The following is a 57,671-nucleotide window of genomic DNA, read 5'->3' as shown; positions in this document are numbered from 1 at the left end:
TGCCCAGGATCTCCATCCAGCCGCCATTGGGGCCGGTGGGATCGCCACCGATCACGCGCTTGCCCTTTTCGACGGTGAAGCCGACATCGACCTCGGCCGAGGGCTCGGTGAACGGGAAATAGCTCGGGCGCAGGCGCAGCACGATATCATCGCGCTCGAAGAACGCGCGGACGAAGGTCTCCAGCGTCCATTTGAGATGCGCCATGGTAATGCCCTTGTCGATGACCAGGCCTTCGACCTGGTGGAACATCGGCGTGTGCGTCGCGTCCGAATCGCTGCGATAGGTGCGGCCCGGCGCGATGATGCGGATCGGCGGCTTCTGCGCCATCATCGTGCGGATCTGCACCGGAGAGGTATGCGTGCGCAGCAGCATCGGCTCGCCATCGGGGCCGGTATCGGGGAAATAGAAGGTGTCGTGCATCGCGCGCGCCGGATGCGTCTCGGGCATGTTCAATGCGGTGAAATTGTACCAGCCCGATTCGATCTCGGGTCCAGTCGCGACGGCAAAGCCCAGATCCGCGAAAATCTCGGCCAGCTCGTCCATCACCTGCGCGACCGGGTGCACCGAGCCCTGGGGCGAGGGCGCGACCGGCAGCGTCAGGTCGATCGCTTCGGCGGCGAGCCGTTCGTTGAGCGCCGCGCTTTCCAGCGCGTCCTTGCGCGCGGCGATCGCGGCGGTGACAGCTTCGCGCGCGCCGTTGATGCGCGGGCCCTGTTCCTGGCGCTCTTCGGGGCTCATGCCGCCCAGCGTCTTGAGCAGCCCGGTGATCGCGCCCTGCTTGCCCAAAGCTGCGATGCGGATGTCTTCCAGCGCGGCAAGATCGGCAGTGGCGATGCGCGCCAGATAATCCTGCTGCAATTGTTCAATATCGGCCACGGCCCGGTCTTCCACATATGCGAGAAAAATGTCCGCGAGCCGCTGTCATGCCCCGCTGCACAAATCAAGCCCTGCCGCGCTTTGCTGGCCTTTTCATGCGTGCGCCTGCGGTGCTATCCTGCACCCCGACCGGACACAGAACCGGCGCCATAGGGGACGATGGCCGATGAACCTGATGCTGCTTTTCGCTTCGCTCGCCGCGATCCTGGCGGTCGCGGGCCTGGTCTGGCTGCTCCAGCTGGGCGAGAACCGGATCGGCGATGCCGCGGACGCCGCACGCATCGCCGAGGAGCAGATCGCGGGCTTCGAATCGGGGCCGGTGCTGATGTCGAACGATGGCGAGGCGGCGCTCGTCGAAGGCACCGATGGCCGCGTCGTCATCCTCAAGCGCCATGGCGCGCATTGCGCCGGACGCGTGCTGCCCAGGCCGCTGCGCGCGCACCGTTGCAGCGAGGGCTGGAAAGTCGAAACCGGCGATCCGCGCTTCGGACATGTTTCACTTGCACTGTCAAAACAGGATGCTGACAGGCTGCTGACAATGATGTAAGCAAGCTTTTGCAATGATACCAGACCTGCCCAATCCGACCGAGCTTGCCATCCCGGCTTTCGTGCTGTTGATGCTGGTCGAGATCTGGTGGGTGCGCCGCCGCGATCGCAGGGCCTATGAACCGCGCGACACGCTGACCTCGCTCGCCCTGGGGCTGGGCAGCACCGTGGCGGGCGCGCTGACGGGGGGGCTTGCCCTCGCGATCGCTTTCTGGGTGTACCAGTATCGCCTGTTCGACATCGGTTTCGTCTGGTGGGCCTGGCCGATCGCTTTCGTGTTTGACGATTTCGCCTATTACTGGGTGCACCGGCTCGGCCACCGCGTCCGCTGGATGTGGGCGGCGCATGTCATCCATCATTCCAGCCAACATTATAACCTGTCGACCGCGCTCCGGCAGACCTGGACCGGGTTCTTCACGCCGGGGCTGCTGGTCAGCCTGCCGCTGTTCTGGCTGGGGTTCCACCCGCTGATGATCGCCTTTTGCGGTGGCATCAATCTCATCTACCAGTTCTGGATCCATACCGAGGCGGTGAAGCGGATGCCGCGCTGGTTCGAGGCGGTGATGAACACGCCGTCGCACCACCGCGTGCATCACGCGATCAACCCGCGCTATCTCGATTCGAACTATGCCGGGGTGTTCATCGTCTGGGACAAGATGTTCGGCACCTTCGTGCCCGAGCGCGACGACGAGCCAATCCGCTATGGCATCGTCAAGCAGCTGGGCAGCTTCAACCTGCTCTGGGCGGCGTTTCACGAATGGGTGGGCATCGCGCGCGACATGTGGTCGGCGCCGGGGCTCAGCAACAAGCTTGCCTATCTGCTCCGTCCGCCTGGCTGGAGCCATGACAACAGCCGCGAGACCAGCGACAGCATCAAGGCCGCCTGGGCCGCGCGGCAGGGACGGCAGTTGCCATCGCGCGTAACCGGCGATGTCACTCTAGAGCCGGCGGAATAGGCGCATGGCGCGCGGGGGCGACGAGCCGGCTATCACCCTTTTCGAAGGGGCGAGCGTGAGAGGCCAGCAAGCCATGCTCGCCGACTTGTGCGCCCGGATATTCGACAGCTTCGATCCCGATTATCTCGCGCGCCGTCTGCCGCTGCTGGCCGATCCGGTGCTGCACGTCGCGCACGGTGATGATGGCGCGGTCCTGGGCTTCAAGATCGGCTATCGGCGCGGGCCCAGCCTGCTCTATTCCTGGCTCGGCGGCATCGTTCCCGAAGCGCGCGGCCGGGGCATCGCCGCGCGGCTGATGCAGGTCCAGCATGAATGGGCGGCGGCGCAAGGCTACGACTTCGTTGAAACGCGCACCCGCGCCAGCAACAATCGCATGATCATCGTCAATCTGACGGCTGGGTTTCACATTGCCGGGGTCGAGAGCGACGAGGCCGGTCATCTGGTGGTCATCCAGCGGAGGCGATTGAATACCCTGCCGTGATCGGCACCAAGAACGAAAATGGGAGAGAGCATGAGCGAATATGACATCATCGTGATCGGTGGCGGGTCCGCAGGCTGTGCGGTCGCCGGGCGTCTCACGGAAGACCCCTCGCTGTCGGTCTGTCTGATCGAGGCGGGCGGGCGCAACAACGGCGTGCGGGTAAAGACCCCCGGCTTCATGCCTTTCCTGCCGAAGAACACCAACTGGAAGTTCGAAACCGTGCCGCAGCCGGGGCTCAATGGGCGCACCGGGTATCAGCCGCGCGGCAAGGGGCTGGGCGGCTCCTCGGCGATCAACGCGATGGTCTATATTCGCGGCAACCACTGGGATTACGACAACTGGGAAGCGCTTGGAGCGACCGGGTGGAGCCACAAGGACGTGCTGCCCTGGTTCCGCAAATCGGAAGGCAATGCGCGCTATGGCTCGTCGCACGAATTCGATGCGCATCATGGCGGCGATGGTCCGCTTTCGGTGGTCGACCAGAAATGGGCCAATCCCGGTAGCCACGCCTTTGTCGAGGCGGCACGGCGGCTGCAGCTGCCGCTGAACGACGATTTCAACGGCGCGAAGCAGGAAGGCTTCGGCATCTACCAGACCACGCAGAAGAACGGCGAACGCTGGAGCGCGGCGCGCGCCTATGTCGAGCCGGCGGCGGACCGCGCGAATCTCGACGTGCGCACGCATGCGCTGGTGCGGCGGATCATCGTCGAGAACGGCCGGGCGAAGGGCGTCGAGTTCGAACGCGCTGGAAAAGTGGTGCAGGTGTTCGCGCGCGCCGCTGTCGTGCTCTCTGCCGGCGCGTTCGGGTCACCGCAGATCCTGCAGCTCTCCGGCATCGGCCCGGGCGGCATGCTGAAAGAGCATGGCATTCCGGTGCTGGTCGATCGCGGCGAGGTCGGCGCGAACCTGCAGGACCATATCGATTATGTCTCGGGTTTCGCGACCAAATCGACCGACAGTTTCGGCAGCTCGCTCACCGGGGTCACCCGCATGGCGCGCGCGGTGCTCGAGCATCGCCGCAAGCGCACTGGCATCCTCACCACCTGCTGGGCGGAAGCGGGCGGCTTCTGGAAGATGATGCCCGATGCCCCCGCGCCCGATGTGCAGTTCCATTTCGTGCCCGCCGTGCTCGAGGATCATGGCCGCGAGAATGTGAAGGGCCATGGCTTCTCGTGCCATGCCTGCGTGCTGCGCCCCGAAAGCAAGGGCACGGTGACGCTGAACAGCGCCGATCCCGCCGCACCGCCGCGCATCGACCCCAATTTCCTGGCGGACGAACGTGACATGGCAGTGCTGCGCGCAGGGGTGCGCTTCATGCACCGCATCTTTGAGACGCAGCCGATGTCGGATTACGATCCGGTCGATCGTCACCCGGTCGATCTCTACAACGACGCCGCGCTCGACGAGCTGATCCGCAACCGCGCGGACACCGTCTATCACCCGGTCGGTACCTGCCGCATGGGATCGGACGAGGCCAGCGTGGTCGATCCGCGCCTGCGGCTGCGCGGGGTGGACGGGCTCTATGTCGCCGATGCCAGCATCATGCCCAAGATCGTCAGCGGCAACACCAATGCGCCCAGCATCATGATCGGCGAACGCTGCGCGGCGTTCGTCGCCGAGGATGTGAAGGCGAAGCTGCTGGTCGCGGCGTAAGCAACCTTAAAATCCTCCCCCGGCTTGCTGGGGGAGGATTTGGGTTTTGATCCGTTCTGGGGAAAACTCGCGCTTCCGTGCTGCTTCCGGCTCGGGTAACGGAAAGCCGATGAGCGCCTCTTCCGATCCCGCTGCAACGCCGATGATGGCGCAATATCATGCGCTCAAGGCCGAGGCGCCCGATTGCCTGCTGTTCTACCGGATGGGCGATTTCTTCGAGCTTTTCTTCGATGATGCCAAGGCCGCGGCTGCGGTGCTCGATATCGCGCTGACCTCGCGCGGCGCGCATGGCGGCGATCCGGTGCCGATGTGCGGCGTGCCGGTGCACAGCGCGGAGGGCTATCTCGCGCGGCTGATTAAGGCGGGGCACCGCGTCGCGATCGCCGAGCAGACCGAGACGCCCGCCGAGGCCAAGGCGCGCGCGGGCTCGAAGGCGCTGGTCCAGCGCGCGATCGTGCGCTTCGTCACCGCCGGTACGTTGACCGAAGAGGCTTTGCTCGATTCGCGCAGCGAGAACCGGCTGGTCGCGCTCGCCAGTGCGGAGGGCGGCTATGGCCTGGCGATGTGCGACATCTCGACCGGCCGGTTCGAGCTCATGCAGGCGAGCGCTGCCGATCTTTCCGCCGAAATCGCGCGATTGGCCCCGAGCGAACTCGTCCAATCGGACCGCGCCGACCCGTTCGCCGAGACCGCGATCCTGCGCCCCGGCCATGATTTCTCCAGCCTGGAAGGCGAGCGCCGACTGAAGGCGCATTTCGGCGTCGCGACGCTCGACGGCTTCGGCAGCTTCAGCCGCGCCGAGCTGGCGGCGGCAGGCGGCCTGCTCGCCTATCTCGAGCATGTCTCGCGCGGGCAAATGCCGTTCCTCGCGCCGCCGCGCCGGCACGAGGTCGCGCAGCATATGGCGGTCGATGCCGCCACGCGCGACAGTCTCGAGATCCTGAGTTCGCAGCAGGGCGGGCGGGTCGGCTCGCTCGTCCATGCGATCGACCGCACGGTGACCGGCGCGGGCGCGCGGCTGCTCGCCAGCGATCTCGGCGCGCCGCTGACCGATATTCATGCGATCCGCGACCGGCTGGCGCTGGTGCAATGGTTCCATGCCGATCCGCTGCTGCGCGAGAGCGTGCGCGAGGCGCTGAAGGCGATCCCCGATCTGGCCCGCGCCCTGGGCCGCGTCGTCGCCGGGCGCGGTTCCCCGCGCGATCTTGGCCAGTTGCGCGATGGCCTGAGTGCGGCGCGGACGTTGCGCGAACGGCTCGGCAAGGCTGCCGACCTGCCTGATCTGCTGAAGCGCCTGCTGCCCGACATGCAGGGCCATGGCGCGCTGGTCGAGCATCTGACACGCGCCTTGGTCGAGAGCCCACCGACCGAGCGTCAACAGGGCGGCTATATCGCGCGCGGCTATGATGCCGCGCTCGATGCTTTGCGCGATACCTCCGGCAATGCCCGCCGCGCGATCGCCGCGCTTGAAGCCGACTACAAGGCTCAGACCGGGGTGCAGGCGCTCAAGATCCGGCACAATGCGGTGCTCGGCTATTTCATCGAGGTGCCCGCCGCGCGCGCCGATGCGCTGATGAAGGCGGATAGCGGCTTTGCCCATCGCCAGACCATGGCGGGCGCAGTGCGCTTCAATTCGCCCGCGCTGCACGAAGAGGCGATGCGCATCGCGCAGGCGGGAACGCACGCCCAGGCGGCGGAGGAAGCGCATTTCGAAGGTTTGTGCGAGGAAGTCATCGCCGCGCGTGACGGCATCGCGCGCACCGCCGCTGCGATCGCACGCATCGATGTCGCCTGCGGCCATGCCCAGATGGCGGCGGAGGGCGATTATTGCTGCCCGGAACTCACCGAGGCGCCCGAGATCGCGATCGAGGGCGGGCGGCACCCGGTGGTCGAGGCAGCTTTGCGAAAATCCGGCCAGGCGTTCGTCGCCAACGACGCGAACCTGTCCGAACGCGACCGGCTGTGGCTCGTCTCCGGCCCCAACATGGGCGGCAAATCGACCTTCCTGCGCCAGACCGCGCTCATCGTGCTGCTCGCCCAGGCAGGCGCTTTCGTGCCCGCCCGATCGGCGCGGATCGGCATTGTCGACCGGCTGTTCAGCCGCGTCGGCGCATCGGACAATCTGGCGCGCGGCCGCTCGACCTTCATGGTCGAGATGGTCGAGACCGCCGCGATCCTTGCTCAGGCGACCGAGCGTTCGTTCGTGATCCTGGACGAGGTCGGGCGCGGCACCTCGACCTATGACGGGCTGGCGCTGGCCTGGGCGATTGCCGAGGCGGTGCATGACAGCAACCGCTGCCGCTGCCTGTTCGCGACGCATTATCACGAGCTGACCCGGCTCGCCGGGCGGCTCGACGCGCTGTCGCTGCACCATGTCCGCGCGCGCGAGTGGAAGGGCGATCTGGTGTTGCTGCACGAGCTTGCCGATGGCCCGGCGGATCGCAGCTATGGCCTGGCCGTCGCCAAGCTCGCGGGCGTGCCGCCGGTGGTGGTCGCGCGCGCGAAATCGGTGCTGGCGAAGCTGGAAGCCGGGCGAGAGGCGACCGGGGGGCTGGCGGCGGGGCTCGACGATCTGCCGCTGTTCGCCGCCGCTGCCGCAAGGGAGCCCGAGGCCAAGGACGAACTGCGCGAGGCGCTCCAGGCGCTCGATGTCGATAATCTCAGCCCGCGCGATGCTCTCGATGCGCTCTATCGCTTGAAGGCCATGCTCGGCGAAGGTTCGCATTAGGCGTTCATTCGGAGCGAAAATCCGGTTATCCTGCAAGCCGTTACCAGGCAGGGGCGATCATGGCGGGCATCGGGATACTGGCAGTTGCATATGCCCTGGCCGCGCCAGGAACAGCCGAGGCGCGCCTGCCCGATGCGATCACCCTGTGCGATCGGCCGGTGCTCGATCTTCCCGCTGCTGCACTGCCGCTGGCGAGCGAGCGTGCCAGCCGGGCGCGCAGCCTGTTGCGCGGTGGTGATGACGGCGCAGACGCGGCGCTCGAATTGCTGCTCGCCCCTGGCGATCACCCTCCATCCGCTTTCTCAGCGCAGGACGGGGGCAGCAGCGCTGCGCAACTTGCCGAATATTGCCTGGTCGCGGGCGAGGCGATGCGGCGCGCGCGATCGGGCAGCCAGTCGCGCGCGCAGGATTTCCTCCGCACCGCCCAGGTGCTGGCCGAGCAGGCGGGCGACCGAGTGCTCGCCGCGCGCGCTGCGTGGGAGGCGGCGCTGGCGCTGGCGGGCGGCGCGCCACCGGCCGCACCGGGCACGCGGCGGCGCTCGGCCGCGTCGGCACCACTGGCGCCTGCACCGCAGGGCTGCGCGCCTGCCGATATCGAGGGACAGAGGCGCAGGCTGGAAGCCGCCTTTGCCTGCGCACTCGACCGCGCAGTGAAGGCCGATGATCCCGCGCTGATTGCTCTGTCGGCGCTGCGGCTGGCGCGGCTGGAAAAGGCGCGCAAGGCCGATATCGCGCCGCGCATCGCGCTGGGGCTGGCGGCGTCGGCGCGGGTGGAAAAGCCCGGCGATCGCGCCTCGCTGCACCGCGCGCTGGTCATACTGGCCGACGATGCGGGGTTGGGTGCAACCAAAATGGTTCGCGATGCGGTCGAACTCTATGCCGATCTGGCACGTCAGGACGCAGCCGATGCGGCGACGCTCGCGGCGCTCCAGGGGCGGGTCGCCTTGGCCCGGGGGGAACGCAAGGCCGCGCATGCCGCGATCCGCCGCGCGATCTTCCTCGAAAGCCAGAAGGCTCTGCCGCAGAACCTGCCGCAATATGCGCTGCTGCTCGCCGATGCCGAGCCCGAGCGCGCAGGCGAGCATGTGATCGCCGCCTATCGCGCGCTGGAACGGGTGCGTCCGGTGCTGATGCCGGTCGATCCGCTGACTGAGGAGAGCCGGTTCGACCTGCTCGTCCGCCCGGTGTTCGAACGCGCGATCGGCACCACGCTCGCGGTGGCGGGCAGCGATACCAACACGCTCGACCAGGCGCAGCGCATCGCCGAGGCCTATCGCAGCGCCGAACTGCAGAACAGCCTGGGCGCGGAATGCGTGCCGCTGCGCAACCCGGTCACCCCTGCCGACCTCAAGCCGGGCGAGGTGCTGCTTTATCCGCTGCTGCTCGAGGACCGGATCGAGCTGCTTTATGCGACCGGCGACGACAGGTCGCGCGGCTATCGCCGGATGCCGCCCGATCGCAGCCGCAATCGCGCCAGCATTGGCGCGCTGGCGCAGCGCATGACCGCCTCGCTCAGCGGCGCGAGCAGCGACTGGGAGGCGGCCTCGCGCGAACTGCATGCCGCGCTGATCGCGCCGATGATGCCGCTGCTCGGGCCGGACGCGACGCTGATCGTCGTGCCCGATGGCCCCTTGCGCCAGATCAGCTTTGCCGCGCTGATGGATGCGCAAGGCACGTTCCTGATGGAGCGGGCGCGGCTCGCGGTCGTGCCTGCGCTCAGCTTTGCCGCGCCCGGCACGCGCGATACCGATCCCGAGATCATCGCCGCCTCGCTGGAAAAGGAACTCGACCTGCCCGTGGGCCGCTTCACCCGGCTGGAAGGCACCGCGTCCGAAGCAGCAATGGCGGCGGGGCGCGATGGCGTGCTGCTCGCCGATTTCGACCGTGCGGACCTCGCGGCGGCGCTCGCGAAGCGTCCGGCGAGCGTGCTGCATCTGGCCACACATGCCGCGTTCAACGGGCGCACCGAACGTTCGTTCGTCGTCGCCAATGGTGAGGCGATCAGCCTGCCCGAGCTGCGCGCGATGCTGAGCGCCAACAGCTTGCGCGGCCAGGGGCTGCAACTGCTGGTGCTGAGCGCCTGCGAGACCGCAGTGGGCGATGACGACCAGGCGATGGGGCTGGCGGGCGCGGCAGTCGAGGCGGGCGCGGCGAGCGCGCTCGCCTCGCTCTGGGAGGTCAGCGATGCGGGCACGGCGGCGCTGATGGAGGCGTTCTACCGGCATTATCGCGCAGGCGAGGGCCGGGCGCGTTCGCTGCAACTCGCGCAGATCGAGCTGGCGCGTGGCAGTGACGGGCAATGGACCGATCCCGGCATCTGGAGCGCGTTCACGTTGGTGGGGAGCTGGCGATGAGAGCTTGGCTTTCCGGATGCGCCGCGCTGGCCCTGGTCTGCATTCCGGCCTTTGCACAGGACGCAGGCGCGCCGCCGACCACGATTACCCCTGACACGCTGCCTCAACTGTCCACCGGCACCACTGCAACCACTGAAGGCGCGGTGACGACGATCGGCGGCGGCGTGCGCGCGGGCGACAATCTGTTCCACAGCTTCACCCGCTTCAACCTCGGCCCCGGCGATATCGCGCGCTGGACCGCCAGCGATGCGCTCACTATCCGCAACGTCATCAATCGGGTCACCGGCGGAGAAACCTCGTTCATTGCAGGCACGATCGACACCAGTGCCATGCCGGGCGCGGATTTCTTCTTCCTCAATCCTGCAGGCATCATGTTCGGGGATGGTGCTGCCATCGATGTCGGCGGCACCGCGCATTTCTCGACCGCGCAGCAACTGGGCTTTGCCGATGGCACGATGCTGGTTTCGGGCACCGCATCGGGGTCGAGCTTCAGCATGGCCGATCCCGTTCGCTTCGGCTTTCTGGGCGGCAATGCGCCAATAACCTTGCGAGCTAGCGCGGGCCCGGGCGATGCGGTGGCGCGCGGCGTCGGTGCCGGGCGCATCGCGCTGTCGGCGAGCGATATCGTCATGGAAAGCAGCAGCCTGTTTGCGGCGGAAGCGAGCCTGCGCGCCGTCGGCCAGAACAGGGGCGCGCTGGATATTGCCGCCGCGCCCGACCAGGGCCTGCGCGGCGGGCGGATTGCGCTTAACGACAGCCGCATTCTGCTGCAGGACGATGGCCGCATCGATCTGGTCGCCGGGACGATACGGTTCGACAGGTTCAGCGAGATTGGCGTGACCGCGAGCGCGGGCGCGCTGCCCGCCATCAACCTGCGCGCCGATCTTGTCGATCTTGTCAGCGGCGAATTGCGCGTCAGCGGCATCGAGGGCCTTGCCGAGCGCAGCGGCGACATTCGAGTGCGGGCCGGGCAGATTGTCGTGCGCGAACGCGGGGCGATCCGCACCGAAAGCCGGCTGGCGGGCGGCGGCGGCACGATCTTTCTGGAAGGCGACCGGATCGAGATCGACGAGGGCATCGTCACCGCGACCGGTCTGTCCGCGCCGGGGCGCTCGGTCGGCGACATCCAGGTGCGCGGCGGTCTGTTGCGGCTGACCAATACGGGGCTGCTTTCCACCACGCTGTTCCAGGCGCGCGGGGCATTCATGCCGACCGGCACCACCGGCAACATCCTGATCGATGTCGACCGGCTCGAAATGGCAAGCCAGGGGCTGATCCTAGCCTCGAGCTCGTCGAGCACGGCATCGGGTCCGGGCAGCATCACCATCCGCGCGAACACCATGGCGGTCCAGATCGGCCTCATCTCGACCAGTACCGACAGTGCGACCGCAGCGGGACCCATCGACATCACGGTCACGGGCCTGCTGGAGCTGAGCGGGATCGGCGGCATCCAGTCGGTCAGCCAGGGCCTGGGCGATGCGGGCGCGATCGCGATCCGGGCGGGCACGCTGCGATTGATCAACAACGGGTTCGGCGGACCCAGCATCTCGTCGGAAACCGAACTGCCGCGCGCACAGGAGTTCACGCGGCTCGCCGACTATACCGGCAATGCCGGGCGGATCGTGATCCAGACCGACAGCCTGGAGATGGACGGGATCACCTCGATCACTACCTCCAGCTCGAGCCTCGGCAATGGCGGGGATATCCTGATCTCGGCGGGACGGATCGTGCTGTCGGGCGAGGCGGAAATCAGCTCTGCGGCGCGCAAGCTGCTGGTTCCGCCCAGCAACGAGGATTTCGAGGCCGATCCCGATCTCATTCCCTCGCTGCGAGAACTGCCTGGCCCGGGACGCGCGGGACGCGTCCTGATCGCGGCCACCGGAACGCTGACCATGAACGGCGGGACGATCTCCACCGCGACCGAGGGCTTTGGTGCAGCAGGCGAGGTGACCGTGGTCGCCGACCGTATCGTGATGGGACGGGGCAGCCGGATCAGCTCGGATGCGGGCGATCTCGCGCCGGGCCAGGCGGGCACGGTGGCGCTCATTGCCCGCCAGATCATGCTCAGCGACGGTGCGGAAGTGAACACCAGCTCGGCCAATGCCACCACGGCGGGCGGCATCGCACTTGCGGCGGAGGAGGAGCTGCTTGTCACCGGTCAGGGCAGTCGTATCGCCAGCACGAACACCGCCAGCAGCGGCGGCGCGGCGGGCAATATCAGCATCGGCGCGCCGCGCATCACCCTGGGGCCGGGCGGCACGATCACCACCAGCGCGCTGACCGGCGCTGCGGGGCAAATCGAGCTGGCATTGCCCGAGACCGGTCTGCTGCGTTTGGCAGGCGGCGCGATGCCTGCGGCGATCGCCACCTCGTCGGGCCCCGGCACCGGCGGGCGCATCAGCATCAGCCGTCCCTATGCGCTGATCGCCGATGGCGCGCGGATCGAGGCGCTGGGCCAGCAGCGCGGCGCGAACGTGCAGCTTGCAACCGATTTCTTCATCCGTTCGGCCGACAACAGCAACCTGCTGCTGGTCGATGGCGATCTGGTCGTCGACAGCCAGGTCGGCAATGTCAGCAGCGGCATCGACACGCCCGATATCAGCTTCGGCGATGCGGCAGGCGTGCTCGCGGGCCAGTGCCGCGCGGCGCGCAGCAGCGGGTCGGTGAGCCGCCTTTCCATCGATCAGGTCGGCCCGCTCGCGCTCGATGCGCTTGACGTGGCGCCTTCGGGAGCTTGCCGTTGAGCCTGATGCTCGCGCTGGTGCTGCAGGGCGCTGCACCCGCTTGCGCGCCCTCACCCGATGCGGCGGCGAGCGGCATCGTCACCTATTGCGCGGTCGAGGTGCAGGCCGAGCCGGACATCGCCGCGATCGCGACGGCGGACAGCACCGGCCACGATTTCGGCGGATTTGTCGTGCGCTACTCAAAGGGCGAGCGGCTCGACGGGGAGTGGGTGCGGCAACAGGCGATCGCCAACGGCCTCATCGGCGCGCCGGTACCGCTCGACCGGATCGCGGCGGCGGTGCAGCAGATCAGCCTCGCCTATGTCCGCAACGGCTATGTCAATTCGGGCGTGCTGATCGATTCCGTGACCGACCCGGCGGGCGCATCGCCGCTGGTGCTGCGGCTGGTGGCGGGCAGGCTGACCGACGGTGGCGCGACGGTCGAATGGCAGGATGGCAAGCGGCGCGGGCTGAGCGACGCCTATGTGCTGCGCCGTATGCCCTCGGCACGCGCGATCCCGCTCAACGGTCTTGCGATCGAGCGCGATTTCCGGACCCTGGCAAGCGATGATGCGATCGCCACGGTCAAGGCCGATCTCCAGCCCGGCGCGCGCCCCGGCGAGGCGCGGCTCGCCTTGCTGGTCGATCCCGCACCGCGCTTTGCGGTGTATGCGAGCGTTGCCAACAGCAGGTCTCCGGCGGTCGGAGGCTGGCGCTTCGGCAGCGGTCTGGCCATGCGCAACGCGCTGTTCGCAGGCGACCGTATCGCGTTCGACGCCGGGCTCACGGCGGGTCGCCCCGATGCGCAGGTCGATTATGCCGCCCCGTTCCTCCACCCTGCGCTCCGGATCGAGGCGCGCGGCGGATACAACCGCGCGGCGGTGGTCGATGCGCCCTTGCGTGACCTTCTGATCCGCGCGCGCGACTGGTTCGTCGAAGGCGGCTTCGCGCTGACCGTGTGGCAGCGCCCGCTGAGCCCCGCCGCGCTCGACGGCACGCCCGAGATCAGCGCGCAGTCGGTGACGTTGAGCACCGGCGTGATCCACCGCGAGACGCGCACCTTCCTGCTGGGCGAGCCCTTTTCGTTCAGCCCCGGATCGGTGCGGGGGCTCGCCGAATATTCGGCGCTGCGGCTCGGCATGGAATGGACGCGGCGCAGCTCGGGCACGGTGTGGATCGCGCAGGCGCGCTTCACGCAAGGCATCGACGGCAGCCGATCGGACATTGTCGGCATCGCCGCACCCTCGCCGCGCTTTCGCAGCTTTTCGGGCCAGATCAGCCATGCCCGGCGAATCGGCGACAAGGGCTGGGAGCTGCGCGCGCGGCTCGCGGGGCAATATGGCACCGGCATACTCTATGCCGGCGAGCGTTTCGTCGCGGGCGGCAGCGCCACCGTGCGCGGTTATCGCGAGAGCCTGGTGCTCGCCGATCGCGGCGTGCTTGGATCGGTCGAGCTGGCGCGGCCAGTGACGATCGGATCGGGTGCGCTTGGCGCCCTGGGGCTGCGCTGGGGCAGCTTCACCCCCTCGGTCTTCGTCGATGGCGCGGTGATGCGCAACGCGACGCGCGCCTTCCAGCCGCAGCCGGGCGAGATCGCGAGCATCGGCGCATCGCTTAGCTGGACGCCCTCGCCCTCGCTCTCGGCGCGGCTGACCTATGGCGCAGCACTGATCGATGCGCCGGTCACCGGCAGCCGCGACGTGCAGGATGACGGGCTGTCGTTCGCGCTCAGCTGGAACCACCGGTTCTGACATTTCAGCCGCTTGACCTTGGCCCGCGCGGCATTACCACACGCGGCCATGAAATTCTTCTCCGACAATGCCGCCGCGGTTCACCCGCGCGTGATGGACGCCATCGCCGCTGCCAACCGGCTCGATTCGCCTTATGACGGCGATGCGCTCAGCCAGGCGCTCGACGACCGGTTCAGTCAGCTGTTCGGCACCCGGGTCAAGGCTTTGTGGGTGGCGACCGGGACTGCGGCCAATGCGCTTGCGCTCTCGGCCCTGTGCCCGCCGCACAAGGGCGTGATCTGCCACCGCATGGCGCATATCGAGCAGGACGAATGTGGCGCGCCGGGCTTTTTCATGCATGGGGCGAAGCTGATCCTGGCCGATGGCGAGGGCGCGAAGCTGAGCGCGGACGAGGTGGCGCGCGTCGCTGGCCAGATTCGCGACGATGTCCACCAGGTGCAGCCCGCCGCCGTCTCGATCACCAATGCCAGCGAATATGGCCTGACCTATTCTCCGAAAGAGGTCGCCGCGATCGGCGAGGTCTGCAAGGCGCGCGGGCTCAAGCTGCACATGGACGGCGCGCGCTTCGCCAATGCCATCGCCTCGACCGAGGTGGATCCGGCCGATATCACCTGGCGCGCAGGCGTCGACATGCTGAGCTTCGGCTGCGTCAAGAACGGCGGCATGAACGCCGAGGCGATCATCGTGTTCGACAATTGCCTCGCGCGCGAGCTGCCCTATTTGCGCAAGCGCGCCGGGCAGCTTCAATCCAAGGGGCGGTTCCTTGCGGCGCAGCTGCTGGCGATGCTCGACGATGACCTGTGGCTCGCCAATGCGCGCGCCGCCAATGCAGGCGCGCAGGCGATCGCCGAGGCGGCGGGCGACCGGCTGCTCTACCCGGTTCAGGCGAACGAGGTGTTCGTCAAGCTGAGCGCGACCGAGGCAGCATCGTTGCGGAGCCAGGGCTTCGAATTCTACGACTGGGGCGAGATGACGGCAGAGGGCGGCGAGGCGCGCTTCGTCACTGCCTGGGATCAGGACGCCGAGACCGTCGCTCCGCTCGCCGCCGCCATCGCTGCGCTCTAATGGCGAGCAGCGCGCCCGCTTCTGCGTCAGACACGCCCGAAGAACCGTCGATGCTCTCGGCACGGGTGCTGGTGCCGTTCCTGCTCGTCTCGCTGATCTGGGGCTCGACCTGGCTGGTGATCAAGGACCAGATTTCCAGCGTCCCGCCGACATGGTCGGTCAGCTATCGCTTCGCGGTGGCGGCGATTGGCATGTTCGCGCTCGCCTGGTGGCGCAAGGCACCGCTGCGGCTCGACCGCCAGGGTCAGCTGATCGCGCTGGCGCTGGGGCTGTTCCAGTTCTCGGCCAATTTCAACTTCGTCTACCGCTCGGAAGCCTATATCACCTCGGGTCTCCTCGCGGTGCTGTTCGCGATGCTGATGGTGCCCAACGCGCTGCTCTCGCGCATCTTCCTCGGCGCGCGGATCGCGGGCGGGTTCATTGTCGGTACGGCGGTGGCGCTGGCGGGGATCGCGCTGCTGTTCGTGCAGGAATATCGCGCGATGCCCGCCGATCTGTCGGACGTGATGAAGGGACTGGGCCTCGCGCTGTGTGCGATCCTGTGCGCCTCGATCGCCAATGTCATGCAATCGGCCGAGCGGGTGAAGGCGATGCCGATCCTCAGCTTGCTCGCCTGGGCGATGCTGTGGGGCGCGCTGGGCAACGCGGCGCTCGGCTGGGCACTTTATGGCGCGCCGGTGTTCGAAAGCCGCCCGGCCTATCTCGGCGGCATCGTCTATCTCGGGCTGATGGGGTCGGTGGTCACCTTCCCGATGTATTTCGCGCTGATCCGCGATATCGGCGCGGCACGCGCGGCTTATAGCAGCGTGCTGGTGCCGGTGGTGGCGATGGTGCTGTCGACCCTGTTCGAGGGCTATCGCTGGAGCCTGCTCGCGGGCGCGGGCGCGGCGCTCGGCATGATCGGGCTGGTGATCGCGATGCGGGCGCGCACCCCGAGAACACCGCGCCTTTCGGGCTGATCGCTCCGGAGCGGATGTGGTTGATGGCGCGCGCCGGTTGATTTGCCGCTGCAATGGCCCGATCCTCGCGCGCGAGAATAAAAATCCCCTGGGAGCGGTGATGCGACTGAAATTCCTCGCCTTTGCGCTGGCGCTGCTGGCCCCGGCAGCGATCGCGCCTGCGGCCGTCAAACCGCCGACGCTCTTCGTCGATGAGCGCAGCACAACGGTTCAAGCTGCCGAGAAGCTCGAGGGCGCTGCCCGCGAGGACGCGCTGCTTCTGGCGCGCATTCCCTCGGCGACCTGGCTCGCTTACGGAACGCCCGAGATCGTCGAGGCCCAGGCCCGCGACGTCACCGAGCGTGCGGCGGCGAAGGGGCAGATTCCGGTGCTGGTGGCGTACAACATCCCCTATCGCGACTGTGCGCTCTATTCGGCGGGCGGCGCGGCGGATGGCGTGGCCTATCTCGCCTGGGTCGCCGGGCTGGCCAGGGGGGTCGGCAACCGTCAGGCGATCATCGTGCTAGAGCCCGATGGCCTCGGCGTCATTCCCTGGCACCGCAATCTGGCGGGCGATCTCGAAGGGTGCCGTCCGGAAGGGCAGGACGAGGCGGCGGCGTCGCGGCGCTACGACCAGCTGCGCGGCGCGGTCGCAATCCTGGGCGCGCTTCCACGAGCGCGCGTCTATCTCGACGGCACCGGCAGCAGCTGGCTTGCGCCCGGCGAGATTGCGAGCCGCCTGATCCGCGCCGATGTGGACAAGGTCGCGGGCTTCTTCCTCAACGTTTCCAATTTCGAGAGCGATGCGCGCGTCGTGCCCTATGCGCACTGGGTCAGCAATTGCATCGCGCTGGTGACGCAGGGCGGACTGGACCCGCGGGCCTGCCCCAGCCAGTTCTCGGCCGAACCGTTTGAAAGGCCCGGCAATCGCAGGCAGATCGATGCCGCCTATGACCGGCTGTTCGCCGAGCGAGGCCTGAAGCGCACGCCGAAGTCGCAGAAGCACGCGCTGATCGATACCAGCCGCAACGGCCTGGGTTCGTGGAAGCCGCCGGCCGGGCGCTATCGCGATGCCGAGGTCTGGTGCAACCCGCCGGGCCGGGGGCTGGGACGCCGCCCGACGCTGATCACGCGCGAAGCCTATGTCGATGGCTTTCTGTGGATCAAGGTGCCGGGCGAATCGGACGGAGAGTGCCTGCGCGGCACCGCCGGCCCGATCGATCCCGAGCGCGGGGTGAAAGCACCGGCGGCGGGTCAGTGGTTCGCAAGCCAGGCGCGCGAGCTGATCGAGCGCGCCGAGCCGCCGTTGAAGCGGGAATAACGGATCGATCAGGCGGCCGGGGCAGCGGTGGAGGCGCGCACGAGCAGCTCGTGCGCATGGTCGCGGCGCTGCGGCAGCTCGGGCACCGTCTTGCCGTCGAGCATCGCGATCAGCCGGTCGGCGGCATCCCAGGCCATTTGCGCGACCGGCTGGTTGACCGTGGTCAGCGGCGGCCAGGCGGTGCGCGAGACCTCCGAATTGTCGAACCCGGCGACCGACAGGTCCTGCGGCACCGAGAGGCCCAGTTCTCGTGCCGCCGCGATCGCTGCCACGGCCATGTCGTCATTCTGCGCCAGGACCGCAGTCGGGCGTTTCGCGCTGGCCAGCAGCGTGCGCGCCACCTCATAGCCCACGGCATAGGTGAAATCGCCGGTGACGATCAGATCGTCGTCGATTCCGACACCTGCCTCGGCAAAGGCGCGGCGATAGCCCTCGAGACGGCCGATGCTGGCGGCGTGCGAGGGATCGCCCAGGATGATGCCGATCCGACGATGCCCGAGCGCCAGCAGATGCTGCGCCACCGCATGGCCCGCCGCGCTCTCGTCCATCGCTACCACCAGACCGCGATCGAGATCGCTGTGCGGGGTGATCCGCGCATAAGGCAGGCGCTGGCGTTCGAGCATGTCGAGCAGCAGCGGCTGGTCGCTGGCGGGCGGCGCGAGCAGCACCCCGTCGAGCCCGGCGCGCAGCAGCAGCTTGCCCAGCTCCTCGGGGCGGCTCGCGACATGCGCGAAGGGCAGCACCACCAGCCGGTAGCGGCCATCGTCGAGCCGGCTGAGCGCGCCGTTCTGCAGCTCGACGACATAGCTGGGGCTGGGCCGTTCATAGGTCAGCCCGATCAGGAACGAGCGGCGCGCGATCAGGCTCTGCGCCGCCAGATTGGGGTGATAGTCGAGCGCCTCGGCGGCCTCCTTCACCTTCTGCCGCACGGCGGCGCTGACATGGGGAGCATCGTTGAGCGCGCGCGAGACGGTCTTGGGCGTGACCCCGGCGACCCTTGCGATGTCGACGATCGTGGTTCGCTTTGAAATCGTCCCCTCCAGGCGGTTGGATGGCCCCCCCGGAACTGGCGGAACCGCTGCGACCCAGCTTCTCTTAGCGCCTCTCTTGACTTGTGTCGATGGATAGCGGTAAACGTTGACCGAGAATCGGTAAACGTTGTCAGGCGTATCAACCGCCGACAGGATGGGAGGGATGATGATCGTGCCGCGTGGGGCTGTCCTTGCATTGCGTGCTGTGTCGCTTGCGGCGCTCGCCTGGCCCCTGGCGCTGGGGATCGCGCCGCTTGCCGCCGCTACCGATGCCACCACCGCTGCGGCAGCCGCCAGCGCCGAAGCGCATGCCGAGCTCTGGCCGCAGCGCGAATCGAAGCTGAGCCCCGATGCCGAGATCGAACGCCGGATCGACGCGCTGATCGCGGCGATGTCGATCGAGCAGAAGGTCGGGCAGATCATCCAGGCCGATATTGCCAGCGTCACCCCCGACGACGTCCATCGCTATCATCTGGGCTCCGTGCTCAACGGCGGCAATTCGGACCCCGGCAATCGCTACAACGCGCCCGCCAGGGACTGGCTCGCCGCTGCCGATGCCTTCTACGCCGCGTCGATGAAGCCCAATGGCAAACTGCCGCGCATCCCGATCATCTGGGGCAGCGATGCGGTGCACGGGCACAATAATGTCGTCGGCGCGACGCTGTTTCCCCACAATATCGGCCTGGGGGCCGCGCGGAACCCCGAGCTCGTCCGCAAGATCGGCGAGGCGACCGCGATCGAGATGCGCGTCACCGGGCTCGACTGGACCTTTGCGCCGACGCTCGCCGTGGTGCGCGACGATCGCTGGGGCCGCACCTATGAGGGCTTTGGCGAAAGCCCCGAGATCGCGACCAGCTATGCCGCGCCGCTGATCGAGGGGCTGCAGGGCAAGGTCGGCGATCCCGACTGGCTGCGCGGGCCGCATATCATCGCCACCGCCAAGCATTTCCTGGGCGATGGCGGCACGCATGCCGGCAAGGACCAGGGCGATGCCCAGATGGCCGAGGCATCCTTGCGCGATCTGTTCAGCCCGCCCTATCTCCCCGCGCTCGACGCCGGGGTGCAATCGGTGATGGTCAGCTTCTCGAGCTGGAACGGCGTGAAGATGCACGGCAACCGCTCGCTGCTGACCGATGTGGTCAAGGACCGCTGGAATTTCGACGGCTTCCTGGTCGGTGACTGGAACGGTCATGGCCAGGTCGAAGGCTGCTCCGCGACCGATTGCGCCGCTTCGGCCGTCGCAGGGCTCGACATGTACATGGCGCCGGACAGCTGGAAGACGCTCTGGCGCACCACGCTGGCGCATGCGAAGGACGGGACGCTGCCGATGGCGCGGCTCGACGATGCGGTGCGCCGCATCCTGCGCGTCAAGCTGCGCGCCGGGCTGTTCGAGGCGGGCAAGCCTTCCGCGCGGCCCTATGGCGGACGGTTCGAGCTGCTGGGCAGCGCCGAGCATCGCGCGCTGGCGCGGCAGGCGGTGCGCGAATCGCTGGTGCTGCTCAAGAATGCGGGCAGCGTCCTGCCGCTCAAGCCCGGCGCGAAGATCCTGGTCGCGGGCGACGGCGCGGACAACCTCACCAAGCAGACGGGCGGCTGGACGCTGAGCTGGCAGGGCACGGGGACGAAGCGCAGCGATTTCCCCAATGCGCAATCGATCTGGGAAGGCATCGACGAGCAGGTCAGGGCCGCAGGCGGCACCGCGACGCTCTCGCCCGATGGCAGCTTTGCGAGCAAGCCCGATGTCGCAATCGTGGTGTTCGGCGAGGAGCCTTATGCCGAGTTCCAGGGCGACCGGCCCGATGTCGGTTTTGACGATGCCAAGGCGCTCGCGCTGCTGCGCAAGCTCAAGGCAGCGGGCATTCCCACCGTCTCGGTCTTCCTTTCGGGCCGGGCGATGTGGGTCAACCCGTTCCTCAACGCCTCGGATGCGTTCGTCGCTGCCTGGCTGCCGGGATCGGAAGGCGGCGGCGTGGCCGACATGCTTTTCGGCAAGGCCGATTTTCGCGGCAAGCTGCCCTATAGCTGGCCGAAGTCGAGCGACCAGACCGCGGTCAATATCGGCGACGCCGGTTACGACCCGCTATTTGCTTACGGCTTCGGCCTGACGCTCGCCGACAAGGGCGATCTTGCGCCGCTGCCCGAGATGCGCGCCAGCGTTGCTGCGGCCGATCCCGGCGTGCTGTTCGCCGCGGGCAAACCGGGCGCGGGCCGCCGGTTGCTGATCGGTCCGCCCGGCGCGCTTTCGACCAATCCCGGCCCCGATCTGATCGAGGTGCGGGCGGCAGACCGCATCGCGCAGGAGGATTCGGTGCGGCTGCGCTGGACCGGCGCCGGACCGGCGGTCGCCGCAATCGTGATGGGTGAGGCGGAAGACCTGTCGCGCCAGTCGAACGGCGAACTCGCGCTCGAAATCGAACTCAGGGTCGATACCCCGCCCACGGCTGATGTCAGCCTGGTCATGGGGTGCGGCGCGCAGTGTGCTGGCGGCTTCCCGCTCGCCCCCATGCTCACTGCCGCCGCGAAGACCGGCAAATGGACCCGCATCGCGGTGCCGCTGAGCTGCTTTGCGAGGGCCGGGGTCGACATGACCCGGGTCGAAACGCCGCTCAGCCTCGCGACCGCAGGAAAGCTCGAAATTGTCATGTCCTCGGCGAAAATCGTCTCGCCGACCGGACCCGTCATTCAATGCAAATAATATCAGGATTAGGGAGGATGTCATGAAGAGGAACCAGTTCGCACGCGCCGCGCTGTTTGCGCTGCTGTCGGCCACGGCGGCGATGCCCGCCTATGCGCAGGATCGTCCCGCCGATGGCGCGGACAACGACAAGGACGAGATCATCGTCACCGCCAACCGGCGCGAGGAGAATTCGCAGGACGTCTCGGGTGTCGTCCAGTCGCTGGGGGCAGAACAGTTGCGGCAGGACGGCATTGTCGAGCTGCGCCAGTTGCAGCTTGCGGTGCCGGGGCTCAGCATCGCCAACCAGGAAGGCAATGTCGAAATCTTCATCCGCGGCGTCGGCTCGGCCAACAATACCGAGCTTGGCGATCCCGGTGCGGCGCCGCATCTCAACGGCACCTATATCCCGCGTCCGCGCGGCCTCGGCCTGATGTTCTATGACCTCGAACGCGTCGAGGTGAACAAGGGGCCGCAGGGCACGCTTTATGGCCGCAACGCGCTGGCGGGAACGCTCAACATCATCACCGCCAAGCCGAAGCTCGGCCAGTTCGGCGGCTATGCGCAGGCGGAAGTGTCCAACCGCTCGTCCTATGCGGCGGAAGGCGCGATCAACGTGCCGCTGGGCAGCACCGCGGCGCTGAGGGCTGCGGCCTATTACATCAACCGTGATTACGGCTTCAACAACGTCTCGACCGGTGCGCCGGCCAATACGCTGAAGCCTGCGGGCCTTGAAGAGAATTACGCCGGGCGCCTCTCGTTCCTGTGGGAGCCGAGCGACCGTCTCAGCATCTCGATCGTCGGCGATTACGGCAAGGAAACCGGCACCGGCTATCCCGGCGCGAACATCTTCAGCGCGGTCGCCGCAACGGGCATCCGGCCCGACAAGCTCAACCTCAAGGACGTCGTCTATCGCGGGCTGCAGGGCGACATGACCAACGAGCTATGGGGCGTGCAGGGCAAGATCGCCTATGATTTCGGCACGTTCGGCGCGGAGCTGACCGGCAGCTACCGTTCGGTCGATTTCTACCAGGTCAATGCCTCGAGCGACGGTATCGACTTCCCGGGCCGCGATCTGTCGGCGGTGCAGTACGACAATTTCTCGGGCAATTTCTGGCAGACCAAGTCCAAGAGCCAGGTCTATGAGGCGCGCATCTTCGCCAACGAGGACCAGCCGTTCCGCTGGAATCTGGGCGGCTTCTATTTCAACGAGGACCAGGCGGTCGGCTATCTCGCGCTCGCCGATCGCGGCTATTGCTGCTATTCGGCGACCGAATTCGTGATGCCCGACGTGAAGGGCGAGAGCTTCGCCTTCTATGCTGACGGCACCTATGACGTGGCGGACCGGCTGCGGCTGATCGCGGGCATCCGCTATACCGAAGAGAAGAAATCGCGCTTCGGCATCGGCGGAAACTGGGCGCTGACGCTCGGCGGCGAGGATTTCGCCTGCTGCTTCGCGACGCGCGTCGGCACCGAAGGCTTCCGCCCGGCGCTGCTCGACCGGCCCAATTTCAACGTGTCGAACATCACCACGCCGCGCGGCCAGGCGCAGTTCCTGATCGAGGGCATTGCGCGGCCGGGTCTGCGCGACACGCTGATCGCGCAGATCGGGTCGATCGCCAACGGCACCAATCCCAACGGCACCTGTATCGACCGGCCCGATATCGACAATGGCTTCGTCAACTGCCCGAGGCTCAACCCCTCTAACACCAATGGTGGCTTCAGCTATGCGAACCTTACCATTCCCGGCCAGCAGATCGGGCGCGCCAAGTTCGACTTCATCGACTGGCGCGTGGGCGTGGAGTTCGACATCGACGACGACCACATGCTCTATGCCAAGGTCTCGACCGGGCACAAATCGGGCGGTTTCAACGACAGCTTCAACGGCTCGCCGATTCCGGAGGAATTCCGGCCGGAGGATCTGCTGGTCTACGAGGTCGGCAGCCGCAACGCCTTCGATCTGTTCAACCGCCCGGCGGTGTTCAACCTGACCGGCTTCTATTACGACTATAACAACCAGGTCTTTCAGGACCTGACCTGCATCAATCTCGATACCACCCAGGCGCCGCCGGTGTGCAACGGCTATTCGCTGGTCAACCGCAATATCGGCGCGTCGCGGATCTATGGTGCAGAGGCCGAGCTGCGCTTCAAGCTGCCGGGCAATTTCTCGGTCGATCTGAACGCCGCGTTCCTCGATACCAAGATCACGCGCGGCACCGTGGCCGATGCGCGTGCGCAGGATTTCGGCGCAGGCGGCAATTCGCCGCTGATCAGCCTGGTCGGCAACCGGCTGCCCCTGGCGTCGAAGATCAATATCAGCGCGCGCCTGTCGCAATCCTTCCAGGCAGGACCGGGCCGGTTCGACTGGCAGGCTTTGCTCAACTATCGCTCGTCCTATTTCCTCAGCCAGTTCAACGAGGACGATATCGTCTTCCTGAACGGCACGCGCCAGACCGCATTGTCGGCAGGATTCCCCGATCGGCAGAAGGGCTTTTCGACGCTCAACCTCGGCATGGGCTATACGATCAAGAACTTCAGGATCGAGGCTTGGGCGAGCAATTTCCTCGACGAGGAGGTGTCGCAAAAGGCGCTGGTCGGATCGTCGCTCAACATCCGATTCCTCAACGATGCGCGCAGTTACGGTCTTCGCGTTCGCGTCGACTTCTAGCATAAGGGGGCCACGCCCGGATCGTTCGCCCATCAGGACGGACGATCCGGAAGGGCGGGCCTGATGCAAGGCGGATGAAGGCAGAGGTTGCAGGAACAGGACATGAGCGGTGGGCGGCTGATATTGTGACCGTGCCACCTGCACGCCTTTCGCCGGCGTTCCTTCCGCTCTATGCGCTCGCCTATGCCGGCGGCGTGATCGCCTATACGCCCTTCCTGATGCTGGTGCTGCCTGCACGGGTGACCGAACTGGCCGGCGGCGATGATGTGCGCTGGCTGGGCTATATCGTGTTTGCTGGCGCGCTGTCGGCAAGCCTGGCGGGCGTGGCATCAGGCTGGCTGAGCGATGTCACGCGCCGTCGCCGCACCTGGGTCGCGGCCGGGCTTGCCGCAACGGTCCTGCTGCAACTGGCGATCGTCTGGTGCGACACGGTCATGGTCCTTCTCTGGCTGGTCGTTGCATGGCAGATCGCGCTCAACCTGATGCTGACGCCACTGATCGCATGGGCGGGCGACGTGGTGCCCGATGACCGCAAGGGCCTGCTCGGCGGCCTGCTGTCGCTCGCCCCGCCGCTGGGCGCGCTTTCGGCGATGTTGCTGCCGGAAGCGGCGGAACAGGGGCTCGCGGGCCGCACCGCGACCATCGCCGCCATGACATTGGTGCTGGTGCTGCCGCTGCTGCTGTTCGCGCGATCAGGACCCTTTCCGGACGCAGATCGTTCCACCCGCCAGTCCGCCGCGATCGCGCGCGCCGCATCCGTCGTCCAGCGCGTGTGGCTGGCGCGGCTGCTGATGCAGCTCTCGGGCGCGGCGCTGGCCGCCTATCTCTATTTCTGGCTTCGCAGCCTCGACCCCATGATGGACGATGCGGCCAAGATGCTGCTCTATGCGACCGGGCTCGGCCTGTCGGTGGGGGCGGCGCTGCTGCTGGGCCGCTGGAGCGACCGCCATGGCCGTCCGTTCCTGGCGCTGGCGTTGACCGCGCTGGTCGCCGCGGCGGGGTTGCTGGTCATGGCGCTGGCCGGAACCCCTGCCACCGCCAAGCTGGCCTATCTGGCGTTCGTCACCGCCAATGCCGCCTTCCTGGCGCTGCATGCCAGCCAGACGCTGCGCATCCTGCCCGATGCCGCCTCGCGCGGCCTGGGCATCGGGCTGTTCAATCTCACCAACACCGCGCCGTCGCTGATCATGCCCTGGATCGCGATCACGATGGTGCCCGATTTCGGCTATGCCAGCCTGTTCCTGGTGCTCGCCCTATTGGCGCTGGCGGCGGCGCTGCTGCTGCTCAGCCTGCCGCACGATGCGTGATCGCGCTTGGCGGGTTCCGCAATTGCTCTATTCAAGGCGAGGCGGGCGATGCCCCGCCGATAATGTGAGGATGATCGAATGGCGCTTGCACCGCAGAACATGAACGGCAAACCCGGCGTCGCGACCGACCATGTCGACGCGCCCGAGCTCAGGCTGTTCGTGTTCGGGCTGTTCTTCATCTTCGGCGGCATCACCTCGCTCAACGACGTGATCATCCCCAAGCTCAAAGAGCTGTTCACGCTCAACTACACCCAGGCGATGCTGGTGCAGTTCTGCTTCTTTACCGCCTATCTGCTGATCGGCATTCCCGGCGCAAAGCTGGTCAAGAAGGTCGGATACATGCGCGGTGCGGTGTGCGGGCTGCTGCTGATGATGCTCGGCTGCCTGCTGTTCATCCCCGCCTCGCGCAACGCCACCTATGGCCTGTTCCTGTTTGCGCTGTTCGTGCTGGCGAGCGGCGTCGTGATCGTGCAGGTCGTCGCCAATCCGCTGATCTCGATGCTGGGCAAGCCGCAGACCGCGCACAGCCGCCTGACCTTCGCGCAGGCGTTCAACTCGCTTGGCACCACCGTCTTCCCGATCGTCGGTTCGGCGCTGATCCTCGGCAGCCTCGCCAGCCTCAGCGCGGACCAGCTTTCCGGCCCCGCGCTCGATGCCTATCGCACCGCCGAAAGCCAGGCGATCGTGAACGGCTATCTCGGCATCGCCGCCGCGATTGCGGTGGTGGCCGGCGTGGTCTGGCTGTTCCGCAACCGGCTGAAGGGCGAGACGCACGAGGCGAGCAGCGGTCTGGCCGGGTTCGACCTGCTCGCGCGCCCGCGCTTCGGCTTCGGCGCGCTGTGCATCTTCCTCTATGTCGGCGCCGAGGTCGCGATCGGATCGCTGATCGTCAACTATCTGATGCAGGCGCATGTCATGGCGCTGGGCGAACAGGCGGCAGGCAAGCTGATCGGCCTGTACTGGGGGGGCGCGATGGTCGGGCGCTTCATCGGATCGGGCGTGATGCGCTTCGTCAGCCCCGGCAAGCTGCTCGCGGCGGTGGCCGCAGGCGCGATCACGCTGATCCTCGTCTCGACGAGCACGCAAGGCATGGTCTCCGGCTATAGCCTGCTCGCCATCGGCCTCATGAACGCGATCATGTTCCCGACCATCTTCAGCCTGGCGTGCGAGGACCTGGGCCCGCGTGCGGCGGATGGATCGGGCATCATCAACATCGCGATCTTCGGCGGGGCGGTTATCCCGCTCGCCACCGGCGCGATCGCCGACCTTTCGGGCCAGCTCGGCCTGGCTCTGGTGCTGCCGGCGCTGTGCTATGCGGTGATCGGCGGATATGGCTGGTATGCGCGCAGCCGGGTCGCCTGATTGCAGCACAGCCTGAGCGAGCTTGGCCAAGGTCACGATGGAGGGCTTGCGCCGCAACGCAAAAGAATTTTTTGCACATGCGAAGAATCCTCTTGCGCACGTTTGCAAACGATGTTTCTATTCGTAGATCAGCTGAGAATAGACGTTTTCGGTTAAGAACGAGCGGTTTCTGCGCATTTTATTGCAGGCACGCTTGGTCTGGTTTCACCAGTTATTTTGCATCGCACAACAAGGCGGCCACCCGAAAAGGGCGGCGCAACCCTGCGCATTGGCCAGGGAAAGCGCTGCGACGGGATGGCCTGGCCGCGACGGGTGAGGGTGTCGACAAGGCCTGCATTTTCGAATGGGGGCATTCACGAGGTGATCACACGCAGAACGATGCTGCACCGGATCGGTGCGGCCGGGGGAGTTGCGGCCGTCGCGGGCGCAATGCAGTCAATGGGCTGGTTCGGAGTGGCTGAGGCTGCGGCGCTCGAACCGATGCCGGGCGATATGGGCAACGGCCGCTCGGTGGTGGTACTCGGTGCCGGATTTGCCGGGCTGGTTGCGGCCTATGAGCTCGAACAGCGCGGATTTGCGGTCACCCTGCTCGAAGCGCGTGGGCGCGTCGGCGGCAAAGCCTGGACAGTGCGCGATGGTGATCGCATCGCGATGCAGGGCGAGGACGATCAGATCGCGCGCTTCTCCGAAGGCCTGTATTTCAACGCCGGTCCGGCGCGACTGCCCAGTTTCCATCAGGGTGTGCTCGGCTATGCCAAGCGCTTCGGCGTGCCGCTCGAGGTCGAGGTCAATTCGAGCCGCTCGGCCTATCTGGTCGCGAAGAACGGCAGCAAATTGCGCATGCGCACCGCGATCAACGACATGCGCGGTCATGTTTCCGAACTGCTCGCCAAGGCGGTCAACCAGGGTGCGCTCGATACCGCGCTCAGCGTAGAGGAAAAGGCGAAGCTGCTGCCTTTCTTGAAAGCCTATGGCGACCTGCAGGGCGATTATGCGTTCAAGGGCACCACGCGCTCAGGCTTCAAAACGGGGCCAGGGGCCGGGATATCGAGCTTCGAGACCGCCAATGCACCGGTGCCGCTCGCCGATCTGCTCGCCAACGAGCAGCTTGGCATGATGGGCTTCGAGGACAATCTCTATATGCAGGCGACGATGTTCCAGCCGGTCGGCGGCATGGATCAGATATCGGTCGGCATCGAGCGCAACCTCAAGAAACGCGCGGTGCTGAACGCCGATGTCCAGCGCATCCGCCAGAGCGAGGCCGGGGTCGAGATCGCCTATATCGACACGGCCAGCGGCGCGGCGCGGGTCATCAAGGCCGATTATTGCGTGTGCACCATCCCCTTTCCGGTGCTGGCGAAGATCGAGGCCAATTTCGCCAAGCCCGTCGCCAGCGCGATAGCAAGCGTGCTCTACGAGGATTCGAACAAGGTCGCGTTCGAGGCCCCACGTTTCTGGGAGCGCGACCAGATTTATGGCGGCCTCACCTTTGTCGGCGGCGAGACCAGCCTGATCTGGTATCCGTCCTGGGGCCTGCACGGCGAAAGGGGGATGATCCTGGGCTGTTACAGCTCGGGCGAGCCGGGCAAGGCCTTTGCCAAAAGGCCGATTGCCGAGCAGATCGCGATGGCACGCGCCGCGATCGAGAGCGTCCATCCCGGCCATGGTGCCGATTGCATCGCGCCGCTGGTCGTCAACTGGCGCAAGATTCCCTATAGCCTTGGGCCCTGGCCCAACTGGAACCCCGGCGTGCGCGATCGCGGCGAGCATCCGATGACCGACACGCCCGCCTTCCGCTTGCTCAATCAGCCCGATGGCCGCATCTTCTTCGCCAGCGCCGCGCTCAGCCAGACGCCCGGCTGGCAGGAGGGCGCGCTGCAATCCGCACATGCGACCGTTGCCGCGCTGGTCGACCAGATGCGTGCCCGGGCGCTGACCGAACCGACCAGGAGTGCCCAGGCCGCATGATCATCCGCCCCGCCCGACCTGACGAGATACCCGCGCTTGAGCGGCTGATTGCCGCTTCGGCACGGAAGCTCAGCATCGGCTTCTATTCACCGCAAGAGACCGAGGCGGCAATCAAGCATGTGTTCGGGGTCGATAGCGAGCTGGTCGGCGACGGCACCTATCTGGTGGTCGAGCTGGACGGACGGATTGCCGGGTGTGGGGGATGGAGTCGGCGCGCGACCCTGTTCGGGTCCGATCGGTTCGCCCAGCGGCAGATAGGCTTTGTCGATCCAGCGCAGGCTCCGGCAAAGATCAGGGCATTCTTCATCGCGCCTGAATTCGCGCGGCGCGGCGTCGGCGCGGCGTTGCTCGACGCCTGCGAAGCGGCGGCGCGGGCGGCAGGTTTCACCCAGGCCGAGCTGATGGCGACGCTGCCCGGCGTGCCCTTCTACACCGCCTATGGCTATCGTGCCCAAAGCGAGGTCGTGCAGCATTATGACGGCATCGCGCTGCGCTTCGTGCCGATGCGCAAGACGCTTTTTCAACCCTCGCAACAGGAGGCCGCACCCGAAACGGAAGTCCAGACATAATCTCATAAAACGTCATCGCAGGAACGAACCAACACATCCGGACCAAAGAGCCCGGGCATTGGGAAGATGATGATCTGAAGGCCCAAACGCGAAAAGGGGGCTTTCGATGAGAATGAATGGAGGTATTTCGCGGGCCGTGCTCGTGACAGCATTGCTCGCCGCGCCGCAGACCGGCTGGGCCGCAAACCTGGCCGATGCGGGCGAGCAGCCGCTAGCCGACGCCGCAGCACAGGAAGACGATGCGCCCGAAAGGGCCGATATCGTCGTCACCGGAACGCGGCGCACCGACCGCACTGTGATCGAATCCTCGGTGCCGATCGACGTCTTCACCAACGAGGATCTGGCGACCCAGTCCAGCCCGCAATTGCAGACCATCCTGCAGACGCTGGTGCCCTCGTTCAACCAGCAGCGCAACCTGCTCGGCGATGCCTCGGCCTTTGTCCGCCCGCCGACGCTGCGCGGCCTTCCGCCCGACCAGATCCTGGTGCTGATCAACGGCAAGCGCATGCACCGCTCGGCTTTGGTCCAGGTCGCCGGCGGCCAGCTGGCGCAGGGCTCGCAAGGACCCGACCTGTCGCAGATTCCCGGCCAGGCGCTCGGCCGCATCGAGGTGCTGCGCGATGGCGCATCGGCGCTCTACGGATCGGACGCGATCGCCGGCGTGATCAACCTGGGGCTCAGCACCAAGGACAGCGGCATCGACATGCAGGCGCGCTATGGCCAGACCTATGCGGGCGACGGCCAGGACACGCAGATATCCGCGATTGCCGGGTTCAAGCTCGGCAGCGATGGCGGCTTCTTCAACGTGACCGGCGAGTTCATCGACCAGAATATCTGGGACCGTTCGGCCCCGCGCCCCGAAATCGCGCCGCTCGTCGCCGCCGGAATCCGCCCGCCGATCGCCAAGGGTAACCGCCTGGGCCAGCCCGAGAACCGCGCCTATCGCGTCGTGCTGAACGCCTCGCTGCCGCTGGGGGACAAGGACGAGCTGTACCTGTTCGGCAACTGGGGCACACAGCGCCAGGGCAATGACTTCAACTATCGCCGCCCGATCGGCGTCACCACCACCGCCATTCCCGGTCGCGGGCCCAGCTTCGGCAATACCGGATCGTTCGGCAAGTCGATCAACACCACCTATCTCGACCGGCTGCCCAACGGCAATTTCAGCGAGACCGGCCGGACCTTCGAGGCGAGCCAGATCTTCCCGAATGGCTTCACCCCGTTCTTCGAGGCCGAGAACGAGGATTTCGCGATCGTCGGCGGCTACAAGGGCGAGACCGGCTTCGGGATGACCTATGACCTGTCGGGGTCGACCGGCACCAACAAGATCCGCTATTTCATGAGCAACACGCTCAACCCCTCGCTGGGGCCGGACAGCCCGACCAGCTTCTATCTCGGCAAGCTGGTGCAGACCGAAACCAACCTCAATCTCGATCTCAGCTATCCCTGGGAGATCGGGCTGGCGAGCCCGCTCAACGTCGCAGGCGGTTTCGAATTCCGGCGCGAGAGCTATGAGGTGGGGCTTGGCGACCGGGCATCCTGGGTCACAGGGCCCTTCGCCGCGCAGACGGTGCAGCGCGCCAACGGCACCACCTTCCTGTCGACCAAGCCTGTGGGCGCGAACGGCTTTCCCGGTTTCGGCCCGGATTCGGTGACCTCGGGCGGGCGCAACAGCGTGTCGGCCTATCTCGACCTCGAAGCCGATATCGTCGAGAGCTTCACCCTGTCGGGCGCGCTGCGCTATGACCGGTTCACCGATTTCGGCGACACGATCAACGGCAAGATTTCGGCGCGCTGGGCGATTGCCGATGCGATAGCGGTGCGCGGCAATTTCAACACCGGCTTCCGCGCGCCGACGCCAGGTCAGCAGTTCACGCAGAACGTGCAGACCGCCTTTCCCAATGGCAGCCCGGTACCGGTCGCGGTCGCCACGGTGCGGCCCGACAGCATCGTCGGCATCGCTTATGGTTCCTCGCCGCTCAAGCCCGAGAAATCGACGAGCTTTTCGGGCGGTCTCGTGCTGACGCCGGGTGGCGGCTTCACCTTCACGCTCGACTATTACAACATCAAGGTGAAGGACCGCATCGGCATCACGGGCAATTTCAACGTGACCGCCGCCAACCGCACCGCGCTGCTGGCGCTCGGCGTCGCCAATGCGCTTGATCTGGGGCAGATCAACTTCTTCACCAACGGCTTTGCCACGCGCACGCAGGGCATCGATGCGGTGCTGACCCACAAGGCGGCGACTGGCATCGGCAATTTCAACACCAGCCTCGCGGTCAACTGGAACAAGACCGAGGTGACCAGCATCCGCTCGGTCGTCCAGTCGGCTGCGATCGGCGGTGCATCGGCTCCGCTGATCGACCGCGTGCGCGAGGGCAATATCGAGGAATCGCTGCCACGCTGGCGGGCGGTGCTCTCGGAGACGTTCACCAGCGGCATGTTCGACGTGACCGCGCGGGTGAACTATGCGAGCAGTATCACCACCTATTTCGCGCCCGCGACCGGTTTCGACCCCGCCTTCGCCTCGCTCTATCCCAATCCCTGGCCCAAGACCTTCGATGCGGAGGTCTGGGCCGATCTGGAAGTCGGGATCACCTTTGCCGAGAAATACCGCATCGCGGTGGGCGGGCAGAACATCTTCGACAATTATCCCGAGCGCGAGACCCGCAACATCTATCCGCAGACCGGCGGCGCGGCCAACGGCTCGCTCTATCCCGATACATCGCCGCTCGGCTGGGCGGGCGGCTTCTGGTATGTCCGGGGCACCGTGAGCTTCTGACGTTCGTTCCCGGCCTCGGCGGAGCAGCTTCTGCCGGGGTCGTTCCTCCTGTCACACGAAAGGAAATCTTCTTGATCCGCAAAGTCCTGCTGACCTCGATCGCCGCCAGCCTGTGCTGCGCTCCTGCCCTGGCGCAAGGCATCGTGCGCCACACCAATCCGCCCCCAGCCATCATCCTGGGCGGCGTCACCATCCCGCCGGGCGCGGAAATCCTGATGCTCAGCGGCCAGCTCGCCAGCCCGATCGACCCGGCGAAGACCGAAGGGATCGAGGCCTATGGTGACACGAAAACGCAGACGATCAGCACCTTCAAGAAGATCGAGGCGGCGCTCGCCAAGCAGGGCTATGCGATGTCCGACGTCGTCAAGCTCACCGTGTTCGTCGTCGGCGACCCCAAGCTCGGCGGCAAGATGGATTTTGCCGGCTTCAACGCAGGCTATCGCGAGTTCTTCGGCACCGCGGCCAACCCCAATCTGGTCGCCCGTTCCACGGTCCAGGTGGCTGCGCTCGCCGGCCCGCAATTCCTGATCGAGATCGAGGCGACGGCCGCGAAGGTCAAGTAAGCAGAACGTCCCTGTGCGAGAGCCCATCGGGGCTGCGAACGCCATCTTTTCTCACGTTCCGGGAAAAGATGGTGGGCGCGGCAGGGATTGAACCTGCGACCCCACCCGTGTGAAGGGTGTGCTCTACCACTGAGCTACGCGCCCGGTCACGGAATCACCGGCTCTGCGGTGTCGTGCGGAGCGCCCCATTGCCAGAAGCGCGGGGCGTTGGCAAGTGCTGCGGTGCGCCGTGCGGGCCGGTCAGGAAATCGCGCGCAGCGGCGTCACGTTCTCGGCATCGGCGATCGCCTGTGCGGTGCCCAGGCCGTCGAACAATGTGTTGATGACGATGCGCAGATTGTCCGGCGTCGCGGTGCGGATCATGTCCATCATCACGAACGGGTTGCAGAACGGCTGCATCACCAGATTGGTCAGCGACACGACATGGTCGAGGTCATAGCCCGGGAAATAGCCCTCGGCCATCGCCTCGCCCAGGATCACCGCCATATAATGGTCGGCCAGGTCGACATAGCCGCGGATCACCTCCCAATGCTCCTCGCCCAGGTCCATATTGGCGCGGAACAGGTTGGGGTCGGCCTCGAACCGCGCGCGCTTGACCGCGACGCGGCGCGCGAAGAATTCAAACAGCTTCTCGCGCGGGGGCAGGTCGGAGGCGACGACGTCCTCCATGATCTGGTTCAATTCCTCGAACCAGCGCCCGGCAATCGCCTCGAAAAACGCCTCTTTCGATGCGAAATAGCGATAGAAGCTCGACTGCGACATGCCGCAGGCCGCTGCGACCTCGGTCAGCGAAAGGTTGATCGCGCCGCGCGTGCGGACCATGTCCTCGGCTGCGTCCATCAGCTGAGAGCGGATGGCTTCATGGTCGTTGAGCGGACGCGACATCGGTTTCAGCCTTGCTGAGTTGGGGAGCTATAACAGTTATACAATAAATTTTGTACTTTATCAAATGCTGCATTCAGGCTTGCGCGGTTTGCAACCAGCTGGGCAACCGCGCCGGGTCCAGATCCTCGACGCGGCGGTGCTCGACGCTCCAGCCGAGTTCGGGATAGCCGATTTTCTGGCGTTTTGCGTCGGCCTCGGCGATCGGCAGCACCACGATGCGGCGGTTGACCTTCTGCCGCCAGTTCATCCGTGCGGTATTTTCCTGTCCGACATAACAACCCTTGGTGAAGCTGACGCCGTTCAATTCCACCGCATTTGTTTCGAGCCAGAGGATATCGCCGAGCTCCTCCGCGCCCTCGGGGACACCCAGAGCCAGCCGGTGTGCCTTCCAGGCGTCATCGGCACAGGGGGCGTCGCTTGCCGGTGCCAGCCAACGCCAGCCGAGCGCAGCCAGGCGAGGATCGGGCGTAGCACCTTGTACGGGCTCGGGCGACCAGTGCACCGACAGCGCCGCGTCGCGCGCGATAGAAATCTTCCGGCGCAGGCGATAGATTGTCAGCCGCTTGGCGAGCGCATCCGCGTGTTCCGCCTCACAGTCGATCAGCACATCACTGCCATCGTCCCATAGCAGGAAATCGAACATCGCCTTGCCCTGCGCGGTCAACAGTGCGGAATATTGCGGCTTTCCGGGCGCTACCGCCTTCGTGTCCTGCGTCACCAGCCCCTGCAGGAAGCCGCGGACATCCTCTTGCGGGTCGGTGGGCGACAGGCGGATAAGGGCGCGGCGGGCGAGCAGGGTAGGGGTGGACATGGCGCTCAACATGCGTATCGCTCAGCCAGTTTCAAGCGGAGAGATGCGATGACAGCGAGCTATGACCTGATCGTCAAGAACGGCACCGTGTATCTGCCCGGCGGACCGGTCTCCGCCGATATCGGCGTCATCGGCGGCAGGATCGCCAACATCGGTGTGCTTGGCGGCGATGCGGGCGAGGTGATCGACTGCACCGGCCTGCATGTGCTGCCCGGCGTGATCGACAGCCAGGTGCATTTCCGCGAGCCGGGGCTCGAGCACAAGGAGGACCTGGAATCGGGCAGCCGCGCCGCGGTGATGGGCGGCGTAACCGCGGTGTTCGAAATGCCCAACACCAAGCCCAATACCGATACCGCCGATCGCGTCGCCGACAAGCTTGCGCGCGCGCATCACCGCATGTGGTGCGACCATGCCTTCTATGTCGGCGCGACCTCGTCCAACGCCGAGTCGCTCAAGGAGCTGGAGCGCCTCCCCGGCACGGCGGGGGTGAAGATCTTCATGGGCGCTTCGACCGGCGATCTTCTGGTGGCCGACGATGGCGCGCTCGCCCGTGTGCTGGCGAACGGCAAACGCCGCGTGGCGATCCATGCCGAAGACGAGTTCCGCATGAACGAGCGCGCCGATCTGCGCGTTACCGGCGATCCCTCGTCGCACCCGGTCTGGCGCGACGACGAGAGCGCGATCCTGGCGACGCGGCGCATCCTCCGCCTCGCACGCGAGGCGAAGCGGCGCATCCACATCCTGCACATCACGACGCCGGCAGAGCTCGAGCTGATCGCGCAGCACAAGGACATCGCCACCTGCGAGGTGACGCCGCAGCATCTGACATTGGCGGGCGAGGAGGCCTATCCCCGGCTCGGCACCTATGCGCAGATGAACCCGCCGATCCGCAGCGGTGCGCATCGCGACGGCCTGTGGCACTGGCTGGCGCAGGGCGTGCCCGATGTCATCGGCTCCGATCATGCGCCGCACACGATCGAGGAGAAGTCCAAGACCTATCCCGATACGCCGAGCGGCATGCCGGGCGTGCAGACGCTGCTGCCGTTGCTGCTCGATCACATGCACCATGGGCGGCTGTCGATGCAGCGGCTGATCGATCTGACCTCGGCGGGGGCGCAGCGGATCTTCGGGCTGGTCGGCAAGGGGCGGATCGCGGCAGGGTATGATGCGGATTTCACCATCGTCGATCTCAAGAAGCTCTGGACGGTGACCGAGGACTGGCTGCAGTCGCGCTGCGGCTGGAGCCCGTTCACCGGCATGGAGCTGACCGGCAAGCCAATCGGCACGATCATCCGCGGGCACCGGGTGATGTGGGAAGATACGCTGGCCGACAGCGCGATCGGCGAGCCGGTGCGCTTCGAGGCGACGGAGTTCTGATCAGAGACTATCCCTTCCATCGTCATTCCAGCAAAAGCGGGAATCCCGCTTCAACGCGCACCGTTGATTGAGAAGCGGGACCCCCGCCTGCGCGGGGGTGACGATTTCCTTGGGCGCGGAGAGCGCTACTCCGCCCCGGTGCTCAGCCCCAGGTCGGGAATGCCGATCGATCGCCGTCCGCCGAAATCGGCGCGGACGACGATGACGCCCTGCTTTTCCATATATTCGATCAGCCGCCGGATGCGCCCAGGTGAGCTGGTGCCATAGGCGCGGCCCAGAGCGGCATCGTCGGGGCAGGGCTGGCCATCCATCGCCGCGCGCGCGATCAGCAGGAAGGGCGCATACATTTCCTGCGGCAACCGGGTCGCAGCCTCGAGCAGCGGCGCGCACGCCGGGTCCGCCGGGTCCAGGATGCCGCCGCGCGCCAGCGCCAACCGCTGGCGAAAGCCTTCCATGTCGAGCGGCGGGCGGATCAGCCGCTGCATCCGGCAGCGCACCGAGAAATCCTGATAGAGCAGCGCCTCGGTCTGGTTCGCAATGTTGCCATCGGCGAGCATGTCGGTGAGCACCGCGACCACCACCGCTTCGGCATCGATCGCGTCGGCGGCGTCCTCCGCCTCCTTGCGCGCGGCGAACATGGCGGATTGCTCCGGCATCGGCAGAGGGGCAGGCGCGATGCTGCCGATCAGCTCGTCGGCCGCGACCGGCGCGGGACGCGGCGGCGGCATCGGCACCGGCGCATCATTGGCACCGGCGGCGAGCAGCATGTCGCGCAGATCCTCGCCCTGCGCTTCGGGCATCGGCAGCAGCTTGTGCGTGCCGGTGCGGCTGGTGGTGCGGGTGGCGCCGATCCGCGTGGTCACCGGGCGGCGCGAGATGGCCGGACCCAGGCCCAGAAAGCAGCCGCGCTCCAGATCGCGGATGCGTTCGGCCTGGCGGCGCTCCATGCCCAGCAGGTCGGCGGCGCGCGCCATGTCGATGTCCAGGAAGGTGCGCCCCATCAGGAAGTTGCTCGCCTCGGCGGCGACATTCTTGGCGAGCTTGGCCAGGCGCTGCGTCGCGATCGCGCCGGCAAGGCCGCGCTTGCGTCCGCGGCACATCAGGTTGGTCATCGCCGACAGGCTGGCCCGGCGCACCGGATCGGGCACGTCGCCCGCGACCGAAGGCGCGAACATCTGCGCTTCGTCGACCACGACGAGCGCGGGATACCAGTGTTCGCGCGGGGCATCGAACATGGCGTTGAGGAAAGTCGCGGCGCAGGTCATCTGCGCTTCGAGTTCGAGCGATTCGAGATTGAGGATCACCGAAGCGCGGTGCTCGCGAATGCGCGCGGCGATGCGCGCGATCTCGCGCTCGTTATAGTCGCCCGCATCGATGACCAGATGCGAAAAGGCGTCCGACAGTGTCGCAAAATCGCCTTCGGGGTCGATGATCACCTGCTGTACGAGCCCGGCGCTCTCCTCGAGCAGGCGGCGCAGCAGATGCGACTTGCCCGATCCGGAATTGCCCTGAACCAGAAGCCTGGTCGCCAGCAATTCCTCGATATCGATGCCGACAGGCCGCCCTGTCTCATCCAGACCTATGTCGATCGATGCGCCCACGGGTTGAGGCCCTATCGCCTTGAACCGGCGGTTGCAACGGGCGCGCGGCCAAATGCTGGGGGGCAAATGAAAAGGCCCCGCCCGATCGGGGCGAGGCCTTTGTCGTTCGGCGCAGGCCGGAACGGATCAGCCGTTCAGCTTGTCCTTCACCGCCTTTGCGGGGGTGAAGCCGAGCTTCTTGGAGGCCTTGATGGTGATGGTGGCGCCGGTGCCCGGGTTGCGACCTTCGCGCTCCGGGGTCGCCTTGACCTTGAACTTGCCGAAGCCGTTGATCGAGATTTCTTCGCCAGCAGCAGCAGCATCAGCGATTGCAGCGAAAACGCCATCGACCAGCTTGCGGGCATCCGCCTTGGTCACGCCGTGGTCGGCGGCAATTTTCTCTGCAAGTTCAGCATTGTTCATGAGGAAACGTCCCTTCTGATATGATTTCGGTGGCGGCGGTTTAACGGCAGTTTTTGCGTTCGTCACGGGGATTGCGGAAGTTTTCCCCCAAAATGGCGATGATTGCCGGTAATTGAGAAACATTATCAATCACGCTGATCGATTTTATCGATTATTCTGTTCAAGAAAATCACATGGCGTGCCGCCCGGCATGGCCTTAACCCTTGGCGTATCAGGGTTTTGAATCACACGAAGAGGGATGACCATGGAACTCAAGGGATCGAAGACCGAACAGTGCCTCAAGGATGCGTTTGCCGGCGAAAGCCAGGCCAACCGCCGCTATCTGTATTTCGCCCAGAAGGCCGATATCGAAGGGCATAACGACGTTGCCGCCGTGTTCCGCTCGACCGCGGAAGGCGAAACCGGCCATGCGCACGGCCATCTCGAATTCCTCGAAGCCTGCGGCGATCCCGCTACCGGCGAGCCGATCGGCACCACCGCCGACAACTTGAAGTCGGCGATCGCGGGCGAAACCCACGAGTATACCGACATGTATCCGGGCATGGCCAAGACCGCCCGCGACGAAGGTTTCGACGAGATTGCAGACTGGTTCGAAACGCTGGCCAAGGCGGAAAAGAGCCATGCCGGCAAGTTCCAGAAGACGCTCGACGCGCTGCTGGCCGAAGCCTGAGTTTCAGTTGAACGACAACTCGGCCTGCGTCTTCGTGCTTCGGCACGAAGCGCAGGCCATTTTTCTGTCCAGTCCAAACCCCCGCTCGCGGGGGGAGAGCAATCACGTCATTCTAGCCTGACAGGGGATCCGCGATGGCAACCGAGTACAAGGAAGGCAGCCTCGATGCGCCGACGCGGCATGTGCTGCCGTGGCGCGAGGAATCCTGGTATGACGAGGCCGCGCTCGATGCCGAGCTGCGCCGCGTGTTCGACATCTGCCACGGCTGCCGCCGCTGCTTCAACCTGTGCGACAGCTTCCCCAAGCTGTTCGACATGATCGACGAAAGCCCGAACGAGGAGGTCGAGGACCTGTCCGCCGGGCAGATCAAGCAGGTCGTGGACGCCTGCACGCTGTGCGACATGTGCTTCATGGTGAAGTGCCCCTATGTGCCGCCGCACGAGTTCAACCTCGATTTTCCGCATCTGATGCTGCGTTATCGCGCGGTCGAACATCGAAAAGGCATGACGTCCAAGGCCGATACGCTGCTCGCCGAGACCGATCGCAACGGCAAGCTCGGCAGCGTGCTGTCCGACGTCGCCAACTGGGCGACCGACGGCAAGAGCGAGACGACGCGCGGCATCATGCAGTCGATGCTGGGCATCGACAAGCGCGCGCACCTGCCCAAGTTCGCCGACATCCCGCTGACCAACCGCGCCGCTGCGCTGGTGCCTGCGCCCAATCCGGATGCACCCGGCTTTGGTCGTCGCGTCGCGCTCTATGCCAGCTGCTATGACCAGTTCAACGACCAGACGCCGGGCGAGGCGGCGGTCAAGGTGCTGGCGCATAACGGTGTCGAAGTGCGGATCGAGCATCCCGAATGCTGCGCGATGCCCAAGCTGGAGAATGGCGACATTCCCGCCGTCGCCAGTGCTGCCGCGCGCGTCGCCGCGCATTTCGCGCCGCTGATCGACCAGGGCTATGACGTGGTCGCAATCACCGCGAGCTGCGCGCTGATGATGAAGTTCGAATGGCCGCTGATCGAACCGGACAACGAGGACATCAAGAAGCTCTCCGCCGCGACGCACGATATCAGCGAATATATCGTCAAGCTGTCGAAACAGGCGGGGCTCACTCCGGTCGAGGCGATGGACGCCAGCATCGGCGTGCATTTCGCCTGCCATTCGCGCGCGCAGAACATGGGCCCCAAGGCGATGGAGATGCTGAAGCTCATCCCCGAGGCCAAGCCGGTGCTGACCGAGCGCTGCTCCGGCCATGGCGGCAAATGGGGCATCTACCAGCAGAATTTCGACACGGCAGTGAAGCTCGCGCGCCCGACGGTGCGCTCGCTCGAAAAGACCGCGCCCGATTACATGGTCAGCGAGTGCCCGCTCGCCGGATCGCACCTCAAGCAGGTGATGGAGCAGGGCGGGGCGGCAAAACTGCCCGAACGGATCGGCCATCCCGTTGAACTGATGGCCAAGGCTTACGGACTCTAACGGATATGGAAAAGACGATGCCCAGGGACCGCCGTTCCATCACCCGCGAGGACATCATGGACCTCGCCGACTACGAGCTGATCCGCAAGGACAAGCGCCAGGAAAGCATCCTGACCAAGAAATTCTCGCGCCTGGCGATCGGCCCGCATGCGATGATCACCTTCGAAAGCTGGGACAGCATGTGGCTGCAGATCCAGGAGATGCTGCGCATCGAGAAGGGCGGCGAGGAGCAGCTGGCCGACGAACTGGCAGCCTATAACCCGATGGTGCCCAATGGCCGCGAGCTGACCGCGACGCTGATGTTCGAGATCGAGAATCCCGAGCGGCGCGACGCGTTCCTGCGCACGATCGGCGGGGTCGAGGAGCATATCTTCCTGACCATCGGCGCCATCCGCATCGCCGCCGTGCCCGAACAGGATGTCGAGCGCACCAGCGCCTCGGGCAAGGCGAGCGCGGTGCATTTCCTGCACTTCCCGCTCGACGATGCCGCGATCGCGGCCTGGCACGATGCGGGCAATGTCGCGATGGTGCAGATCACCCACCCGAATTACGGCCATGCCGCGCTGATCAATGCGGATACGCGCAGCTATCTCACGCGCGCCTGCCTTTAGTGAGGATGCTGGCGGTTCGGCCCTTTCGCCAATCCTTCGTTCAGACCGTCCGGCTCACTTGTCAGGTGTGATGACTTCCGGTTCCGAAATTCCCCCGCCAATCGGTGGGGGAGCCACGCCGTCGCCAACGGGCTGTGCAGAGACCATTGGTGCACCGAATTGTGAGTCGCCTGTCGGTTGATCGATGAATGGTGGAGGTTGCACCGTGTGTGCCGTGCCATCCGAAATCGTTGTGGTCGGAGCATCAGCCACGGTTGGGGGCGACAGGGCTTCGGCTGCGGGTTCGGCGGGGCGGCTCCCCATATTGACGGATGACGCAAAGATTGCTGCGGCCAGCATGATGCCGCCCGATCCCAGCATGACTTGTTTGAGCACTGCGCATTACCCTCATTGTGCCGCCATTGCTGCCAAGCATCGCAGCGAGCGGTTAACATTCGGTGCCGATCTGTAAGATAATTAGCCAGGCCACGAAAATGCCGCCGAAAACCGAAGCTTCCGGCGGCATGTCTTTCCTCCCCAGGAAAGCTCGTGCAAACTCTTATGGTCCGGCAGAAAGGCAGGGTGGCGGGATTGCCCCGCTCACCCAAATCCTCTCCTGCTAGATCGTCCCAGCTGTGTCGCTTCATCGCTAATGGCATAAACCGGCTTTGGCAGCACAAATTGACAAAAAATCGGCGGATATCGCCACTGGTACCGGCGAAAGCCTTGTCAGTTTGTCATGATTGTTACAAAGCTGCGCCATGGTCGAACCTTCGCTTCACGCCGGGCCCGCGCTGCGTCGCCTCCGCCGCAATGCCGGTCTCACCCAGGCCGCCATGGCCGAGCGGCTCGACATCTCGCCGAGCTATCTCAACCTGCTCGAGCGCAACCTGCGCCCGGTTAGCGCACGCCTGATGCTGACTCTGGCCGAGCGCTTCGATGTCGATCCGCGCGATCTGACCGGGGATGAGCCGGGAGGCGGGCTGGGGCCGATGCGGCGGCGCATGGCCGATCCGATCTTTGCCGATCTCGGTGTCGAGCCCGGCGAGATCGAGGACTGGCTGGCGGCATCGCCCGGCACCGCGGCGGCCTTTGCGCGGCTGTACGACCGGGTGCAGGGTGGCGCAGGAAGCGCAGTGCCGGGGGCCGCCGTCGATGATCCGGTGGCGCGCGTGCGCGGCGAGATCGAACGCTGGCGCAATCATTTCGCCGATCTCGACCATGCCGCCGAGGAACTGGCCGATGCGCTGCGGTTGCAGAGCGGCGACCTCTATTCCGCGATTGCCGAACGGTTGCGCACCAAGCACCAGCTCTCGATCCGTATCCTCCCCGAAAACGTGATGCCGGGACGCCTGCGCCGGCTCGACCTGCATGCGCGCCAGTTGCAGCTGTCCGAGATGCTCGACATGGCTTCGCGCACCTTCCAGGCGGCCTATCTGCTCGGCCAGCTCGAATTTCGGGCGGACATCAACGCGCTGGTCGCCGGCGCGCAGTTCGGCGACCGCACCGCCGAGCGGCTCTACCAGCGGCATATCTTCAGCTATTTCGCCGCTGCGGTGATGATGCCCTATGGCCGCTTCCTGCGCGCCTGCGAGCAATCGGGCTATGACATGCTGCTGCTCCAGCGGCGCTTTGGTGCCGGGTTCGAGCATGTCGCGCACCGGCTCACGACCTTGCAGCGGGTGGGCCAGCGCGGCCTCGGCTTTTTCATGATCCGCGTCGACCGCGCTGGTCAGGTGTCGAAGCGCTTCGGCGGAGCCGCACGCGCGCCGCTCGCCGATACCGAGGTGACCTGCCCTTTGTGGCACCTGCACCAGGCGTTTTCGCGCCCCAGCCAGGTTCAGGTACAGCTCGTCGAGCTGGAGGATGCGAGCCGCTGGCTGACGCTGGCGCGCAGCGTGCAGGGCGCGGGCTATGGCGCGGGCGGCACGACGGCGGAGTTCGCGATCGGCCTTGGCGTGCCGGTCGATCAGGCCGCCACGCTCTGCTATGCGCGTGGCATGGACCTGAGCGCGGCAGGCGCGACGCGCATCGGCCCGGGCTGCGCGATGTGCAAGCGCGGCGATTGTCCGCAGCGATCCAAGCCGCCGCTGGGCATCCGGCTGAAGTTCGACGATCGCGAACGCGGGGTGACGCCGTTCGATTTCGTCACCGACTAGGCACTGCCGGTTTCCGGAACCCCTGGCGCGCATGGCCGTACACGCCCCAGAACAACCGCTTAGGGGAAATGCCATGACGGAATATACCACGACCACCGTGACCGATCGCCCGGTCGAGCCGGTGCAGACTCACACCACCGTCGTCGAACGCCGCTCGGGAGGCGGTAGCGGGCTGATGATGGCGATCCTGCTGCTGATCCTGGTCGTTGGCGGCTTCTTTGCCTGGCAGTTCCTGCAGCAGGGCGAGGTCCGCACCGACGCCGTCGCGGGCGCCGCCAATGAGGTCGGCGCCGCGGCGCAGAAGGTCGGCGACGCCGCTCAGGATGCCGCGCAGAAGATCGGCGAATAAGCACCGTCGGGCCATCGCCGGGGCGTAAAAAGCTTTGACAATGTGCCGGAATTTCTGGGGCTCAGCGTCAATGTGGCTGTAAAATTAACCGACACTTGACCATTGCCCGGCTATAACGGGCAGCATGTTCAGGCTGTTCAAACATTATGTGCCGCATGCGGTGCTGCTGCTCGGCTTTTTCGATCTCGCGCTGCTGGGCCTTGCCGCCGAAATCGGCTGGGTCTGGCGCGCGCACGAGATCGGCATGGCGGTCGAACCGCTCAGCCAGCGGCCGCTGCCGATAGCCACCTTCGCGCTGCTCGTGCACATGGCGATGATTGCGGTCGGTGTGTACGGGCCCGACTCCCTGCAATCGCTGCGGTTCGCTGCGGCACGGCTGCTCGTCGCGATCTCGCTGGGCGTCATATTGCTGTCGGTCACCTATTTCATCCTGCCGGGCACCACCTTGTGGCGCTCGAACAGCCTGTATGCGATGGGTCTGTCGATCGTCTTCTTGATCGGCAACCGCATCATTCTCGGCGGACTGCTGGGCACCACCGCGTTCAAGCGCAGGCTGATGGTGCTGGGCGCCGGCAAGCGCGCGCAGCGGGTGCAGGACCTGTCCGAACGCCCCGATGCCGGGTTCGTGCTTGTCGGCTTCGTCGCCATGAACGACGGCCCGCTGGTGGTCGAAGAGGCGATCAACCGCGACGCGATCAAGAATCTCGCCAAGCATGTCGAGAATCTCAACGTGACCGAGGTGGTGCTGGCGCTGGAGGAACGGCGCAACGCCCTGCCGCTCAACGACCTGTTGCGCATCAAGACCACCGGCGTCCACGTCAACGATCTTTCGACCTTTCTGGAACGCGAGACGGGCCGGGTCGATCTCGACACCGTCAATCCCAGCTGGCTGATCTTTTCCGACGGATTTTCGGCGGGACGGCGCATCTCGACCATCGCCAAGCGCATGTTCGACCTGGTCGTCAGTTCGATCCTGCTGGTGCTGACGGCGCCGATCATCCTGCTCTTCGCGCTGCTGGTAAAGCTCGACAGCAAGGGGCCGGCCTTTTTCAAGCAGGAGCGGGTGGGGTTGTACGGTCAGCCGTTCGAGATCGTCAAGCTGCGGTCGATGCGCACCGATGCTGAGGTCGATGGTGCGCAATGGGCGCAAAAGAACGACCCGCGCGTCACGCGCCTCGGCCGTTTCATCCGCAAGGTGCGGATCGACGAACTTCCCCAGGCCTGGAGCGTGCTCAAGGGCGACATGAGCTTTGTCGGACCCCGCCCCGAGCGGCCCGAATTCGTCGCCGATCTGGAAACCAAGATGCGCTATTACAACGAGCGGCACATGGTGAAGCCTGGCATTACCGGTTGGGCACAGATCAACTATCCCTATGGCGCTTCGGTCGAGGATGCCCGGCACAAGCTGGAATATGACCTTTATTACGCCAAGAACTACACGCCCTTTCTCGACCTGCTGATCATCCTGCAGACGCTGCGCGTCGTGCTGTGGCCGGATGGTGCGCGCTGATCCCATGGCCAACTGGGCCGATATAAGCCTCTGGGCCCATAGCGGCGCGGCGGCGCTGACCCTACTGGTGGCCGCCTGGGTGGTTCAGCGCTGGGCAAGGCTGCGCGATGCGCGCCCGTCGCTGGGCGATGCCGCGCTGCTGCTGGCTCTGCTCTCGACCAGTCTCTGGGCGTTCGCTGTCGCGGTGCTCGGCCCCGTCCACCCGATTGCAGGGCTGGCCGAGTCGCTGCGAAACCTCGCCTGGCTGGCCTTCCTGTTCCAGATGGTGCGCTCGGCACGCGCCCAGCCGGGCACGGTGACTGCGGTCTATCTGGTGCTGACGCTGGTGCTGGCCGCGCAGCCCGTGGTGGAAAGCGGGCTGGCCCTGCTCGCCGGGCATCAGGGGCTGGAAAGCCTGGTTCAGGGCAGTGCGATGCTGCTCAGGATGATCTTCGTGGTCGGCGCGCTGGTGCTGGCGAACAATCTTTACAGCGTCGCCGATGCCGAGACGCGCACGAGCCTCAGGGTTCCGCTGACCGCGCTGGCCGCGATGTGGCTGTACGATCTCAACCTCTACACCATGGGGTATCTGAACGACCGCCTCAGCGCCGACATGCTGGCGCTGCGCGGGGTGCTGATGATCTTTGCGGTGCCGTTCTTCGCGCTCGCCGCCAACCGGCCCGGCGGATGGAAGCTCACCTTGTCTCGCAAGATCGCCTATCGCTCGCTCTCGCTGTTCGCGATCCTGGGCTATCTCGTCACGATGATCGCGGTGGCGCAGCTGCTGCGTGCGGTCGGCGGAGCGGTGGCGTCAGGTGCGCAGATGCTGCTGGTGCTCGGCATGTCGCTGGCGGCGCTGATCCTGCTGCCCTCGGACCGGTTCCGCGCCTGGTTCAAGGTCAAGGCGACCAAGCATTTCTTCCAGCACCGCTATGATTATCGCGCCGAATGGATACGCTTCACCGAGACGATCGGGCGACCGGGCGATGGCACCGCGCCGTTCCACGAACGCGTGATCAAGGCCGCCGCCGATATCAGCGACAGCCCCGCAGGCCTGCTGCTCGCGCCCGGCGACAATGGTCGCATGCAGCTGCAGGCGCGGTTCAACTGGCCGACCGCCGACGTCCCCGCCCAGGCCTGCACGGCCGCAACGATCGGCTATTTCCAGACGACTGGGCGGATCGTCGAGCTCGACGCGCTGCGCTCTGGCCGCGACCGCGACACCGATCGGCGCGCGATCCCCGACTGGGTGCTCGACGAACCCAACGCCTGGGCGATCGTGCCTCTGGTGCATTTCGACCGGCTCGCAGGCCTGGTCGTGCTCTCGCGTCCGCTCGTCGAACGGCGGCTGGACTGGGAAGATCTCGACCTACTGCGCCTGGTCGGGCGGCAGCTCGCCAGCTATCTCGCCGAGGCGCGCAGCCAGGAGGCGCTGCGCGAGGCCGACCAGTTCGACGAGTTCAACCGCCGCATGGCCTTCGTGATGCACGACATCAAGAACCTGGTCAGCCAGTTGAGCCTGGTCGCGCGCAACGCCGAACGGCACGCCGACAATCCCGAGTTCCGCAAGGACATGATCGCGACGCTGCAGAATTCGGTCGGCAAGATGAACACGCTGATCCGTAGGCTCACCGGATATGCGCGATCGGCGGGCGAGGGAGTCCGCGCGATCGATGCCGAGCGCGTGGTGCGCACGGTGATCGCCAGCAAGCAGGCTGCCCATCCGGTGATCGCCAGCGCCGCGCAGCGGCTGATGCTGATGGCCGATCCGGCACAGCTCGAACAGGTGCTGGGCCATCTGATCCAGAACGCGATCGATGCCAGCCCCAGGGATACGCCGGTTTATGTCAGCATGGCGCGCGATGGCCTGAATGGCGTGATCGAGATTGTCGACCATGGCGCGGGCATGTCCGCCGAGTTCGTGCGGTCCAAGCTGTTCAAGCCCTTCATTTCGAGCAAGACCGACGGCTTCGGCATCGGCGCCTATGAGGCGCGGCTGCTGGTCGAGGCGATGCACGGCCGCATCGAGGTCGAGAGCCGCGAGGGCGAGGGCAGCCGTTTTTCCATCCATCTTCCGCTCGCCACCCGGATCGATTCCGATGATCCGGCGGCGCAGCCCGTGCCCATTGCTGAAAAGGTAGCCTGACCGATGACCGACCTTTCCCCCAATCCCGCGATGAACGGTGGCGGCAAGGGCGCCAACCGGCTGCCGCGCCTGCTGGTGGTGGAGGACGATGCCGGGCTGCAGCGCCAGCTCAAATGGGCGTTCGACGATTTCGAGGTGCTGTGCGCGGGCGATCGGGCGAGCGCGATCGACCTGCTGCGCTATGAGGAGCCCGATGTCGTGACGCTCGATCTCGGCCTGCCGCCCGATCCCGATGGCGTCAGCGAGGGCTTTGCGACCTTGGCGGAAATCCTTCGGCTGAAGCCCGATACCAAGGTGATCATCGCCTCGGGTCACGGCGAGCGGCAGAGCGCGCGCGATGCGATCGCGCAAGGCGCCTATGATTTCTACCGCAAGCCGGTTGAGATCGACGATCTCGCGCTGATCGTCCGCCGCGCGCTCAACGTGCAGCAGATCGAGCGCGAAAATGCGCGATTGAGCCAGAAATCGGGTGAGGACCATACGGTGCTCGGCGGCATGATCACTGGCGATGCGCAGATGGTGAAGGCCGCGCGCACGATCGAGCGTGTCGCCAACACCAATGTCTCGGTCATGCTGCTCGGTGCGAGCGGGACCGGCAAGGAGCTGTTCGCGCGCGGCCTGCACGAGAAGAGCAACCGCCGCGGCGGCGCGTTCATCGCGATCAACTGCGCCGCGATCCCCGAAAACCTGCTCGAATCCGAGTTGTTCGGGCATGAGAAGGGCGCGTTTACCGGCGCGATCAAGACCACGATCGGCAAGATCGAGCAGGCAGCCGGCGGCACCCTTTTCCTCGACGAGGTCGGCGACATTCCGCTGCCGCTCCAGGTCAAGCTGCTGCGCTTCCTGCAGGAACGCGTGATCGAGCGGGTCGGTGGTCGCAGCCCGATCCCGGTTGATACCCGCGTGGTCTGCGCGACCCACCAGAATCTCGAGAAGATGATCGCCGAGGAGCGGTTCCGTGAGGACCTGTTCTATCGCCTTGCCGAGATTGTGGTGCACATCCCCTCGCTCGCCGAACGACCGGGCGATGCGGTGCTGCTCGCCAAGCATTTCCTCGCCCGCTTCGCCGCCGAGATGAACCCGGCGGTCAAGGGTTTTGCCCCCGATGCGCTGAAGATGCTCGATGCCTGGCACTGGCCGGGCAATGTCCGCGAGCTCGAGAACCGGGTGAAGCGCGCGGTGATCATGGCAGAAAGCCGGCTGGTGACCGCCGAGGATCTCGATCTGGAGCGCGCCGAACCGCAGACGGCGGAGTTCCTCAACCTGAAGGCGGTGCGCGAACTGGCCGACCGAAAGGCGATCCGCCATGCGCTGGCGCGGACCGAGGGCAATATCTCGGGCGCGGCCAAGCTGCTCGGCATCAGCCGCCCGACGTTGTATGATCTGCTCCGGCAATATGACATCCAGAGCTGATCCTCGTCCCGGCAACAGGCTGTGGTCGGCGCTTGCCGCCGCTGCCTTGCTGCTGGGCGGCGCGGGCGCAGGCCTGCGCGCGGAAGACATGGGCGCGGCGCGCGAGGCGATGGCGCGCGCTGCCGACTATCGTGCGCGCGGTGACAATCGCGCGGCGCGGATCGAGCTGATGAATGCGATCAAGGCCGCGCCGAAGATGAAGGAGGCGCGGCTCGCGCAGGCGCGGGTGTTCCTGGCGCTGTTCGATGCCGATGGGGCCGAGGGCGAGCTGCAGCGCGCGCTCGAACTCGGCGCCGATCGCGCGCTTGTCCGCGCGCCGATGGCCGAGGCGATGGTGCTGCAGGGCCGGGCCGGCGATGCGCTGCGCTGGCTGGGTGAAGGATCGGTGGCCAAGGCGGACATGGGCTATGCCGCGCGCACGCAGGGGCGGGCGCATTTGGCGCTCGGTCAGTATGACGAGGCGCGCGCGGCGTTCGACCGGGCCTTGCAGTTTACCCCCGACGACAGCCTGTTGTGGACCGATATCGCGCGCTTCCGCACCGCATCGGGCGATCAGGCGGGCGGGCTGGAAGCAGCCGACCATGCGGTTGCGCTCGACGCCAGCAATGTCCGCGCCTTGCAGCTGCGCGGCGAACTGACGCGCAGCCAGACCGGGCTCGCTGCCGCCTTGCCGTGGTTCGAGCGCGCGCTGGCGATCGACCCCAATGATACCGCGGTGCTCGGCGAATATGCCGCGACTTTGGGCGATATGGGCCGGATGCGCGCGATGCTGAAGGCGGCGCGGCAGATTGTCGCGCTCGAGCCCAACAACCCGCGCGGCTATTTCCTGCAAGCCGTGCTCGCGGCGCGCGCGGGGCGCTACGATCTGGCGCGCACCTTGATGCAGAAGACCGGAGGCGCGCTGGAAGGCGTGCCGGCGGCGATGCAGGTCGAGGGGGTGGTCGAGTTCCAGCTTGGCAACTATCGCCAGGCGATCGACCGGTTCGAAAAGCTCGCCGATGCCCAGCCTTTCAACCGCCGCGCCGCCGAACTGCTTGCGCGCGCGCTCTATGCCGAGGGCGAGCACGAAGCGCTGCTCGAACGCTTTCGGCCCGTCGCCAACCGCGCTGGGACGAGCGCCTATCTGCTGACCCTGGTCGGACGCTCGCTTGAGGCGATGGGCGAGCGCGATGCGGCGCTCGAATATCTTGCGCGTGCCGCGACCCCCGATCCTGCGCCGCTGCTGCGGCTCGATCAGGACGACGAACCCTGGCTGCTCGCCGATGCCGCCCGCGCCGCGCCGCGCGATGCGCGCGCGGTGGTGCCCTATGTCCGCATGCTGGTGGCGCGCGGGGATTTTGTGCAGGCAGAGGAATTCGCCGGCCCGCTGGCCGATGCCAATCCCGGCGTACCCGACGCGCAGATGCTGCTGGGCGACGTGCTCTATGCCTCGGGCAATGCGCGCGCAGCCTTGCCCTATTACGAGCGCGCGGCGCGTATCCGCCTCGCTGAGCCCGTGGTGCGCCGCCTGTCGCTGGTGCTGCGCGAACTCGGCCGCCGCGATCAAGCGGACGCGCTGCTCGAAAGCTTCGTCGACATGAGCCCGGCCAATACCGGCGGGCTGCGCCTGCTGGCCAATGCCTATATCGATCGCGGCGAATGGGGCGGGGCGGTGGCGATGCTGTCGGCGCTGCACGCGCAGCTCGGCAGCAGCCAGCCGATGCTGCTCACCGATCTGGCACTCGCCCGTCTGCGCGCGGGTGATCCGGCGCGTGCGGCGCATGATTCGCGGCTCGCCTATCGCGTTCAGCCTTCCAGCCCGCTGGTCGCGCATGTCCGCGGCATGGCACTGACCGAGGCCAGCGACCGCCCGATGCTGGCGGTCGAGATGCTCGAAAAGGCGCAAGCCCTGCAACCGCGCAACCCGTGGCTGCGCTATCACCTGGCCCAGGCCTATGCCGCTGCGGGCAAGCCGGGCCGGGCGATGGGCGCGCTGCGCGCCTCGCTCTCGCTGGGGGCGTTTCCCGAGCGAGCCCAGGCGGCCGCGATGCTGCGCGATCTGCAGGGACGGAGCTGAGCGCCCGCACATTTTTGCCTGACCCTGCGCCAAATTCCGCTAAAGGGCAGGGATGACCGATACGACCAACCCCCTGCTCGATACGCGCGCGCTGCCGCGCTTTGCCGAAATCACCGCCGATCATATCGCGCCCGCGCTCGATGACGCGCTCGCCCGCCATGCCGCTACGATCGAGACGCTGGTGCGCGACAAGCCTGTCACGTTCGCCGACGCCTGGCTGCCGTTCGAGCGCGCAGAGGCGGAACTGGGCGCGATCTGGGCGGCGGTATCGCACCTGCATTCGGTCGCCGACAGCCCCGAGCTGCGCACCGCCTATCAGGAGGGCGAGCAGCGGCTCGTCACCAACAGCATCATGGTCGGGCAGAATCGCGCGCTCTATGAGGTGTTCGAGGCGCTCGCCGCGACGCCCGAGTTCGCCGCCCTGTCCCAGGCCGACCGGGTGGCGGTGGAGCACGCGTTGCGCGATTTCCGGCTCTCGGGCGTGGCGCTCGACGAGGCCGCGCGCGAGCGGTTCAAGCAGGTGTCGGTCGAGCTCGCGACGCTTTCCAACGAATTCGGCAGCGCGGTGCTCGATGCGACCGATGCCTGGGAAGAGCTGATCACCGACGAGGCCGACCTTGTGGGCGTGTCGGAGACCGACAAGGCGATGTTCGCCGCCGCTGCCGAGGCCAAGGGCCAGACCGGCTGGCGCGTGACGCTGCAGGCGCCCTCGGTCAACGCCATCCTGACCTTTGCCGAGAATCGCGACCTGCGCGCGCGCGTCTATCAGGCCTACGGGACCCGCGCCTCGGATCAGGGGCCGCATGCCGGGCAGTTCGACAATTCGGAACGCATCGCGCGCATCCTCGAGCTGCGGCGCGAGGCGGCGGGGCTGCTCGACTTTGCCGATCCGGTCGAATGGTCGCTCGCCACCAAGATGGCGTCGGACGGCGGCGCGGTGCTCGCGTTCCTGCGCGATCTTGCCAGCCGCGCCAAGCCGGCGGCGCAGCGCGACCTCGATGAACTGAAAGCCTTTGCCGCCGAGAAGCTGGGTATCGCGGACCTTCAGCCCTGGGATGTCGGCTTTGCCTCGAACCGTTTGCGCCAGGCGCTCTATGCGGTCGACGAGGCCGAGATTCGCGGCTATTTCCCGGTCGAGAAGGTGATGCAGGGCTGGCAGGCTTTGCTCGAACGGCTGTTCGGCATCCGGCTGCAACAGCGCAGCGATGCCTCGCTCTACCATGCCGATGCGCGCTTCTACGATGTCGTCGATGAGAGCGGCCAGCCGATTGCGGGCCTGTATCTCGACCTGTTCGCGCGGTCCGGCAAGCGCGGCGGCGCATGGATGGGCGAGGCGCGTCCGCGCCGCAACGATGGCGATCACGTCCAGCTGCCGGTCGCCTATATGGTGTGCAATTTCTCGCCCGCCGGGCCCGAAGCGCCCTCGCTGCTCAGCCATTCGGATGTCGGCACGCTGCTACACGAGACCGGCCATTGCCTCCACCTGCTGCTGACCGAGGTCAACCGCCCGAGCATCGCGGGCACCAGCGGGTTCGAATGGGATGCGGTCGAGCTGCCCAGCCAGCTGATGGAGGATTTCGCCTGGGACCGGCAGGTGCTCACCGCCATGTCGGGCCATTACAAGACCGGCGAGCCGCTGCCGGACGAGCTGTTCGACCGGCTGCTGCGCGCGCGGCATTTCCAGGCAGGGCTGTTCCTGATCCGCCAGATCGAGTTCGCGCTGTTCGACATGCTGCTGCACCTGGGCACGATGGGCAGCGATCCCGTCGAGGTGATCAACGCGGTGCGCGACGAGGTGGCAGTGATCCGCCCGCCCGAATGGCACCGCTTTCCGCATGCCTTTTCGCACATCTTCGCAGGCGGCTATGCCTCGGGCTATTACAGCTATCTCTGGGCCGAACTGCTCGCCGCCGACGGCTTCATGGCGTTCGTGGAGGCCGGGCTGCTTGATCGTGCGACCGGCGACCGCTTCCGCGCCGAGGTGCTGGCGCGCGGCGCGACCCGGCCGGCAGCGGAGAGCTTCCGCGCGTTCCGGGGCCGCGACCCCGACCCGCGCGCGATGCTGGTGCGCCACGGTCTGGTGGACGCCGAGGGATGAGCGAGCTGTGCCCGCGCGGCTGGCTGAACGAGGCCATCCGGCGCATCGAGGCGGACTATAACCGCTCCGCCGACACGCATCTGATCCGGCTCGACCTGCCGCGCTTTCCCGGCATCACGCTGTACCTGAAAGACGAAAGCTCGCACCCGACCGGCAGCCTCAAGCACCGGCTGGCGCGATCGCTGTTCCTCTATGCCCTGTGCAACGAGTGGATCGGCCCGGAGACCTGCGTGATCGAGGCCTCGTCGGGATCGACGGCGGTCAGCGAGGCCTATTTCGCTCGAATGCTGGGACTGCGCTTCATCGCGGTGGTGCCCGCGACCACCGCGCCCGCCAAGCTCGACGCCATCCGCTTCCAGGGCGGCGAGATTCACAAGGTCGACGATCCGCGCACTGTCTATGATGTCGCGCACCGGCTCGCGGCGGAAACCGGCGGCCATTATCTCGACCAGTTCACCTATGCCGAGCGGGCGACCGACTGGCGCGGCAACAACAATATCGCCGAGAGCATCTTCGCGCAGATGGCCGAGGAGGAATATCCCGTGCCCGAATGGATCGTCTGCGGCGCAGGCACCGGCGGTACGTCGGCGACGATCGGGCGGTACCTTCGCTATCAGCGCTATGCCACGCGGCTGTGCGTTGCCGATCCGGTCCATTCGGTGTTCCACCGGCATTATGCCGACCGAAACGCGACCTCACTCCCCGAAGGCTGCGCGAGCCGGATCGAGGGCATCGGGCGGCCCCGGGTGGAGCCGAGCTTCATCCCCGGGGTGATCGACCGGATGATCGCGGTCGAAGATGGCGACAGCATCGGCGCGATGCGAGCGCTGTCCGACCGGCTGGGGCGGCGGGTCGGTGGATCGACCGGCACCAACCTGGTCGCCTGCGCGGCGCTGATCGAGGAAATGGCGGCATCGGGCACCAGCGGCAGCGTAGTCACTCTGCTGTGCGATGGCGGCGATCGCTATCATACCAGCTATTACGACGACGCCTGGCTCGCGCAGAGCGGGCTGGCCTGGCAACCGGCGGCAGAGCGGATCGCCGCGCTGCTGGGTCTTTGAGCGGAGGAAACGGGCAATGATGATCGGGGTTCTGGCGGCCGTTTCTGCCGCGCTCGCAGTGGCGGCAGGCGCGTTCGGCGCGCATGCTGCGGCGGGTGAGCAGCAGGCCGAATGGCTCCGCACCGGCGGGATGTATCAGCTGGTGCACGCGGTCGCGGCGCTCGCGATCATGGGACGCGCGCCCGGTGCCGCCTGGACCCTGCTGGCGGGCGCGGCGATCTTCGCGGTGACGCTCTATGCGATGGCTTTGGGCGCGCCGCGCTGGCTGGGGGCGGTGACGCCGATCGGCGGCACGCTGCTGATCGGCGGATGGCTGTGGGCAGCGTGGATCTACGCCAGGGGTTGAAGGCTTAAAAAAAAAGACCGTCACCACCCGCGCCGCAGCGCAGGTGGTGACGGCTGGGCCGGTCAAAACTTGTAGCCGACTTCCACCCCGATCCGGCGCAGACCGCCGGGCGAGATGAACGATCCGCCGAATTCGGCCGCGGTGATCACTTCGTTCAGGTAACGGCGGTTGAGCACATTGTCCGCAAACAGGGTCACGCGCCACTGCTCGCCTTCCAGTCCCGCGCGCACGTCGAGCACGCCGAACGCATCGCGCCGCGTCACCGCATAATTGGCGTCGCCAACAAAGGCGGGCAGCGCCAGCGCCGATCCGGGCAGCAAACCGCTGAAGATCGTCGGCACGGTGTTGTTCTGCAGCGTGTGGAACCAGGTCGGGCCGGTGATGCGATAGTCGGCGCGCGCGACCAGATCGAAGCTCTTGGCAATGGGGGCAACGATCTGGGTGCCCAGGTTGATCGTGTAGTCGGCGGTCGAGGGCGACTTGTTGCCCACGGTCTGCGGACGCGAACGGTTCTGCTTGATCTCGCTTTCGGTGACGTTGAACGCGCCAAAGATCGTCCAGCCCGGCGTCACCTCGGCATTGAGGTTCAGTTCCGCGCCATACAGCTCGACCTTGTCGATGTTCGACACCACGCGCAGCAGGCCGAAGCCGCCGACGAAGAATTCGAAGAACTGCATGTCCCTGACATCGGTATAATAGCCCGCGAGGTCGAAGGTCAGCTTGCCGTCGAACGCCGATCCCTTGAAGCCGCCCTCGAACGCGCTCGAGCGTTCCTTGCGGTAATCGTCGTTGATCGTGACCTGCGATCCGATGAACTGGTTGAACGACTGGCGGACGATCGCGGCCGAGCCCGAATTGTTGAAGCCGCCCGCCTTGAAGCCGATTCCCCAGTTTGCATAGACGTTGAAATTGTCAGCCACCGACCAGCGGAAGGTCAGCTTGGGCTGAAGCTGCTTGTAGCTCTCCGACTTGTCGGGGATGGCGCCCGCGGTCTGGCCGGGGTTGATCGGTCCTCCGGTAAACGGATCGAGCACCAGAGGCACATTGTTGGAGACGCTGCGATCCTCGATATCGTAGCGCAACGCGAGGCCCAGGTTGATCCGGTCGTTCCAGTTATATTCCGCCGAACCGAAGGCAGCATACACATCGGTGCTGAAGCTGTCGAAATAGAGCTGGGTCGTGGGGTTGGTCGTGCCCGGCGCGTTGTAGAGCCGGCGGATGATGCCCTGACCGAGGTCCGCGCCCAGGCTCACGCCGACATCGCGGCTGATGTTGAGATAATAGGCACCGAGCTGCCAGTTGAACGGCCCGTCGCCGTTCGAGGACAGGCGGATTTCGCCGCTGAAGTCTTCCTGTTGGCGGATCTGGTACTGCGTGCCGTCGCAGGTCGTCGGGCTGTACGGGCCGAAGGTCGATCCGGTGGCGGGGGCGAAGATGAACGGCACCGGCGTTGCGCCGATGAAACCGGGCTGGTTGACCGGGAAGCCGGTGAGCTGCGCGGTGCTGCGGAAGCAGGCGTTCGATGCTGCCACCGATGCGGGCGTCGCGCCGGGGAAGGTGAAGCGGGCGAAGTCGGCCGAGGTGCCGTCGGCGGTCAGCGACTGGTCGACATCGCTGTACAGGCCCCACAGGGTCAGCTTGGCAAAGTCGAATTCATGCTCGAGTTTGATCGAGGCATCGAACGATGTCTGGTCGTTGGTCGGGCGGATATTGCTGTAGAAGTTGAACGGGTGGCGGTTCACATCCTCGAAAAAGGCCGGGTTTGCCGCCGCGAAATTGGGCAGGTGGAAGGCCGCGTTGAACGCGATCGACGCGCCGGTCAGGTCCGAATAGCGTGCCTTGGCGTCGATCTCGGTCCGGTCGCCGAGCTGTGCGACGAAGCGGCCGTCGACCGACCAGACTTCCTGATCGTCGATGGTCTTGGAATTGTTGAGGAAGATGTTGCGGTAGAAGCCATCGGTCTTGAGATAGCTGCCCGACAGGACGAAACCGGCATTCTCGCCCAGCGGGACCGAGATGAACGCATTGCCTCTGTAGGTTTGCTGTTCGGCGGCGCTGAGCTCGATACCGGCCTCGAGCCGGTCGCTCGGCTTCATCGTCTGGATGACGATCGCGCCCGCCGCCGCGTTGCGGCCATAGAGTGCGCCCTGCGGTCCTTTGAGGATTTCGATCTGACGAATGGTGCCCTGGTTCTGGTTGAGCTGCGCGGTATTGGTCTTGAGGATGCCGTCGACGACCAGCGCGACCGAGCTTTCCGCGTCGCGCGCGCCGTTGATACCGCGGATGTTGATCTGGGTGTCACCCGCCTCGGCCGTGCCGGTGACGATGGTGACGCCGGGCGTCAGCTGCACGAACTGGTCGGCGGTCTCGACCCCGGTCTTCTGGATCGCATCGGCGGTGAGCACGGTCACCGATGCCGGAACCTCGGCCAGGCTTTCGTTCTGGCGGCGAGCGGTAACTATGATCACATCGTCCGCCGGTTCCGCCTGGGCCGAATCCTGGGCGAAAGCGGGTGTCGCCAGCGCGCTGGCGAGGACGGTGGCCGATGCTGCGGCAAACAGACTGGGTAAGCGCATGCTGTGAACTCCCTGATTTATGTGGGTTCCCCCGAACCCTATATTTTGCTTGGCGGGTGTTGTTTCGGCCGGTCTTCAGACCAGCACATTGGCCCCGCTCATATAGACGTAGACTTCTTGGAACTTTCCGTCGCGCAGGCGCCAGAAATTGGTGTTGTGCAAGGTCGTGACGCTGCCATCGGCGGCGGTCAGTTCGGCAATGAAGCTTGCCGCGATCCGGCCATTGGTTTCATCGACCGTGCAGGTGAAATCGCGGTGGACGATCTTGTCCCAGGCACCGAAGAAATCGGTGAACATCCGCTCGATCGCAGCCTTGCCGGCATGGGTGGTGAAGCTGGTCTGGACGGTGAACAGCGCCTCGTCATGGAAGCAGGCGAGCGTCGCAGCCATGTCCTTGCGGTCGACGCTGGCGAAATAGCTCTGCGTTGCGAACGCGATCAGTTCGTCGCGGCGCATTGTCGGGGCATATTGCATCAGAGATCCCCCTCTTTGAGCAGGTTGTCGCCGCTCATATAGACGAACACCTCCTGGAACAGCCGGTCCTTGAGGTAGAAGCGGTTGCAGTTCTCGTAGCGCAGCTGCTCGCCGCCATTCGGGGTGATCAGCACGGTGAACTGCGAGCAGACCGCGTTCGATTGCGGATCGGCGACATGCACGAAATTGCCGTGCCAGATCTGCTCGAAATCGGCGAACAGCTTGACGAACATCGCACGGATCGCTTCGCGTCCGTCATGCACGGTGTTCGATGTGACCTCGGTCAGCCGCGCATCGGGCGCGAAGCAGTTGAGCACCTCGTCCATGTTCTTGTTGTCGACGCCATCGAAATAGCGCTTGGTGACGATGTCGACATAGAACGGATAGGGCAGCGGGGCCTGTCCTGCGCCGCCAGGTGACCAGTCTGTCATCAGAACCAACCCTTTCTGATATCTGCATCCTTGGGCACTTCCGGGGTGGGAAATGCCTTCTTGCTGTGGGTGAGGCCGCACTCGATCAGCCCTTCGAGAAATTTCCATGCGACCTGGCCGGGGTTGATCACCGGGATCGGCAGGTTGGCCGCCAGGAACGCGGCCGACTGGTGCATGGTGGTGGAGCCGAGCACGATGACGTCCGCACCGTCTTCTTCCATCGCGCGCGTCGCTTCGGCCTTGAGCTTGTCGAAGATCACCTCTTCCTTGCCCGCGAGCAGTTCGGTGACATCGGGCCGGGTGTCGATCGACCGCAGCGAGGCGACGCGGTCCCAGAAGCCGTATTCGGTGAGCGTCTTCTGGTAGAGCGGAAACCATTCGGGCCACATGGTGAGCACCGTGAACTTCTTGCCCAGCATCATCGCGGCAGCGAATGCCGCCTCGCCCGGGCCGATCACCGGGATCGTCAGGCGCGAGCGCAGCGCGCGCAGACCCGAATCGCTGACCGTGTCGATCAGCACTCCGGCATAGCCCTCGTCTTCGGCGGTGATGCCGGTCTGGAACACGGTCCAGTCCATCAGCAGCATGTCGTGATAGCTGTCGCCCAGCGCCGCGCCCCAGGGGACGGCGACGAATTCGGGTGAAAATCCGGAGCGGACGAAATCGGAAGGCAGCTGTGCAGCACGGGCGGCGACACCGGCCTCGTCCATGGGAATGGGTACTATCACCTTGATGCGGCGATCATCTGCCATACGCTACCCCACCTTTCGGGATCGTCTGCATCGGTTGGTCCGACCGCGATCCATGGCTTGACGGTATTGTATACAAATGTCTATCGTCAAGAACGAAATTGGATTGGCGCAAGATCGGCGCAATTGGGCACGCACCGGGCATGGGACGCCGGAGCGGTGCGTGACCCCGGGACGGGATGGCAGGCAATGG

The 57,671-nt window shown here is 66.1% G+C and carries 43 protein-coding genes and 1 tRNA gene (2 of these 44 cut by a window edge); 33 read left to right on the top strand and 11 right to left on the bottom strand.

Annotated features, from left to right (window positions below; genetic code table 11):
• Positions 1-877: the 5' portion of a phenylalanine--tRNA ligase subunit alpha gene (gene pheS / locus FG486_RS05855; protein WP_181266772.1), read on the bottom strand. Its footprint begins 215 nt before the window's first position; the window shows 877 of its 1,092 coding nt (coding positions 1-877); the start codon lies at positions 875-877; its stop codon lies beyond the left edge, outside the window.
• 166 nt (positions 878-1,043) lie between these two features.
• On the opposite strand from pheS, the gene FG486_RS05850 reads away from it, so the two are divergent.
• The 11 genes from FG486_RS05850 to FG486_RS05800 all read left to right on the top strand — a co-directional run bounded on the left by FG486_RS05850 (position 1,044) and on the right by FG486_RS05800 (position 17,393).
• Entirely contained in the window at positions 1,044-1,424 is a 381-nt protein-coding gene (locus FG486_RS05850) for a hypothetical protein (RefSeq protein WP_060980331.1), read from the top strand.
• 16 nt (positions 1,425-1,440) lie between these two features.
• Entirely contained in the window at positions 1,441-2,379 is a 939-nt protein-coding gene (locus FG486_RS05845) for a sterol desaturase family protein (RefSeq protein ID WP_066274565.1), read from the top strand.
• Between the two features lie 55 nt (positions 2,380-2,434).
• On the top strand, positions 2,435-2,860 hold the full coding sequence (locus FG486_RS05840) for a GNAT family N-acetyltransferase (RefSeq protein ID WP_171007829.1): 426 nt from the start codon (positions 2,435-2,437) through the stop codon (positions 2,858-2,860).
• 30 nt (positions 2,861-2,890) lie between these two features.
• Complete coding sequence (locus FG486_RS05835; RefSeq protein WP_181266771.1) at positions 2,891-4,513, top strand: GMC family oxidoreductase; 1,623 nt, start codon at positions 2,891-2,893, stop codon at positions 4,511-4,513.
• A 142-nt stretch (positions 4,514-4,655) separates the two neighbouring features.
• A complete protein-coding gene (gene mutS / locus FG486_RS05830; protein ID WP_181266893.1) occupies positions 4,656-7,241 on the top strand; it encodes a DNA mismatch repair protein MutS in 2,586 nt (861 codons plus the stop codon).
• 59 nt (positions 7,242-7,300) lie between these two features.
• Entirely contained in the window at positions 7,301-9,595 is a 2,295-nt protein-coding gene (locus tag FG486_RS05825; protein ID WP_181266770.1) for a CHAT domain-containing protein, read from the top strand.
• Complete coding sequence (locus tag FG486_RS05820) at positions 9,592-12,339, top strand: two-partner secretion domain-containing protein (RefSeq protein ID WP_181266769.1); 2,748 nt, start codon at positions 9,592-9,594, stop codon at positions 12,337-12,339. The genes FG486_RS05825 and FG486_RS05820 overlap by 4 nt, the downstream gene beginning before the upstream one ends.
• Positions 12,340-12,344: 5 nt before the next feature.
• Positions 12,345-14,069 carry a ShlB/FhaC/HecB family hemolysin secretion/activation protein gene (locus tag FG486_RS05815; protein WP_241695636.1) on the top strand — a complete coding sequence of 575 codons (1,725 nt, stop codon included), beginning with the start codon at positions 12,345-12,347 and terminating at the stop codon, positions 14,067-14,069.
• 48 nt (positions 14,070-14,117) lie between these two features.
• Positions 14,118-15,134: a threonine aldolase family protein gene (locus FG486_RS05810; RefSeq protein WP_181266767.1), complete on the top strand. Its 1,017-nt coding sequence runs from the start codon at positions 14,118-14,120 to the stop codon at positions 15,132-15,134.
• Positions 15,135-15,184: 50 nt separating this feature from the next.
• A complete protein-coding gene (locus tag FG486_RS05805) occupies positions 15,185-16,093 on the top strand; it encodes a DMT family transporter (protein ID WP_241695585.1) in 909 nt (302 codons plus the stop codon).
• 100 nt (positions 16,094-16,193) lie between these two features.
• Positions 16,194-17,393, top strand: coding sequence for a glycoside hydrolase family 6 protein (locus FG486_RS05800; protein WP_181266765.1), 1,200 nt, complete (start codon positions 16,194-16,196; stop codon positions 17,391-17,393).
• Between the two features lie 8 nt (positions 17,394-17,401).
• On the opposite strand, the gene FG486_RS05795 is transcribed toward FG486_RS05800, so the two are convergent.
• Positions 17,402-18,397, bottom strand: coding sequence for a LacI family DNA-binding transcriptional regulator (locus FG486_RS05795; RefSeq protein WP_273302520.1), 996 nt, complete (start codon positions 18,395-18,397; stop codon positions 17,402-17,404).
• 193 nt (positions 18,398-18,590) lie between these two features.
• Between FG486_RS05795 and FG486_RS05790 the strand changes: the two genes are divergently transcribed.
• From FG486_RS05790 to FG486_RS05755, 8 genes are all read left to right on the top strand, one after another.
• A complete protein-coding gene (locus FG486_RS05790) occupies positions 18,591-21,119 on the top strand; it encodes a glycoside hydrolase family 3 protein (RefSeq protein WP_181266892.1) in 2,529 nt (842 codons plus the stop codon).
• Positions 21,120-21,141: 22 nt separating this feature from the next.
• On the top strand, positions 21,142-23,766 hold the full coding sequence (locus tag FG486_RS05785) for a TonB-dependent receptor (RefSeq protein ID WP_181266764.1): 2,625 nt from the start codon (positions 21,142-21,144) through the stop codon (positions 23,764-23,766).
• Positions 23,767-23,891: 125 nt separating this feature from the next.
• Complete coding sequence (locus tag FG486_RS05780; protein ID WP_338401579.1) at positions 23,892-25,073, top strand: MFS transporter; 1,182 nt, start codon at positions 23,892-23,894, stop codon at positions 25,071-25,073.
• Positions 25,074-25,151: 78 nt separating this feature from the next.
• The gene (locus tag FG486_RS05775) at positions 25,152-26,435 is read left to right on the top strand and encodes a sugar MFS transporter (RefSeq protein ID WP_181266762.1); all 1,284 of its coding nucleotides are present in this window, start codon (positions 25,152-25,154) and stop codon (positions 26,433-26,435) included.
• Positions 26,436-26,795: 360 nt separating this feature from the next.
• The gene (locus tag FG486_RS05770; RefSeq protein WP_181266761.1) at positions 26,796-28,403 is read left to right on the top strand and encodes an FAD-dependent oxidoreductase; all 1,608 of its coding nucleotides are present in this window, start codon (positions 26,796-26,798) and stop codon (positions 28,401-28,403) included.
• Complete coding sequence (locus tag FG486_RS05765) at positions 28,400-28,972, top strand: GNAT family N-acetyltransferase (RefSeq protein WP_181266760.1); 573 nt, start codon at positions 28,400-28,402, stop codon at positions 28,970-28,972. The genes FG486_RS05770 and FG486_RS05765 overlap by 4 nt, the downstream gene beginning before the upstream one ends.
• 106 nt (positions 28,973-29,078) lie before the next feature.
• A complete protein-coding gene (locus FG486_RS05760; protein ID WP_241695583.1) occupies positions 29,079-31,754 on the top strand; it encodes a TonB-dependent receptor plug domain-containing protein in 2,676 nt (891 codons plus the stop codon).
• Positions 31,755-31,825: 71 nt separating this feature from the next.
• Positions 31,826-32,317 carry a RidA family protein gene (locus tag FG486_RS05755; protein WP_241695582.1) on the top strand — a complete coding sequence of 164 codons (492 nt, stop codon included), beginning with the start codon at positions 31,826-31,828 and terminating at the stop codon, positions 32,315-32,317.
• Between the two features lie 69 nt (positions 32,318-32,386).
• Here the strand turns inward: FG486_RS05755 and FG486_RS05750 are convergent.
• The 3 genes from FG486_RS05750 to ygfZ all read right to left on the bottom strand — a co-directional run bounded on the left by FG486_RS05750 (position 32,387) and on the right by ygfZ (position 34,013).
• A tRNA-Val gene (locus FG486_RS05750) sits at positions 32,387-32,461 on the bottom strand.
• A 96-nt stretch (positions 32,462-32,557) separates the two neighbouring features.
• Entirely contained in the window at positions 32,558-33,202 is a 645-nt protein-coding gene (locus tag FG486_RS05745) for a TetR/AcrR family transcriptional regulator (protein ID WP_181266759.1), read from the bottom strand.
• A gap of 73 nt (positions 33,203-33,275) precedes the next feature.
• The gene (gene ygfZ, locus FG486_RS05740) at positions 33,276-34,013 is read right to left on the bottom strand and encodes a CAF17-like 4Fe-4S cluster assembly/insertion protein YgfZ (protein WP_181266758.1); all 738 of its coding nucleotides are present in this window, start codon (positions 34,011-34,013) and stop codon (positions 33,276-33,278) included.
• Positions 34,014-34,061: 48 nt separating this feature from the next.
• On the opposite strand from ygfZ, the gene FG486_RS05735 reads away from it, so the two are divergent.
• Entirely contained in the window at positions 34,062-35,390 is a 1,329-nt protein-coding gene (locus FG486_RS05735) for a dihydroorotase (protein WP_181266757.1), read from the top strand.
• 125 nt (positions 35,391-35,515) lie between these two features.
• On the opposite strand, the gene FG486_RS05730 is transcribed toward FG486_RS05735, so the two are convergent.
• Together FG486_RS05730 and FG486_RS05725 are read right to left on the bottom strand one after the other, a co-directional pair.
• Positions 35,516-36,991, bottom strand: coding sequence for a helicase HerA domain-containing protein (locus FG486_RS05730; RefSeq protein ID WP_066284938.1), 1,476 nt, complete (start codon positions 36,989-36,991; stop codon positions 35,516-35,518).
• Positions 36,992-37,117: 126 nt separating this feature from the next.
• A complete protein-coding gene (locus FG486_RS05725) occupies positions 37,118-37,393 on the bottom strand; it encodes an HU family DNA-binding protein (protein ID WP_023838445.1) in 276 nt (91 codons plus the stop codon).
• A gap of 244 nt (positions 37,394-37,637) precedes the next feature.
• Between FG486_RS05725 and FG486_RS05720 the strand changes: the two genes are divergently transcribed.
• From FG486_RS05720 to FG486_RS05665, 12 genes are all read left to right on the top strand, one after another.
• Positions 37,638-38,063, top strand: a complete 426-nt coding sequence (locus FG486_RS05720; protein WP_031318249.1) for a rubrerythrin family protein — start codon at positions 37,638-37,640, stop codon at positions 38,061-38,063.
• 134 nt (positions 38,064-38,197) lie between these two features.
• Complete coding sequence (locus tag FG486_RS05715; protein WP_066284934.1) at positions 38,198-39,541, top strand: (Fe-S)-binding protein; 1,344 nt, start codon at positions 38,198-38,200, stop codon at positions 39,539-39,541.
• Between the two features lie 17 nt (positions 39,542-39,558).
• Positions 39,559-40,152, top strand: a complete 594-nt coding sequence (locus FG486_RS05710; RefSeq protein WP_181266756.1) for a DUF3501 family protein — start codon at positions 39,559-39,561, stop codon at positions 40,150-40,152.
• Between the two features lie 740 nt (positions 40,153-40,892).
• On the top strand, positions 40,893-42,290 hold the full coding sequence (locus tag FG486_RS05705; RefSeq protein WP_137775892.1) for a helix-turn-helix domain-containing protein: 1,398 nt from the start codon (positions 40,893-40,895) through the stop codon (positions 42,288-42,290).
• A gap of 73 nt (positions 42,291-42,363) precedes the next feature.
• On the top strand, positions 42,364-42,639 hold the full coding sequence (locus tag FG486_RS05700) for a hypothetical protein (protein WP_181266755.1): 276 nt from the start codon (positions 42,364-42,366) through the stop codon (positions 42,637-42,639).
• Positions 42,640-42,763: 124 nt separating this feature from the next.
• Positions 42,764-44,149, top strand: coding sequence for a TIGR03013 family XrtA/PEP-CTERM system glycosyltransferase (locus FG486_RS05695; protein WP_066285121.1), 1,386 nt, complete (start codon positions 42,764-42,766; stop codon positions 44,147-44,149).
• A gap of 4 nt (positions 44,150-44,153) precedes the next feature.
• Positions 44,154-46,274: an XrtA/PEP-CTERM system histidine kinase PrsK gene (prsK, locus tag FG486_RS05690; protein ID WP_181266754.1), complete on the top strand. Its 2,121-nt coding sequence runs from the start codon at positions 44,154-44,156 to the stop codon at positions 46,272-46,274.
• 3 nt (positions 46,275-46,277) lie between these two features.
• Positions 46,278-47,687, top strand: coding sequence for a PEP-CTERM-box response regulator transcription factor (prsR, locus tag FG486_RS05685; RefSeq protein ID WP_171007804.1), 1,410 nt, complete (start codon positions 46,278-46,280; stop codon positions 47,685-47,687).
• On the top strand, positions 47,671-49,743 hold the full coding sequence (locus tag FG486_RS05680; protein WP_181266753.1) for a tetratricopeptide repeat protein: 2,073 nt from the start codon (positions 47,671-47,673) through the stop codon (positions 49,741-49,743). The genes prsR and FG486_RS05680 overlap by 17 nt, the downstream gene beginning before the upstream one ends.
• 52 nt (positions 49,744-49,795) lie before the next feature.
• Positions 49,796-51,841 carry a M3 family metallopeptidase gene (locus FG486_RS05675; protein ID WP_181266752.1) on the top strand — a complete coding sequence of 682 codons (2,046 nt, stop codon included), beginning with the start codon at positions 49,796-49,798 and terminating at the stop codon, positions 51,839-51,841.
• Positions 51,838-52,902 (top strand): PLP-dependent cysteine synthase family protein, encoded by a 1,065-nt coding sequence (locus FG486_RS05670; protein ID WP_181266751.1) that lies wholly within the window; start codon positions 51,838-51,840, stop codon positions 52,900-52,902. Before FG486_RS05675 ends, FG486_RS05670 begins: the two co-directional genes overlap by 4 nt.
• Before the next feature lie 19 nt (positions 52,903-52,921).
• Entirely contained in the window at positions 52,922-53,248 is a 327-nt protein-coding gene (locus tag FG486_RS05665; RefSeq protein WP_066285150.1) for a DUF423 domain-containing protein, read from the top strand.
• Positions 53,249-53,310: 62 nt separating this feature from the next.
• On the opposite strand, the gene FG486_RS05660 is transcribed toward FG486_RS05665, so the two are convergent.
• The 4 genes from FG486_RS05660 to FG486_RS05645 form a co-directional block, all read right to left on the bottom strand.
• The gene (locus FG486_RS05660; RefSeq protein WP_066285130.1) at positions 53,311-55,824 is read right to left on the bottom strand and encodes a TonB-dependent receptor; all 2,514 of its coding nucleotides are present in this window, start codon (positions 55,822-55,824) and stop codon (positions 53,311-53,313) included.
• A 75-nt stretch (positions 55,825-55,899) separates the two neighbouring features.
• On the bottom strand, positions 55,900-56,298 hold the full coding sequence (locus FG486_RS05655) for a nuclear transport factor 2 family protein (protein ID WP_181266750.1): 399 nt from the start codon (positions 56,296-56,298) through the stop codon (positions 55,900-55,902).
• The gene (locus FG486_RS05650) at positions 56,298-56,729 is read right to left on the bottom strand and encodes a nuclear transport factor 2 family protein (RefSeq protein ID WP_060978936.1); all 432 of its coding nucleotides are present in this window, start codon (positions 56,727-56,729) and stop codon (positions 56,298-56,300) included. The genes FG486_RS05655 and FG486_RS05650 overlap by 1 nt, the downstream gene beginning before the upstream one ends.
• Positions 56,729-57,481 (bottom strand): aspartate/glutamate racemase family protein, encoded by a 753-nt coding sequence (locus FG486_RS05645; protein WP_181266749.1) that lies wholly within the window; start codon positions 57,479-57,481, stop codon positions 56,729-56,731. Before FG486_RS05645 ends, FG486_RS05650 begins: the two co-directional genes overlap by 1 nt.
• A 186-nt stretch (positions 57,482-57,667) precedes the next feature.
• Here FG486_RS05645 and FG486_RS05640 point away from each other — a divergent pair, with 186 nt between their 5' ends.
• Positions 57,668-57,671 carry the start of a GntR family transcriptional regulator gene (locus FG486_RS05640; protein WP_181266748.1) on the top strand. Its footprint extends 680 nt past the window's final position, so 4 of the gene's 684 nt are visible here — the first part of the coding sequence; the start codon lies at positions 57,668-57,670; its stop codon lies beyond the right edge, outside the window.

The sequence above is a fragment of the Blastomonas ursincola genome (genome assembly GCF_013607875.1).
Classification (GTDB): domain Bacteria; phylum Pseudomonadota; class Alphaproteobacteria; order Sphingomonadales; family Sphingomonadaceae; genus Blastomonas; species Blastomonas ursincola.
Note: the sequence above shows the minus strand (reverse complement) of the source record. Positions and strands in the feature narration are given on the sequence as shown.

Excerpts from the sequence above, each read along its gene's own strand:
- FG486_RS05850 (WP_060980331.1), top strand. The coding sequence starts at position 1,044 with ATGAACCTGATGCTGCTTTTCGCTTCGCTCGCCGCGATCCTGGCGGTC.
- FG486_RS05835 (WP_181266771.1), top strand. The coding sequence starts at position 2,891 with ATGAGCGAATATGACATCATCGTGATCGGTGGCGGGTCCGCAGGCTGT.
- mutS (WP_181266893.1), top strand. The coding sequence starts at position 4,656 with ATGATGGCGCAATATCATGCGCTCAAGGCCGAGGCGCCCGATTGCCTG.
- FG486_RS05825 (WP_181266770.1), top strand. The coding sequence starts at position 7,301 with ATGGCGGGCATCGGGATACTGGCAGTTGCATATGCCCTGGCCGCGCCA.
- FG486_RS05820 (WP_181266769.1), top strand. The coding sequence starts at position 9,592 with ATGAGAGCTTGGCTTTCCGGATGCGCCGCGCTGGCCCTGGTCTGCATT.
- FG486_RS05815 (WP_241695636.1), top strand. The coding sequence starts at position 12,345 with ATGCTCGCGCTGGTGCTGCAGGGCGCTGCACCCGCTTGCGCGCCCTCA.
- FG486_RS05810 (WP_181266767.1), top strand. The coding sequence starts at position 14,118 with ATGAAATTCTTCTCCGACAATGCCGCCGCGGTTCACCCGCGCGTGATG.
- FG486_RS05805 (WP_241695585.1), top strand. The coding sequence starts at position 15,185 with ATGCTCTCGGCACGGGTGCTGGTGCCGTTCCTGCTCGTCTCGCTGATC.
- FG486_RS05800 (WP_181266765.1), top strand. The coding sequence starts at position 16,194 with ATGCGACTGAAATTCCTCGCCTTTGCGCTGGCGCTGCTGGCCCCGGCA.
- FG486_RS05790 (WP_181266892.1), top strand. The coding sequence starts at position 18,591 with ATGATCGTGCCGCGTGGGGCTGTCCTTGCATTGCGTGCTGTGTCGCTT.
- FG486_RS05785 (WP_181266764.1), top strand. The coding sequence starts at position 21,142 with ATGAAGAGGAACCAGTTCGCACGCGCCGCGCTGTTTGCGCTGCTGTCG.
- FG486_RS05775 (WP_181266762.1), top strand. The coding sequence starts at position 25,152 with ATGGCGCTTGCACCGCAGAACATGAACGGCAAACCCGGCGTCGCGACC.
- FG486_RS05765 (WP_181266760.1), top strand. The coding sequence starts at position 28,400 with ATGATCATCCGCCCCGCCCGACCTGACGAGATACCCGCGCTTGAGCGG.
- FG486_RS05760 (WP_241695583.1), top strand. The coding sequence starts at position 29,079 with ATGAGAATGAATGGAGGTATTTCGCGGGCCGTGCTCGTGACAGCATTG.
- FG486_RS05745 (WP_181266759.1), bottom strand. The coding sequence starts at position 33,202 with ATGTCGCGTCCGCTCAACGACCATGAAGCCATCCGCTCTCAGCTGATG.
- ygfZ (WP_181266758.1), bottom strand. The coding sequence starts at position 34,013 with ATGTCCACCCCTACCCTGCTCGCCCGCCGCGCCCTTATCCGCCTGTCG.
- FG486_RS05735 (WP_181266757.1), top strand. The coding sequence starts at position 34,062 with ATGACAGCGAGCTATGACCTGATCGTCAAGAACGGCACCGTGTATCTG.
- FG486_RS05725 (WP_023838445.1), bottom strand. The coding sequence starts at position 37,393 with ATGAACAATGCTGAACTTGCAGAGAAAATTGCCGCCGACCACGGCGTG.
- FG486_RS05720 (WP_031318249.1), top strand. The coding sequence starts at position 37,638 with ATGGAACTCAAGGGATCGAAGACCGAACAGTGCCTCAAGGATGCGTTT.
- FG486_RS05715 (WP_066284934.1), top strand. The coding sequence starts at position 38,198 with ATGGCAACCGAGTACAAGGAAGGCAGCCTCGATGCGCCGACGCGGCAT.
- FG486_RS05710 (WP_181266756.1), top strand. The coding sequence starts at position 39,559 with ATGCCCAGGGACCGCCGTTCCATCACCCGCGAGGACATCATGGACCTC.
- FG486_RS05705 (WP_137775892.1), top strand. The coding sequence starts at position 40,893 with ATGGTCGAACCTTCGCTTCACGCCGGGCCCGCGCTGCGTCGCCTCCGC.
- FG486_RS05700 (WP_181266755.1), top strand. The coding sequence starts at position 42,364 with ATGACGGAATATACCACGACCACCGTGACCGATCGCCCGGTCGAGCCG.
- FG486_RS05695 (WP_066285121.1), top strand. The coding sequence starts at position 42,764 with ATGTTCAGGCTGTTCAAACATTATGTGCCGCATGCGGTGCTGCTGCTC.
- prsK (WP_181266754.1), top strand. The coding sequence starts at position 44,154 with ATGGCCAACTGGGCCGATATAAGCCTCTGGGCCCATAGCGGCGCGGCG.
- prsR (WP_171007804.1), top strand. The coding sequence starts at position 46,278 with ATGACCGACCTTTCCCCCAATCCCGCGATGAACGGTGGCGGCAAGGGC.
- FG486_RS05680 (WP_181266753.1), top strand. The coding sequence starts at position 47,671 with ATGACATCCAGAGCTGATCCTCGTCCCGGCAACAGGCTGTGGTCGGCG.
- FG486_RS05675 (WP_181266752.1), top strand. The coding sequence starts at position 49,796 with ATGACCGATACGACCAACCCCCTGCTCGATACGCGCGCGCTGCCGCGC.
- FG486_RS05670 (WP_181266751.1), top strand. The coding sequence starts at position 51,838 with ATGAGCGAGCTGTGCCCGCGCGGCTGGCTGAACGAGGCCATCCGGCGC.
- FG486_RS05665 (WP_066285150.1), top strand. The coding sequence starts at position 52,922 with ATGATCGGGGTTCTGGCGGCCGTTTCTGCCGCGCTCGCAGTGGCGGCA.
- FG486_RS05660 (WP_066285130.1), bottom strand. The coding sequence starts at position 55,824 with ATGCGCTTACCCAGTCTGTTTGCCGCAGCATCGGCCACCGTCCTCGCC.
- FG486_RS05655 (WP_181266750.1), bottom strand. The coding sequence starts at position 56,298 with ATGCAATATGCCCCGACAATGCGCCGCGACGAACTGATCGCGTTCGCA.
- FG486_RS05650 (WP_060978936.1), bottom strand. The coding sequence starts at position 56,729 with ATGACAGACTGGTCACCTGGCGGCGCAGGACAGGCCCCGCTGCCCTAT.
- FG486_RS05645 (WP_181266749.1), bottom strand. The coding sequence starts at position 57,481 with ATGGCAGATGATCGCCGCATCAAGGTGATAGTACCCATTCCCATGGAC.